This is a genomic window from Sphingobium sp. D43FB, from assembly GCF_002312805.1.
GTDB lineage: Bacteria > Pseudomonadota > Alphaproteobacteria > Sphingomonadales > Sphingomonadaceae > Sphingobium.
The window spans coordinates 1-57,671 of record NZ_NMUA01000020.1 but is presented as its reverse complement, the minus strand read 5'-3'; the positions used below and the strand labels follow the sequence as shown (position 1 = coordinate 57,671).

The 57,671-nt window shown below is 63.2% G+C and carries 49 protein-coding genes and 1 tRNA gene (1 of these 50 running past the window's edge); 18 read left to right on the top strand and 32 right to left on the bottom strand.

From position 1 onward, the window contains the following. Positions 1 to 1,163, bottom strand: partial view of a DNA topoisomerase IV subunit A gene (parC, locus tag SxD43FB_RS16335; protein ID WP_096063118.1) — the 5' portion only. The gene continues 1,126 nt to the left of window position 1, outside the view; the window shows 1,163 of its 2,289 coding nt (coding positions 1-1,163); it begins with the start codon at positions 1,161 to 1,163; its stop codon lies beyond the left edge, outside the window. 129 nt (positions 1,164 to 1,292) lie between these two features. Here parC and otsB point away from each other — a divergent pair, with 129 nt between their 5' ends. From otsB to purC, 5 genes are all read left to right on the top strand, one after another. After that, positions 1,293 to 2,039, top strand: a complete 747-nt coding sequence (gene otsB, locus SxD43FB_RS16330; protein WP_255245761.1) for a trehalose-phosphatase — start codon at positions 1,293 to 1,295, stop codon at positions 2,037 to 2,039. Between the two features lie 66 nt (positions 2,040 to 2,105). Beyond that, positions 2,106 to 3,911, top strand: a complete 1,806-nt coding sequence (locus tag SxD43FB_RS16325) for a glycoside hydrolase family 15 protein (RefSeq protein ID WP_255245760.1) — start codon at positions 2,106 to 2,108, stop codon at positions 3,909 to 3,911. Beyond that, positions 3,908 to 5,314: an alpha,alpha-trehalose-phosphate synthase (UDP-forming) gene (otsA, locus tag SxD43FB_RS16320; protein ID WP_096063093.1), complete on the top strand. Its 1,407-nt coding sequence runs from the start codon at positions 3,908 to 3,910 to the stop codon at positions 5,312 to 5,314. Before SxD43FB_RS16325 ends, otsA begins: the two co-directional genes overlap by 4 nt. Before the next feature lie 9 nt (positions 5,315 to 5,323). Beyond that, positions 5,324 to 5,455 (top strand): hypothetical protein, encoded by a 132-nt coding sequence (locus tag SxD43FB_RS25945; RefSeq protein ID WP_255245759.1) that lies wholly within the window; start codon positions 5,324 to 5,326, stop codon positions 5,453 to 5,455. Between the two features lie 130 nt (positions 5,456 to 5,585). Continuing rightward, positions 5,586 to 6,374, top strand: coding sequence for a phosphoribosylaminoimidazolesuccinocarboxamide synthase (gene purC / locus SxD43FB_RS16315; protein WP_037477075.1), 789 nt, complete (start codon positions 5,586 to 5,588; stop codon positions 6,372 to 6,374). A 99-nt stretch (positions 6,375 to 6,473) separates the two neighbouring features. Here purC and SxD43FB_RS16310 read toward each other — a convergent pair whose 3' ends face one another. Further along, positions 6,474 to 7,226 carry a sulfite exporter TauE/SafE family protein gene (locus SxD43FB_RS16310; RefSeq protein ID WP_096063092.1) on the bottom strand — a complete coding sequence of 251 codons (753 nt, stop codon included), beginning with the start codon at positions 7,224 to 7,226 and terminating at the stop codon, positions 6,474 to 6,476. Positions 7,227 to 7,367: 141 nt separating this feature from the next. On the opposite strand from SxD43FB_RS16310, the gene purS reads away from it, so the two are divergent. Continuing rightward, positions 7,368 to 7,601, top strand: a complete 234-nt coding sequence (purS, locus tag SxD43FB_RS16305; protein WP_006959918.1) for a phosphoribosylformylglycinamidine synthase subunit PurS — start codon at positions 7,368 to 7,370, stop codon at positions 7,599 to 7,601. A gap of 3 nt (positions 7,602 to 7,604) precedes the next feature. Further along, complete coding sequence (gene purQ / locus SxD43FB_RS16300) at positions 7,605 to 8,279, top strand: phosphoribosylformylglycinamidine synthase subunit PurQ (protein WP_096063091.1); 675 nt, start codon at positions 7,605 to 7,607, stop codon at positions 8,277 to 8,279. 112 nt (positions 8,280 to 8,391) lie between these two features. On the opposite strand, the gene SxD43FB_RS16295 is transcribed toward purQ, so the two are convergent. The 4 genes from SxD43FB_RS16295 to wecB all read right to left on the bottom strand — a co-directional run bounded on the left by SxD43FB_RS16295 (position 8,392) and on the right by wecB (position 13,778). Further along, positions 8,392 to 10,419: a polysaccharide biosynthesis tyrosine autokinase gene (locus SxD43FB_RS16295; protein ID WP_255245764.1), complete on the bottom strand. Its 2,028-nt coding sequence runs from the start codon at positions 10,417 to 10,419 to the stop codon at positions 8,392 to 8,394. A gap of 62 nt (positions 10,420 to 10,481) precedes the next feature. After that, on the bottom strand, positions 10,482 to 11,189 hold the full coding sequence (locus tag SxD43FB_RS16290) for a polysaccharide biosynthesis/export family protein (RefSeq protein WP_096063090.1): 708 nt from the start codon (positions 11,187 to 11,189) through the stop codon (positions 10,482 to 10,484). A 102-nt stretch (positions 11,190 to 11,291) separates the two neighbouring features. Continuing rightward, complete coding sequence (gene wecC / locus SxD43FB_RS16285; protein WP_096063089.1) at positions 11,292 to 12,587, bottom strand: UDP-N-acetyl-D-mannosamine dehydrogenase; 1,296 nt, start codon at positions 12,585 to 12,587, stop codon at positions 11,292 to 11,294. Positions 12,588 to 12,665: 78 nt separating this feature from the next. After that, a complete protein-coding gene (wecB, locus tag SxD43FB_RS16280; RefSeq protein WP_096063088.1) occupies positions 12,666 to 13,778 on the bottom strand; it encodes a UDP-N-acetylglucosamine 2-epimerase (non-hydrolyzing) in 1,113 nt (370 codons plus the stop codon). Between the two features lie 168 nt (positions 13,779 to 13,946). Between wecB and SxD43FB_RS16275 the strand changes: the two genes are divergently transcribed. Continuing rightward, on the top strand, positions 13,947 to 15,263 hold the full coding sequence (locus SxD43FB_RS16275; RefSeq protein WP_096063087.1) for a UDP-glucose/GDP-mannose dehydrogenase family protein: 1,317 nt from the start codon (positions 13,947 to 13,949) through the stop codon (positions 15,261 to 15,263). Between the two features lie 143 nt (positions 15,264 to 15,406). Here the strand turns inward: SxD43FB_RS16275 and SxD43FB_RS16270 are convergent, their stop codons facing one another. Next, a complete protein-coding gene (locus SxD43FB_RS16270) occupies positions 15,407 to 16,267 on the bottom strand; it encodes an ABC transporter permease (protein ID WP_096063086.1) in 861 nt (286 codons plus the stop codon). 116 nt (positions 16,268 to 16,383) lie between these two features. Here SxD43FB_RS16270 and SxD43FB_RS16265 point away from each other — a divergent pair, with 116 nt between their 5' ends. Beyond that, on the top strand, positions 16,384 to 17,085 hold the full coding sequence (locus SxD43FB_RS16265) for a GcrA family cell cycle regulator (protein WP_096063085.1): 702 nt from the start codon (positions 16,384 to 16,386) through the stop codon (positions 17,083 to 17,085). Positions 17,086 to 17,172: 87 nt separating this feature from the next. Here the strand turns inward: SxD43FB_RS16265 and SxD43FB_RS16260 are convergent, their stop codons facing one another. Continuing rightward, positions 17,173 to 18,015, bottom strand: coding sequence for an outer membrane beta-barrel protein (locus SxD43FB_RS16260; RefSeq protein WP_096063084.1), 843 nt, complete (start codon positions 18,013 to 18,015; stop codon positions 17,173 to 17,175). A 157-nt stretch (positions 18,016 to 18,172) separates the two neighbouring features. Between SxD43FB_RS16260 and parE the strand changes: the two genes are divergently transcribed. Together parE and SxD43FB_RS16250 are read left to right on the top strand one after the other, a co-directional pair. After that, complete coding sequence (parE, locus tag SxD43FB_RS16255) at positions 18,173 to 20,152, top strand: DNA topoisomerase IV subunit B (protein WP_096063083.1); 1,980 nt, start codon at positions 18,173 to 18,175, stop codon at positions 20,150 to 20,152. Positions 20,153 to 20,223: 71 nt separating this feature from the next. Further along, positions 20,224 to 21,480 carry a serine hydrolase gene (locus tag SxD43FB_RS16250; RefSeq protein WP_255245758.1) on the top strand — a complete coding sequence of 419 codons (1,257 nt, stop codon included), beginning with the start codon at positions 20,224 to 20,226 and terminating at the stop codon, positions 21,478 to 21,480. A gap of 14 nt (positions 21,481 to 21,494) precedes the next feature. On the opposite strand, the gene SxD43FB_RS16245 is transcribed toward SxD43FB_RS16250, so the two are convergent. The 8 genes from SxD43FB_RS16245 to uvrC all read right to left on the bottom strand — a co-directional run bounded on the left by SxD43FB_RS16245 (position 21,495) and on the right by uvrC (position 28,384). Beyond that, a complete protein-coding gene (locus SxD43FB_RS16245; RefSeq protein WP_096063082.1) occupies positions 21,495 to 22,286 on the bottom strand; it encodes a LysR family transcriptional regulator in 792 nt (263 codons plus the stop codon). Further along, complete coding sequence (gene apaG, locus SxD43FB_RS16240) at positions 22,283 to 22,681, bottom strand: Co2+/Mg2+ efflux protein ApaG (protein ID WP_096063081.1); 399 nt, start codon at positions 22,679 to 22,681, stop codon at positions 22,283 to 22,285. Before apaG ends, SxD43FB_RS16245 begins: the two co-directional genes overlap by 4 nt. Positions 22,682 to 22,714: 33 nt before the next feature. Next, positions 22,715 to 23,923, bottom strand: a complete 1,209-nt coding sequence (metZ, locus tag SxD43FB_RS16235; protein WP_096063114.1) for an O-succinylhomoserine sulfhydrylase — start codon at positions 23,921 to 23,923, stop codon at positions 22,715 to 22,717. A gap of 10 nt (positions 23,924 to 23,933) precedes the next feature. After that, a complete protein-coding gene (gene leuB, locus SxD43FB_RS16230; RefSeq protein WP_037475620.1) occupies positions 23,934 to 24,980 on the bottom strand; it encodes a 3-isopropylmalate dehydrogenase in 1,047 nt (348 codons plus the stop codon). Between the two features lie 51 nt (positions 24,981 to 25,031). Then, the gene (gene recO / locus SxD43FB_RS16225; protein WP_096063113.1) at positions 25,032 to 25,766 is read right to left on the bottom strand and encodes a DNA repair protein RecO; all 735 of its coding nucleotides are present in this window, start codon (positions 25,764 to 25,766) and stop codon (positions 25,032 to 25,034) included. A 41-nt stretch (positions 25,767 to 25,807) separates the two neighbouring features. Further along, a complete protein-coding gene (locus SxD43FB_RS16220) occupies positions 25,808 to 26,017 on the bottom strand; it encodes a hypothetical protein (RefSeq protein WP_037475622.1) in 210 nt (69 codons plus the stop codon). Positions 26,018 to 26,085: 68 nt separating this feature from the next. Further along, entirely contained in the window at positions 26,086 to 26,259 is a 174-nt protein-coding gene (locus SxD43FB_RS25305) for a hypothetical protein (protein WP_156106190.1), read from the bottom strand. 208 nt (positions 26,260 to 26,467) lie between these two features. Continuing rightward, entirely contained in the window at positions 26,468 to 28,384 is a 1,917-nt protein-coding gene (gene uvrC / locus SxD43FB_RS16215) for an excinuclease ABC subunit UvrC (protein WP_096063080.1), read from the bottom strand. Positions 28,385 to 28,579: 195 nt separating this feature from the next. Here uvrC and SxD43FB_RS16210 point away from each other — a divergent pair, with 195 nt between their 5' ends. Then, positions 28,580 to 29,680 carry an NAD(P)-dependent alcohol dehydrogenase gene (locus SxD43FB_RS16210; protein ID WP_096063079.1) on the top strand — a complete coding sequence of 367 codons (1,101 nt, stop codon included), beginning with the start codon at positions 28,580 to 28,582 and terminating at the stop codon, positions 29,678 to 29,680. Between the two features lie 15 nt (positions 29,681 to 29,695). On the opposite strand, the gene SxD43FB_RS16205 is transcribed toward SxD43FB_RS16210, so the two are convergent. The 8 genes from SxD43FB_RS16205 to SxD43FB_RS16170 all read right to left on the bottom strand — a co-directional run bounded on the left by SxD43FB_RS16205 (position 29,696) and on the right by SxD43FB_RS16170 (position 36,309). Further along, the gene (locus SxD43FB_RS16205; protein ID WP_096063078.1) at positions 29,696 to 30,310 is read right to left on the bottom strand and encodes a F0F1 ATP synthase subunit B; all 615 of its coding nucleotides are present in this window, start codon (positions 30,308 to 30,310) and stop codon (positions 29,696 to 29,698) included. After that, positions 30,303 to 30,797, bottom strand: coding sequence for an ATPase (locus SxD43FB_RS16200; protein WP_069066327.1), 495 nt, complete (start codon positions 30,795 to 30,797; stop codon positions 30,303 to 30,305). The genes SxD43FB_RS16205 and SxD43FB_RS16200 overlap by 8 nt, the downstream gene beginning before the upstream one ends. Before the next feature lie 84 nt (positions 30,798 to 30,881). Beyond that, positions 30,882 to 31,109, bottom strand: a complete 228-nt coding sequence (locus tag SxD43FB_RS16195) for a F0F1 ATP synthase subunit C (RefSeq protein ID WP_006961951.1) — start codon at positions 31,107 to 31,109, stop codon at positions 30,882 to 30,884. A 53-nt stretch (positions 31,110 to 31,162) separates the two neighbouring features. Continuing rightward, a complete protein-coding gene (locus SxD43FB_RS16190) occupies positions 31,163 to 31,948 on the bottom strand; it encodes a F0F1 ATP synthase subunit A (RefSeq protein WP_096063077.1) in 786 nt (261 codons plus the stop codon). 49 nt (positions 31,949 to 31,997) lie between these two features. Then, positions 31,998 to 32,321: an AtpZ/AtpI family protein gene (locus tag SxD43FB_RS16185; RefSeq protein WP_037475633.1), complete on the bottom strand. Its 324-nt coding sequence runs from the start codon at positions 32,319 to 32,321 to the stop codon at positions 31,998 to 32,000. Between the two features lie 171 nt (positions 32,322 to 32,492). Then, positions 32,493 to 32,894, bottom strand: coding sequence for a YdbL family protein (locus SxD43FB_RS16180; protein WP_096063076.1), 402 nt, complete (start codon positions 32,892 to 32,894; stop codon positions 32,493 to 32,495). Beyond that, positions 32,891 to 33,079: a YnbE family lipoprotein gene (locus SxD43FB_RS16175; protein WP_096063075.1), complete on the bottom strand. Its 189-nt coding sequence runs from the start codon at positions 33,077 to 33,079 to the stop codon at positions 32,891 to 32,893. Before SxD43FB_RS16175 ends, SxD43FB_RS16180 begins: the two co-directional genes overlap by 4 nt. Continuing rightward, a complete protein-coding gene (locus SxD43FB_RS16170) occupies positions 33,076 to 36,309 on the bottom strand; it encodes a YdbH domain-containing protein (protein WP_096063074.1) in 3,234 nt (1,077 codons plus the stop codon). Before SxD43FB_RS16170 ends, SxD43FB_RS16175 begins: the two co-directional genes overlap by 4 nt. Before the next feature lie 134 nt (positions 36,310 to 36,443). Here SxD43FB_RS16170 and radC point away from each other — a divergent pair, with 134 nt between their 5' ends. Then, positions 36,444 to 37,139 (top strand): DNA repair protein RadC, encoded by a 696-nt coding sequence (gene radC, locus SxD43FB_RS16165; RefSeq protein WP_096063112.1) that lies wholly within the window; start codon positions 36,444 to 36,446, stop codon positions 37,137 to 37,139. A 70-nt stretch (positions 37,140 to 37,209) separates the two neighbouring features. Here radC and SxD43FB_RS16160 read toward each other — a convergent pair whose 3' ends face one another. The 3 genes from SxD43FB_RS16160 to SxD43FB_RS16150 form a co-directional block, all read right to left on the bottom strand. After that, the gene (locus SxD43FB_RS16160; RefSeq protein ID WP_096063073.1) at positions 37,210 to 37,545 is read right to left on the bottom strand and encodes a hypothetical protein; all 336 of its coding nucleotides are present in this window, start codon (positions 37,543 to 37,545) and stop codon (positions 37,210 to 37,212) included. A 167-nt stretch (positions 37,546 to 37,712) separates the two neighbouring features. Beyond that, positions 37,713 to 39,182, bottom strand: coding sequence for a DEAD/DEAH box helicase (locus tag SxD43FB_RS16155; protein WP_096063072.1), 1,470 nt, complete (start codon positions 39,180 to 39,182; stop codon positions 37,713 to 37,715). A 126-nt stretch (positions 39,183 to 39,308) separates the two neighbouring features. Then, on the bottom strand, positions 39,309 to 39,737 hold the full coding sequence (locus SxD43FB_RS16150) for a hypothetical protein (RefSeq protein WP_096063071.1): 429 nt from the start codon (positions 39,735 to 39,737) through the stop codon (positions 39,309 to 39,311). A 77-nt stretch (positions 39,738 to 39,814) separates the two neighbouring features. On the opposite strand from SxD43FB_RS16150, the gene SxD43FB_RS16145 reads away from it, so the two are divergent. The 3 genes from SxD43FB_RS16145 (at position 39,815) to SxD43FB_RS16135 (ending at position 42,527) form a co-directional block, all read left to right on the top strand. Beyond that, positions 39,815 to 41,254 carry an FAD-binding oxidoreductase gene (locus tag SxD43FB_RS16145; protein ID WP_096063070.1) on the top strand — a complete coding sequence of 480 codons (1,440 nt, stop codon included), beginning with the start codon at positions 39,815 to 39,817 and terminating at the stop codon, positions 41,252 to 41,254. 110 nt (positions 41,255 to 41,364) lie between these two features. Then, positions 41,365 to 42,153 (top strand): SapC family protein, encoded by a 789-nt coding sequence (locus tag SxD43FB_RS16140; protein ID WP_096063069.1) that lies wholly within the window; start codon positions 41,365 to 41,367, stop codon positions 42,151 to 42,153. Positions 42,154 to 42,452: 299 nt separating this feature from the next. Further along, a tRNA-Glu gene (locus SxD43FB_RS16135) sits at positions 42,453 to 42,527 on the top strand. 23 nt (positions 42,528 to 42,550) lie between these two features. Here SxD43FB_RS16135 and SxD43FB_RS16130 read toward each other — a convergent pair. The 4 genes from SxD43FB_RS16130 to SxD43FB_RS16115 are packed head-to-tail and all read right to left on the bottom strand — an operon-like array spanning position 42,551 to position 49,019. Then, positions 42,551 to 45,505 carry an LpqB family beta-propeller domain-containing protein gene (locus tag SxD43FB_RS16130; RefSeq protein WP_096063068.1) on the bottom strand — a complete coding sequence of 985 codons (2,955 nt, stop codon included), beginning with the start codon at positions 45,503 to 45,505 and terminating at the stop codon, positions 42,551 to 42,553. A gap of 23 nt (positions 45,506 to 45,528) precedes the next feature. Then, positions 45,529 to 47,403 carry a gamma-glutamyltransferase gene (locus SxD43FB_RS16125; protein ID WP_096063067.1) on the bottom strand — a complete coding sequence of 625 codons (1,875 nt, stop codon included), beginning with the start codon at positions 47,401 to 47,403 and terminating at the stop codon, positions 45,529 to 45,531. Positions 47,404 to 47,458: 55 nt separating this feature from the next. Then, a complete protein-coding gene (locus tag SxD43FB_RS16120; protein WP_176482811.1) occupies positions 47,459 to 48,424 on the bottom strand; it encodes a FecR domain-containing protein in 966 nt (321 codons plus the stop codon). Continuing rightward, positions 48,360 to 49,019: a sigma-70 family RNA polymerase sigma factor gene (locus tag SxD43FB_RS16115; RefSeq protein ID WP_162182218.1), complete on the bottom strand. Its 660-nt coding sequence runs from the start codon at positions 49,017 to 49,019 to the stop codon at positions 48,360 to 48,362. The genes SxD43FB_RS16120 and SxD43FB_RS16115 overlap by 65 nt, the downstream gene beginning before the upstream one ends. Before the next feature lie 680 nt (positions 49,020 to 49,699). Here SxD43FB_RS16115 and SxD43FB_RS16110 point away from each other — a divergent pair. Then, complete coding sequence (locus SxD43FB_RS16110) at positions 49,700 to 52,720, top strand: TonB-dependent receptor (protein ID WP_096063111.1); 3,021 nt, start codon at positions 49,700 to 49,702, stop codon at positions 52,718 to 52,720. Beyond that, positions 52,720 to 54,558, top strand: coding sequence for a gamma-glutamyltransferase (locus SxD43FB_RS16105; RefSeq protein ID WP_096063064.1), 1,839 nt, complete (start codon positions 52,720 to 52,722; stop codon positions 54,556 to 54,558). Before SxD43FB_RS16110 ends, SxD43FB_RS16105 begins: the two co-directional genes overlap by 1 nt. A gap of 13 nt (positions 54,559 to 54,571) precedes the next feature. Here the strand turns inward: SxD43FB_RS16105 and SxD43FB_RS16100 are convergent, their stop codons facing one another. Then, positions 54,572 to 57,490 (bottom strand): glycosyl hydrolase 115 family protein, encoded by a 2,919-nt coding sequence (locus SxD43FB_RS16100; protein WP_096063063.1) that lies wholly within the window; start codon positions 57,488 to 57,490, stop codon positions 54,572 to 54,574. Positions 57,491 to 57,671: the final 181 nt, after the last annotated feature.

The following is a 57,671-nucleotide window of genomic DNA, read 5'->3' as shown; positions in this document are numbered from 1 at the left end:
CGATGCTGTGCGCGCCGGACCAGCACCTCGATCTGATGCTTGAGCCATTCGACCAGAACGGATTTCAGCCCCATCACGCGCGGCGTGTGGGTGGCGTCCAGCACGTTGAGGTTGAGCGGGAAGCGATTTTCCAGGTCGGTCAGGCGGAACAGGCTGTCCATCAGCATCTGCGGATCGACCGTGCGGGCGCGCGGTTCGATGACGATGCGGATTTCCGTGTCGCTCTCGTCACGCACATCGGCCAGGATCGGTAGCTTGCGATCGTTGATCAGGGCCGCGATCTGCTCGATCAGCTTCGATTTCTGCACCTGATAGGGAATTTCGGTGACGATCGCGACCCAGGTGCCGCGCCCGCCCTCTTCCTTGTGCCAGCGCGCCCGTGTGCGGAAGCCGCCGCGCCCGGTCGCATAGGCTTCGGAAATCATCGCGGCATTATCGACCAGCACGCCGCCGGTGGGGAAATCCGGTCCGGTGACGACCTGCATCAGCCTGGCATGATCGGTATCGGGATTGTCGATCAGCAGATTGGCGGCATCGATCAGTTCGGCGACATTGTGCGGCGGGATACTGGTGGCCATGCCGACCGCGATACCGCTTGCCCCGTTGGCGAGCAGATTGGGGAACAGGCCGGGGAAAACCTCCGGCTCCTCATCCTCGCCATTATAGGTGGCGCGATAATCGACCGTGCCTTCATCCAGCCCCGCCATGAGATCGGCGGCCGCCTGGGTCAGGCGGGCTTCGGTATAGCGCATGGCGGCGGCATTATCGCCGTCGATATTGCCGAAATTGCCCTGGCCATCGACCAAGGGCGTGCGCAGCGAAAAATCCTGCGCCAACCGCACCATCGCGTCATAGACCGATGTGTCGCCATGGGGGTGATATTTGCCGATGACGTCGCCGACGACGCGGGCGCATTTCTTGTAACTGGTCGTATTGCGTGCCGGATTGGCGACAAGCACATCGGGCGATGCGCCGCCCGGTTCCATCTTGAGCAGCCGCATCGCCCAGAGCAGCCGACGATGGACCGGCTTCAAGCCATCGCGCAGGTCGGGCAAGGATCGCGCGGTTATGGTGGACAGCGCATAGACGAGATAACGTTGCGACAGCGCCGCGTCGAACGGATGGTCCTTGATGCTGTCGAAGGGATCGCGAAAATCGGTCATCGCCGCGGGAATAGCAGGGCTGCGCCGCTTGGCAAACGGGGATTGGCGATTGCCGACCCGCGACGCGAAAAGTTGTGACGGCGGCAGAACAAGGGTTGCGGTTTCGCGCGCAGACGCCATTTTGCTCCCGTGCTGATCATCGACCTCCCCCCCCCGCCGCCCGCCTTGCTCTCTGGCGCCGCGCTCTTCCTCGATTTCGACGGGACGCTGACCCCGATTGCGGAGACGCCCGATGGAGTCGTGTTGGGCGATGACCTTTTGCCGATGCTGCATCGGTTGCGGGCGCGACTGGACGGGCGGTTGGCGATCGTCAGCGGTCGGTCGATCGCGACGCTGCGGGATCTGGGCTTTGGCGACTTTCTGCTGGCGGGCTCGCATGGCCTGGAATTTGCGCGTCCCGGCGAAGCGGCCGACGCCCCGCCGCGCCTGGCGGCGATCGACGCGGTGGAAGAGGCCTTTCAGGTCTTTGCGCAGGATAAGGTCGGCGTGCTGGTGGAGCGCAAATCGATCAGCGTCGGGTTGCATTTTCGCGGCGCGCCCGATTGGCAGCAGGCGGCGGGCGACCTGGCCGATGCCTTGGCGACACAGCATGGCTTGTCCGTCCAGCGGGGCAAGATGCTGTTCGAATTGCGGCCCGGCGGAGCCGACAAAGGGAGCGCCGTCACACAATTGATGCGCGAAGCCCCGATGAAAGGTGGTAGACCCGTCTTCATCGGCGATGATGTGACCGACGAGGAAGGCTTTGCCGCTGCGGTCGATCATGGTGGTTCGGGCATCCTGGTCGGGCCGCCGCGACACACATTAGCGACCTTCTCTCTGGAACAGGTTGCCGATGTCAGGCATTATCTCGCCGAGGGGGCAGCCCGGTCAGACTGACCGGAGCGCCCCTGTGCGACCAGACAGCAAGGGGGCAGAACGATCCTACATTCCAGCGAGACTTTCATGGCCGGAGCGGCGCGTTCGCTCGATCTCTGGCCGATCGGCAATTGTCAGGCGTCCGCCCTGATCGACCGGAAGGGCCGGATGGTCTGGGGCTGCGTCCCCCGCGTCGATGGCGACCCGGTCTTTTCCGCGCTGCTGGACGACAAGGATTGGGACGATCCGCAAGCGCGCGGCTTTTGGGCGATCGAACTGGAAGATTGCGTCTCGGTCGAGCAATCCTATCTGCGCAACACCCCCATCCTCGTCACCCGCCAGGCCGACGCGCAGGGCAATGCGATCGAGATTTTAGATTTCTGCCCGCGCCACAAGCATAAGGGGCGAATGTATCGCCCGGTGGCGTTCATTCGCATCGTTCGTCCGGTAGCCGGAAGCCCCCGCATTCGCGTGCGCCTGCGCCCGACCACGAACTGGAATAACGAGCCGGTGCCGATCAATTACGGCTCCAACCATATCCGCATGGTGCTGTCCTATATGGCGATGCGGGTATCGACCAACGCCCCCATCGGCCTGATCGCGCAGGAAAGCTGGTTCCGGCTGGAACAGGACATGCATTTCTTCATGGGGCCGGATGAGGGATTTTCCGACGCCCTGCGTCCAGCGATTGAGCGGATGCTGGAAGACACGATCGAAGAATGGCGGCTATGGGTCCGTGGCCTCGCCATTCCGCCCGAATGGCAGGAAGCCGTCATTCGCTCGGCCATTACGCTCAAGCTATGCCAGCATGAGGAAACCGGCGCGATCGTCGCCGCGTTAACGACATCGATCCCCGAACATGCCGATAGCGGGCGGAACTGGGACTATCGCTATTGCTGGGTGCGTGACGCCTATTACACCGTCGAGGCGTTGAACCGGCTCGGCGCGCTCGATGTGCTGGAAAGCTATCTCGTCTATCTGCGCAATATCGTGGACGACGCCAAGGGCGGGCATATTCAGCCGCTCTACGATGTGCGCGGCAATGCGACCCTGACCGAATGGGAGGCACAAAGCCTGCCGGGCTATCGCGGCATGGGGCCGGTGCGGGTCGGCAATGCCGCCTATGAACAGGTCCAGCATGACGCCTATGGCCAGATCGTGCTGTCCTCGGTGCAGGGCTTCATTGACCAGCGCCTGCTCCGTATGGCGGGCCACGCCGATTTCGAGGCGCTGGAAGCCGTGGGTGAACGAGCCTGGGCGGTTTATGATAAACCGGACGCGGGCTTGTGGGAATTACGCACGCGCGCCCATGTCCACAGCTATAGCGCGGTCATGTGCTGGGCGGCCTGCGATCGGTTGGCGCACGCTGCCACGGCGCTCGACCTGCCGGTCCGCGCCGGTCTCTGGCAGAATCGGGCCGAGACGATGAAGGCCCACATTCTCGATGCGGCCTGGCGCAGCGACAGCAACGCCATCTCCGCCAATTTCGAGGATGATTCGCGCGACGCCTCGCTGTTGCAATTGCTGGACCTGCGTTTCCTGACCGCGGACGATCCAATGTTTCAGGGGACGCTCGCCGCGCTGGAGGCGGACCTGCGCCGGGGCAATGATATGCTGCGATACAGCGCACCCGATGATTTCGGCGAGCCGGTCACGGCGTTCAATGTCTGCACCTTCTGGTTGATTGAAGCACTGCATCGCAGTGGACGACAGGAGGAAGCCCGCACCCTGTTCGAGGAGATGTTGACCCGGCGTACTGCCGCAGGGCTGCTGTCGGAAGATATCGACCCTGTGACCGGGGAATTATGGGGCAACTATCCCCAGACCTACTCGTTGGTCGGCATCATCAACTGCGCCGTCCTGCTGAGCAAACCGTGGAGCATGATGCGATGAGCCGCCTGATAGTCATTTCCAACCGCGTGTCGCGCCCGTCCAAGGCCGGCAATCAGGGTGGCCTCGCGGTCGCGCTCGCTGAAGCCTTGCGCGAGAGCCGGGGCACCTGGATCGGCTGGTCGGGGGAAGTGACCGATCATTTCACGGGGCATATCGGCTTTGCCGAGGATGACGGGGTCAAGACCGCGACGATCGACCTGGAAGAACAGGATATCGACGAATATTATAACGGCTATGCGAACAAGACGCTGTGGCCGCTCTTTCATTTCCGCATCGACCTGGCCGAATATGCGCGCGATTTCGAAGGCGGCTATAACCGCGTCAACCAGCGTTTCGCCGACACAGCCGCGCCGTTGATCGAACCGGAAGACATCATCTGGGTCCATGATTATCATATGATCCCGCTGGGGCAGATGCTGCGTGATCGCGGTCATCGCAACCGGATGGGGTTCTTCCTGCACATTCCCTGGCCGCCGACGCGCCTGCTCGTCTCGCTGCCGCATCATAGCAAGCTGGTGTCCAGCCTGTTCGCTTATGATGTGGTGGGTTTCCATACCGAGGAATGGCTCGAATCCTTCCGCCATTATGTCGAGAAGGAAATGGGCGGCCGGGTCGAGGGCGATTTCGTCACCGTGGGCGATCGTACCATCCAGGCGGTGGCTTGCCCGATCGGGATCAATGCCAAGGAATTTGCCGAAGCCGCCGTCAGCAAAGCCGCACGCGACATGGGCGATCGCCTGCGCGCGTCGCTGCAGGATCGCGCGATGATCGTCGGTGTCGATCGGCTTGACTATAGCAAGGGGCTGGAAGAGCGGTTCAACGGCTATGCCCGCTTCCTCAAGGACCATCCCGAACATCATCGCAAGGTGCTGCTGACCCAGGTCGCGCCACCTTCGCGCGGCGACGTAGAGAGCTACCAGCAGATTCGCGCCACCCTCGATTCGCTCGCCGGGCGGCTGAACGGCGAATATAGCGATGTGGACTGGACCCCGATCCGCTACGTCAATCAGGGCTATCCGCGCGACAAGCTGGCGGGCATCTATCGCGCCGCCAAAATCGGGCTGGTGACGCCTCTGCGCGATGGCATGAATCTGGTCGCCAAGGAATATGTCGCCGCGCAGGATCCTGAAGATCCCGGCGTGCTGATCCTCTCACGCTTTGCGGGTGCGGCGTTGCAGCTCAAGGACGCGCTGCTCATCAACCCATATAGCCCGGAAGAAATGTCCGATGCGATCAACCGGGCGCTTGCGATGCCGCTGGACGAGCGCAAGCGGCGCTGGCGCGCGATGATGGATAGCGTGGAACAGCAGGATATCAGCTGGTGGCGGCAATCCTTTACCGAACGGCTAATGGCGGTTGATCGGGACACGGCGCGGGTTGAGCCGGAGCCGACGGAAGGCTAATCCTGGTGCATGACCCAGGATGACGATGAACCGACTGGCCTTGTCGCCGCTTTGCAGGCCAGATCGGGTGTCGTCATCGCGACGGTCGGCATGATCGCATGGTTTGGTTTGTTATGGGCGATGTTCGGCGACGTGCTGTAGCGCAGGGGCGCACAATTGCACGCTCGCGCGCTTTGCTCTATGGGCGAGGCCCAAGCAGCCCCGGCACCCGCTGATCCTTATCGATTCGCGATTGTCGGGGCGCAGTATTTTTGACCAGACAGGAACGCGCATGGCCCGTCGCCGCCAGATTTACGAAGGCAAGGCAAAGATCCTTTATGAAGGCCCTGAGCCTGGCACGATCATCCAATATTTCAAGGATGACGCCACTGCCTTCAACGCCCAGAAGAAGGGCACTATTTCCGGCAAGGGCGTGCTGAACAACCGGATTTCCGAGCATATCTTCACTCTGCTCGGTCAGATCGGCGTGCCGACCCATTTCATCCGCCGCCTCAACATGCGCGAGCAGTTGGTGCGCCAGGTCGAAATCGTGCCGATCGAAGTCGTCGTGCGCAATGTCGCCGCCGGATCGCTCAGCAAGAAGCTGGGGATCGAGGAAGGTACGCAACTGCCGCGCACGCTGATCGAATATTGCTACAAGGATGATGCGCTGGGCGACCCGCTGATTTCCGAAGAGCATATCGCCTGCTTTGGCTGGGCGACGCAGGAAGAGATGCACGACATTGCCGACATGGCGATCCGCATCAATGACTTCATGTGCGGGCTGTTCGCGGGCATCGGCATCCGCCTTGTCGATTTCAAGCTGGAGTTCGGTCGCTTGTATGACGGCGATTATAGCCGCGTGATCCTGGCCGACGAGATCAGCCCAGATGGTTGCCGCCTGTGGGACATGGTCACCAACGAAAAGCTGGACAAGGATCGCTTCCGTCGCGACCTGGGCGGCGAAGTCGAAGCCTATCAGGAAGTCGCGCGTCGCCTGGGGCTGCTGCCCGAAGGACTGGACACCACCGTCCTCGACCTCGACACCCATCGCAAGAAGCGGGAGAAGGAAGAAGGCTGACCTTCAGTCTTCTTCCGCCGTTCGCTGCGAGCATAGTCGAGAAGCGGGAAGCGTTATGCGGACGTTTCTCGACTTCGCTCGACACGAACGGATGGGTGGTCAGGCCATCAGGGCGTCGGCCACCAGCTTGATGCCCAGCAGCACCATCAATCCATAAATCAGCGTGTAGAAGCGCGCCGGATCGACCCGCCGCACCAGCGCCACCCCGGCCAGCGTCGAGACGACCGCGACCGGCACCAGCATTGCGGTCGCCATCAGGTTCGCGCGGGTAAACTGCCCCAGCGCGGCATAGGCGGGCATCTTCATCCAGTTCATCGCGGCAAAGGCCAAAGCCGTCGTCCCGACCAGCATATCGCGCGGCAGCCGCTTGGGCAGCACCCACATCTGGAACGGTGGCGACCCGGCATGGGCGATCTGGCTGGTGAAGCCGCTGGCGATGCCGAACAGGACGCCGACCCATCCGGGCGAATTGGAGGGCAGCACCACGGCGCTGCCCCGTTCCACCCACAAGCGCTGCAAGCCGAACAATATCGATATCGCGCCCAGCACGCCGAGGACGGCGGTTTCCGACACGCGGGTCGCAAAAAACCAGCCAAGCAGGATGCCGATCGCCGCCCCCGGCAATATGACCTTGAGGATCGCCCCGTCCCAGCTGCGCCGATACACCCAGACGCTCACCGCATCCTGCAGGATCAATATGGGTAGGAGGATCGCCGCCCCGCGCACCGGATCGACACCAAGTGCCATCACCGGCATGGCAAGCGCGCCCACCCCGGCAAAGCCGCCCTTGGCAAGGCCGGCGAGGATGACCGCGGTGACGGCAAAGACATAATAGGATATTTCGGGGTTCATGCCCGTCGCTTAGGCAAAATGCCGCCACTTGCAAAATGGCTTTTGCCGCTGTCGCCATGCTATCCGCCGGGATAATGGCTTGCCTCCCCGCTGTACCGGGACTAGGGGACCGCAAAGTCGATCCCAAGGAGTTCGCCCTTCATGAAAGCCCGTATCTTCGTCACCCTCAAGGGCGGTGTGCTCGATCCGCAGGGCCGTGCGATCCATCATGCGCTTGAAGGCCTGGGGTTCGACGGCGTCAATGACGTGCGTGCGGGCAAGCTGATCGAACTCGACCTGGCCGATGGCACCAGCGACGAGGATATCGACGCCATGTGCCGCAAGCTGCTGGCCAATACGGTGATCGAAAACTACCGCATCGAAAAGGTTGCCTGAGCCATGAAGAGCGCGGTCATCGTCTTTCCCGGCAGCAATTGCGACCGCGACCTGGCAGTGGCGTTCGAGGCGGCGACGGGTGCCAAGCCAGTCATGGTGTGGCATCGGGATACGGAATTGCCCGACGATATCGACCTGATCGGCGTGCCCGGCGGCTTTTCCTATGGCGACTATCTGCGCTCCGGGGCGATGGCAGCGCGTTCGCCGGTAATGCAGGCAGTGGCACAGGCAGCCGATCGCGGCGCGTTCGTGCTGGGCGTTTGCAATGGGTTCCAGGTGCTGACCGAGAGCGGTTTGCTGCCCGGCGCTCTGCTGCGCAATGCCGGTGGGCATTTCGTCTGCCGCGACGTCGCGTTGACGGTCGAGAATGCGCAGAGCGCTTTCACCAGCCGCTATGACGCAGGTGAGCGTATTTCCTATCCCGTCGCTCATCATGACGGGAATTATTTCGCCGATGACGCGACGCTCGACCGGCTGGAAGGCGAAGGCCGGGTTGCGCTGCGTTATGCGGAAAGCGTGAACGGGTCCGCGCGCAACATTGCGGGCATATTGAACGACAAGGGCAATGTACTGGGCATGATGCCGCACCCCGAACGGGTGATCGAGCCAGCCCATGGCGCGACCGACGGCAAGCGCCTGTTCGAGGGATTGGTCGAAGGGTTGATGGCGCGGGCCTGACCTGCTCGTCACACTGAAGCATAAAGAAAAAGCGCCTCCCACCGGGACGGCGCTTTTTTATTAAGCAGTAAGGGCCTTCGACACGCTCAGGCCGAACGGATGTGGGAGAATGCTACCCGCCCCGGTGATAATCATATTCCATCATGCGACCTTGCTGCTTGGTCAGGATTGCACCGATCAGCGTGCCGCCAGCCTGGCGCAGTCGCTCCACGGCGGCGCGCAGGCCGCCATGGTGGTTGCGGCCCCATTCGACCACCAACAGACTTGCCTGCACACGCGCGGCGAGCAGAGGCGTGTCGCCCAGGCCCAGGATCGGCGGCGCGTCGATCAGCACCGTATCATACTGGTCGCGCACCGCATCCAATAGGGCGTCCAGTGCCGGGGTCGCCAGCAACTCGGCTGGATTGGGTGGCACCGCGCCGCAAGGCAGCAGGAACACGCCCGGCACGCCGCTGTCGATGATCGCCTCCTGCGCGTTCGCCTGCCCGGTCAGCACTTCGCTTATGCCGCGTGCGGGCGTAACGCGGAACAGGCTGTGCTGGACCGGGCGGCGCATGTCGCCGTCGATCACCAGCACGCGCTTGCCCATCCGGCCCAAGGCCAATGCCAGAGCATGAAGCGTCAGCGACTTGCCCTCCCCTTCCTGCGCGCTGGTGACCAGGATGGATCGTGGCAAACCAGCCGCCGATGCCAGCAGCAGCGACGAGGCGATGGGCGCGAAAATCTCCGGCGGTTGCGGATTGTCGCCGGTTACCGGCACTGAACCCAGCAAAGGCAGGCCAACCCGCTCGGCCAGCGTATCGGCTGACGTTACCGCATCATCGAATATGTGACGCGCTGCGACCAACAGCAGTCCAAGACCAATGCCGCCGATCGCTGCCAGCAACAAGGTCACGCCGATGCGCGGCGAAAAGGGCTTGGTCGGAACGGCGGCGCGGTCGAGCGGCTGGATACGCCCGGCCTGAAACCCCGCTTGCGAGGCCATGTCGCGATAGCGCTGGAGCAGGCTGTCATGCAGCATCCGATAGGTATCGACCGAGCGTTCATAGATGCCCAGTTGCACGTCGCGCCCTTGCGCCGCCTGCCCCTGCCGCTCCAGATCCGCGATTTCGGCAGTGATCTGGGTTTCGCCATGGACGGCGACATCATAGCGTTCTTTGAGAGAGGCACGGATGCGGTTGGCCATTTCCTCCGCCTGATCATCCAGCGCCGCGAGGCGCGCACGGGCTTCGCGCATTTCGGGATGAGCATCCTTGCGGAACTGCCGTTCCTCGACCAAGGCCGCGCGCGCCTGCGCCCGCTCCGCCATCAAAGTCTGCATCGCGCCATTGTTCAACACTTCGGGCAGCGTCTCGACGCTCGCGCGCCTTGCGCCTTCCCATGTCTTTTGCGCGGCGATGCGGTCGGCCAGCGCCTGCGCGCGAAAGGCATTGAGCTGCGCCAGCCGGGTGGTGATGCTATCTTCCGATGGCGGTGCATCCTTGCCCGGCTCCATCCCCAATCGGGCAGCATAAACCGCCACTTCGCGTTCCGCCCGCGACAGATCGCGGCGTGCGCCATCCAGTTCGCCCAGCAGGAAACGTCGGGCCTGTACCCCGGATTCGAACCCGCGCTTCAGATCAGCCCTGATCAGATTGTCGGCATAGCTGTTCGCGACGCGCGCCGATAGAACAGGGTCGGCGCTGACGAAGCTGATCCGCAACACGCGCGACTTGCCGGGTAGTTCGACTTCCAGATTGTCGCGCAGCAACGCTACCACCTGCTCCTGCTCGACCTGGCGCTGGCTCAGGCTCCCGGTGCCGCCAGTCGGACGTCTGTGCCCCATGCCCTTCAAAAAGGTCGGCGTGCCGACCAGCGCCAGATCCTGGGCCACCGCCTCGGCGAGCGTACGACTGCGCAGCACTTCGAGTTCGGTCTGCATCATCGCTTCGATATTGTCGGTCGCCGTGCGCGGCGTTGCGTCCGTGCCTGCAGCCCCGGCCGGCACATCCTCGACTTCGACCGAGGCCGTCGCGCGATAATCCGGCGTGGACATCAGGATCGCCAAGACGCCAGCCAACAGGCACAACGCCATGGTGACGAACAGGATGACTCGATGGCGACGGAGCACCAGCCAACCTCGCCGGGCCGCAGCCGTCATCCGCGCGGCGCGGCCATGGCCCGGCGTCGCGTCGAGATCGCGCTCGGTCAAGATCGGCGTCATCATCGCCCTCCATCCAGCGCGATGAAGCCCGTCGCCAGAGCGGGCAACGCGATCAGGCCACCGCCGATGATCGCCTTGGCCCGTGACAGGCCGATGATAATGCTGTCGCCCGGCAGAATTTCAGGATCGGGCGCTTCGCCCTTGCGGATGGCACCGAGGTCGAACATCGCGGCCTGCCGCTGGCCTTCGATCTGCCGCACTACGACGATTTGCGAGAGGCTGGCGAGCCGGGTCGGGCCTTTGCCCAGCGCCACCGCCTGGCTCAGCGTCAGCCGTCCTTCGACCGGATACAAGCCCGGTTCGCGGACTTCGCCGTCGAGCGTCACACGCCGGCCCACCGCCTTCTTCACGAACAAGGTGACCTGCGGCGACACCAGATAGCGTTCGCCCAATCGTGCGGCGATGGCATCAGCGGCGTCCCCGGCGGACAGCCCTGCCACGGGGACATCGCCGATCAGCGGCATGCGGACCATGCCGCTCGCACTGACCTGCGCATCTTCCAGCGACAAGCCGGGTTCATGATAGACCTGGATACGAAGCACGTCGTCGGGCGCGATGCGATAATCGACTGCGACGGCAGGCGCGGGCGGCACGATGGCATAGGCAGCGTCGCCGCGCGGCGCATCCTCCACGGTCGCGCATGCGCCGACGAGCCCGCAGGCCGCCAGTGTCGCAATCGCATTTTTGATGCTGTTCGTGCGCGTCATAGGCGCTGCCACCCCGTCATGCCCCAATTGAAACCGGGGGTTAGCGACGCGACAGGGACATGGCAACCAAAGGCGGGACGGACCGAGGATGGCCCCCGGCGCTTAGAGTGCCATGCGTCCCGGCGCAGGCTCCGCGATCCGGCGCGGCTGATCCGACCAGATGCCGCGCGTGTCATAGACCGCCTTGTCGGCGCGCTCGTCGACGGGAACCGATTTGAACATGTCATGATCGACAAGAATGACGAATACGCCACATTGTTCCAGAGCCGTATCGAGATCCATCAATTCCGCGCCGGTCCCGGCAAATTCCATCGGCAATGCCTGGGCATAGGGTTCGACCAGCTTGATGCGGCGACCATAGCGGCGCGCGAGCCGGGCAGCGACCTTCACCGCCGGGCTTTCGCGGAAATCATCAATGTTCGCCTTGAAGGCCAAGCCGAGGCAGGCGACGTCTTCATGCGGAAACGCATCGATCATGTCGGATGCCTTGGCCACGACATAGTCGGTCTTGCCGTCATTCACTTCGCGCGCGGTGCGGATGATGCGCGCATTTTCAGGGTCGCTGTGGACGATGAACCAGGGGTCAACCGCGATGCAATGGCCACCGACGCCGGGACCAGGCGAGAGGATATTGACGCGCGGATGGCGGTTGGCGAGACGGATCACCTCCCACACGTCGATGTCCATATTCTCGGCGATGACCGACAATTCGTTGGCGAAGGCGATATTCACGTCACGAAAGCTGTTTTCGACGAGCTTGACCATTTCGGCCGCACGCGCGGTCGTGGTGATGCAGGCGCCGCGCACGAACTGGCGATAAAAGCCCAGCGCCTTGCGCGCGCAGCGTGGGGTTATGCCGCCGATGCAGCGATCATTGTCGATCAGTTCGACGAGGATGCGGCCGGGCAAGACTCGTTCCGGGCAATAGGCAATGGCGATGTCGCCCTGCACGCCCCGGCCCGGCATTTTGAGGTCCGGTCGCATGCCGCCGATCACGTCGCGCATCGCTTCCGTCGTGCCGACGGGGGATGTCGATTCCAGAATGACCGTGTCGCCCACCTTCAACACCGGCGCGATGGTGCGGGCCGCTTGCAGGACATAGCTGATGTCGGGCGCATGGTCTTCCGACACGGGTGTCGGCACCGCGATGATGAAGACATCGCTTTCCTCGACGGCCAGCGAGGCGCGCAGATTGCCGCGCGCCACGACGCCCTGCACCAGCCCGTCGAGATCGACCTCCTCGATATGTACCCGGCCCGAATTGACCGTTTCCACCACATGAGCGGACACGTCCACGCCCACCACCTGGCAGCCCCCACGCGCGATCAGCGCGGCGGTCGGCAAGCCGATATAGCCAAGGCCAATGACGGAAACCTTCTGCTTGGTGTCGACGGGCATGAAGTGGCAGTCCTTTTACGGCGATGATCTGGCCGACCTTCTGCCCGGAAAGGCTGAATATTTCGGTAACGGTGCGGCCTATTCCCCTGCGATGACGCGCGCAATCCGCTCCGCCGCCTTGCCGTCACCAAAGGGATTATGGGCGCCCGCCATCGCGTCATAGGCTTGGCTGTCGTCCAGCAGCGCCAGCACCTCCCGGACGATCCGGTCGCGATCTGCGCCGACGAGCTTTGCCGTGCCCGCATCCACCCCTTCGGGTCGCTCCGTCGTCTCCCGCATCACCAGCACCGGCTTGCCCAGCGACGGGGCTTCTTCCTGCACGCCGCCGCTGTCGGTCAGCACCAGATGGCACATATCGAGCAAGCGGACGAAATGCGGATAGTCGAGCGGCTCGATCATGGCGACATTGGGCAGGTCGCCCAGCACGGCATCCATGACCGGCCGGACATGGGGGTTGGGATGAACTGGGAAGATGACCGCGACATCGGGGCGCGCCGCAATGTCGGCGATGGACCGGGCGATCGCCTCCATCCCACCGCCGAAATTCTCGCGCCGGTGGCTGGTGACCGCGATAATCCGCTTGCCCTCGAAACACGCCGCCAAGGCATCCAGCCCATGTGCCAGCGACGGGTCCGCCAGTACGCGCTCGCGCGTCGCCAGCAAAGCGTCGATCACGGTATTGCCGGTAATATGGATGCTGGCTGCCGAGCGGCTCTCGGCCAGCAGCGCATCCGCCGCGGCCTGGGTCGGCGCGAAATTCATGTCGGCTATGCAGGCGACCACGCGGCGATTCACCTCTTCGGGCCAGGGATGATGAATGTCGCCGCTGCGCAGGCCTGCCTCTACATGGGCCACCGGAATCTTGCGATAATAAGCCGCAAGGCTGGCCACCATGGTCGTCAGCGTATCGCCATGCACGACGACGCGGTCGGGCTTTTCGGCGTCGAAGGCCTTGCCGAGTTCAACGATCAGCTTGGCGGTCAGCCCGTCGAGCGTCTGGTTCGGCACCATCACGTCGAGATCGATGTCCGGCACGATGCCTGCGATCGCCAATACTTGGTCCAGCAACCCGCGGTGCTGCGCGGTCACTATGACCCGTGTCTCGACCCCGGATCGCGCGCGCAGGGCGTGGACGACCGGGAACATCTTGATCGCTTCCGGGCGAGTCCCGAATACCATGGCGACTTTCATCATTCATCCCTTGCCCGATTGCCGACCGGCCTGCCTTGGCAGATAAAAGTGTATAGGGGCTAAACGCTATGCTTGTGTCGTTGCTGCAATGCGGCGAATTGTAATATAGAAAGACTATGTTAAACCGCCATTGCGCCTGTCCAATTCTATACGGAGCCTGACTATCTCATGAAAATCACGATGATCGGCACGGGGTATGTGGGCCTTGTGTCAGGGGCCTGTTTTGCGGATTTCGGCCATGATGTGGTCTGCGTCGACAAGGATGCGGGCAAGATCGCGGCGATCGAAGCGGGGCGGATGCCGATTTTCGAGCCGGGGCTGGACAAGCTGGTCGGCGACAATGCCGCATCGGGCCGCCTGACCTTCACCACGGACCTCGCCGCGGGCGTCAAGGGCGCGGACGCGATCTTCATTGCTGTCGGCACGCCTTCGCGGCGCGGCGATGGCCATGCCGACCTCTCCTATGTCTATGCTGCAGCGCGGGAAATCGTCGCTGCGCTCGATGGCCCGGCAGTCATCGTCACCAAGTCCACCGTGCCCGTCGGCACCGGCGACGAGGTCGAACGAATCGCGCGGGAATTGAAGCCTGACCTTGATATCCAGGTCGTGTCCAACCCCGAATTTTTGCGCGAAGGCGCGGCGATCGGCGATTTCAAGCGGCCCGACCGCGTTGTCGTCGGCACCACCGGCTCGGAACGCGCCATCGCGGTGATGAGCCAGGTCTATCGCCCGCTCAACCTCAATCAGGCGCCGCTGATGTTCACCGGGCGCCGTACCGCCGAACTGATCAAATATGCCGCCAACGCCTTTCTGGCGACCAAGATCACCTTCATCAACGAGATGGCGGACCTGTGCGAGGCGGTCGGCGCCGATGTGCAGGACGTGTCGCGCGGCATTGGCCTCGACAACCGTATCGGCTCCAAATTCCTGCATGCAGGACCGGGCTATGGCGGCTCCTGCTTCCCCAAGGATACGCTGGCGCTGGTCAAGACCGGCCAGGATCATGACACGCCGATCCGCATCGTCGAGACGGTGGTCCAGGTCAACGACCTGCGCAAGCGCGCCATGGGCCGCAAGATCGTCAAGGCGCTGGGCGGCGACGCGCGTGGCAAGACAGTCGCGCTGCTGGGCCTGACCTTCAAGCCCAATACCGACGACATGCGCGATGCGCCGAGCCTCGCCATCGTCCAGGCGCTGGAGGATGCGGGCGCGAAGATCGTCGCTTATGATCCCGAGGGCATGGAGGTCGCAGCCCCCATGATGCCCAGCGTCACCATGGCCAAGGACGCCTATGAAGCGGCCGAGGGTGCCGACGTGCTGGTGCTGGTCACCGAATGGGATATTTTCCGCGCGCTCGACATGAAGCGCCTCGCCAGTGCGATGAACGGCAATGCGCTCGTCGATCTGCGCAACATCTATCCGCTCGCCGAAGTCACCGAGGCGGGGTTTACGCTGGCGCGCGTCGGCGGCGGCGCGACCCAGTGATCAGACCGCTATGATCTGGCCATGGCAGGAAGGGCGCGGCGATGACCGCGCCCTTCCCCGCTGGCATCATTGGATATTGGCAGCGTTGCTGATCGGGGTTGCGATGCTCGTTATCCCAATCTTTGCGGCCTTCCTCTGACCGGTCAGGCCTTGATCTTCCAGCCACGGCGCAACAGCGCATAGCATAGCCCGCCGAAGATCAGGTTCAGCGTCAGCAGCACGATGCTGCCGACGACGATGTTGGTATCGGCCGCCGCGACGAAGCCATAGCGGAAGCCCGATATGATGTAGAAGAAGGGATTGGCGTGGCTGATCGCCTGGAAAAAGGGCGGCAAGCGGTCGATCGAATAAAAGGTGCCCGACAGCAAAGCGAGCGGCCCGATCACGAAATTGGTGATCGCCGCGCCATGATCGAACTTCTCGGCCCAGATCGACGTCAGCACGCCGAGAAAGGCGACGAAGCTGGTGCCGAGCAGCCCGAACCAGACCACCGCCCATAGATGCGCCGGGGTCACATGCACGCCCGGCCAGAGCGCCATCGCTCCCCACAAGGCGCAGCCCACGAACACCGCGCGCGTCACTGACGACCCCGCCAGCGCGAACAACAGTTCGCCGACGGAAATCGGCGGCATCAGATAATCGACCAGCGTCCCCTGCACCTTGCCTACCATCAGCGCGAAGCTCGCATTGGCAAAGCAGGCATTGATCATGCCCATGACGATCAGGCCCGGCGCGATGAAATCGGCAAAGGGCACCGCTTCGCCGCGCAAGCCGACTGTCCGGCCGCTCCCGCCCAGCGCGACGATGAAGATCACCAGGAACATCAGCGTCGTGATCGCCGGTGCCCATACCGTCTGGAGTTGCACCTTCAGGAAGCGATGCACCTCTTTACGATACAGCGCCCACGTTCCCGCCCAGTTGATGTTGCGGATCACGGGTACGCCAGGTTCGGCGAAGGCGGCGGCAACCGGGGTTGCGGGGGCAATTTTGGACTGGTCGTTCATGGTGGGATCGACTATCGGCTGGTGCGTTGTGCTGCAAGCGCGCCGTTCAAGGATTTGAACCTCACGCGCTCGTTCCCATATAGGGAAGCATATTGGAATTTGTGAGGAGTTTTTCATTGTCCTGGACCGACGAGCGTATCGACCAGCTCAAGGGGATGTGGGAGCGCGGCCTGACCGCCAGCCAGATCGCTGAAGAATTGGGCGGCGTCAGCCGCAATGCGGTGATTGGCAAGGCCCATCGCCTGGGCCTGCAATCGCGCCCGTCGCCCGTTAAGGCCAATGACGCGCCTAAAAAGGCTGCAGCAGCGCGTAAGCCTGTGGCAGCCGCCGAACCCGAAGCGCCCGCGCAGCGCGCAGCGCCTGCGCCGGCAGCGCCTGCAACGCCAGCACCGCCGCGCGCCGCCGCGCCGACGCCGCCGCCAGCGGCTGCTGCACCGGCGGCCGAGCCGGTGGTATCCGACACGCCCCCTCCCCCGCCCCAGCCGCGCATCGTTTCCGTCGGTCCGGGCGGCTTCCTGCGTCAGGGTCCGGGCGATCAGCAGGCGCCGATCCCGCCAGCGCCGCCGCGTCGCCTGGTTCCGGCCAAGCCCAGTGCAGAGATTGCCGACAAGACGTCGCTGCTCGACCTGACCGAGCGGATCTGCAAATGGCCGATGGGTCATCCGGGCGAACCCGACTTCCACTTCTGCGGGGTCGCGGTCAATCCGGGCTTCCCTTATTGCGTGGAACATTGCGGCCGCGCCTATCAGGCGCAGTTGCCGCGCGGCACGCGTCGTCCTCCCCCGCCGCTTCCCTTTGGCGGCCCGCGCGTCCGATAATCCATAAAAAAAGGCCGCCCCGAAAGGCGGCCTTTTTATTGTCCGATAGATAAAGGGCGGAGGCGAAAGCCACCGCCCTTTTTTTGATCAGAAGCGGAAGCTGGTCGTGACCATCACGCTCTGCGTGTCGAACTTGTCGCCACGATTCATGCTCGCGCCGCCCGAAGGGGTGATGCGGAACGGGTTGGTCGCAGGCGCGCTGCCTGCACCGACATCGACGCGATAGTCATCGACATTGTAGCGGGTCCACAGATAGCGAGCACCAATCGAGAAATTGTCCGAAACCTTGGCTTCGATACCGCCGCCCATGGTGTAGCCCCAGGCGTCTTCCTTGCGATCGACTTCAGTGAAGCTGTTGGCACCATTGCTGGTAGCGAAGCTGTTCTTGACCTTGGCATAAGCCAAACCGCCAGTGATGTACGGCATGAAGCCGCCGGGCGTGGTGTAGCCCAGGCGCGCGCGCAGGTTACCATTCCAGTCGATCCGGCGCGTCATTTCATAGAAAGCCGGAGTCGTGGAATATTCGGTCACGCTGTCGCTGATATAGGCCTTACCGGCTTCAGCGACCACACCGGCGACGATGCTGCCGAACTGACGGTCATAACCCACATGACCCATCCAGCCGATGGCGTCCTTGTCGTCGTTACAACCTGCGCCCGGCGTTGCGCCACGGGCGGAACCGCCGCAGGTGCCCGGCGAAAAGGCATTGGCACCAGTGCCCGTCCGAATGACGTCGTCATATTCGCCGTCGGCATCGGCATCGAAACGGATATGTTCTTCGCCGTCGTTCTTCTGCCAGTTATAGCCGAACGAACCGCCGATATAGGGACCGGTCCAATCGACCGCGCCGGTGCTGTCCTGCGCCATCACAGGGGTAGCCAGCACAAATGCCAGCGTGGCACCGAGCGGTGCAAAATGGCTCAACTTCATGTAAAATTCTCCTCGCCTGGGGGCGTCAATAACCCTCTTGCACGGCGCTAACGGTCTGAATGCAGGGTTTGTTTCACGCTTTATCGTAACTTTTCGTTGCTGTGCCGCATAAGACACAATGCTTGCGCGCCACGCCTGCCCGCCTATAGCTATTGTCATGTCCGAAGACCTGTTCGCTGCCGCACCATCAACCACCCCTGAATATGATGCTTCCGCCATCGAAGTGCTGGAGGGGCTGGAGCCGGTGCGTCGCCGTCCCGGCATGTATATCGGCGGCACGGATGAGCGCGCGTTGCACCATCTCGCGTCCGAAGTGCTCGACAACAGCATGGACGAGGCGGTGGCGGGGCATGCCACGCGGATCGAAATCACGCTGGAACCGGGCAACCGCCTGACCATCACCGACAATGGCCGTGGCATTCCGGTCGATCCGCATCCCAAATTCCCCGGCAAGTCGGCGCTGGAAGTGATCATGACCACGCTCCATTCGGGCGGCAAGTTCACCGACAAGGCCTATGCCACCTCTGGCGGCCTGCATGGCGTGGGCATCAGCGTGGTCAACGCGCTGTCGAGCAGCACCGTGGTCGAGGTCGCGCGGAACAAGGAACTGTTCCGGCAAAGCTTCTCCCAGGGGCTGCCCGTCACTGCGCTGGAAAAGGTCGGCGGTGCGCCCAACCGGCGCGGCACATCGGTCAGTTTCATCCCCGACACCGAAATTTTCGGCGAACAGAAGTTCAAGCCCGCGCGCCTGCACCGGCTCGCCCGGTCAAAAGCCTATCTGTTCGCGGGCGTCGAAATCCGCTGGAAATGCGCGCCGGAGCTGGTCAGCGATGACACGCCTACGGAAGCTGTCTTCCAATTTCCCGGTGGCCTTGCCGATCATCTGAAGGAACAGGTCGGCGACCGCGAATGCGCGACCAGCGTCTTTTTCGCGGGCAATCAGGATTTTCCCGACGGCGCGGGGCGGGTCGAATGGGCCGTCGCCTGGCCGCTCTGGTCGGATGGCAGCTATAGCTGGTATTGCAACACCATCCCGACGCCCGATGGCGGCACGCATGAAGCCGGGATGCGCGCCGCGTTGGTCAAGGGCATTCGCGCCTTTGCCGATCTGGTGGGGCAGAAAAAGGCGAAGGACATCACCGCTGACGACATCATGACGTCATCGGAAATCATGCTGTCGGTGTTTATTCGCGAGCCGCAGTTCCAGAGCCAGACCAAGGACCGGCTGACATCGCCGGAAGCGGCGCGGCTGGTGGAAAATGCCGTCCGCGATCATTTCGACCATTATCTGACTGACCATATGGACCGGGGCAAGGCGCTGCTGGCCTATGTGCTCGACCGGATGGACGAGCGTTTGAAGCGCAAGCAGGAGAAGGAGGTCAAGCGCAAGACCGCGACCAATTCGCGCAAGCTGCGCCTGCCCGGCAAGCTGACGGACTGTTCCAACGACGATCCCGAAGGCGCTGAAATCTTTCTGGTCGAAGGCGATTCGGCGGGCGGTTCCGCCAAGCAGGCACGCGACCGCAAGACGCAGGCGATCCTGCCTCTGCGCGGCAAGATATTGAACGTCGCATCGGCCAATAATGCGAAGATACTGGCCAATCAGGAAATTGCCGACATGATCCTGGCGCTGGGCTGCGGCACGCGCAAGGACTGCAATCCGGACCATCTGCGCTATGAACGCATCGTCATCATGACCGACGCCGACGTCGATGGCGCGCATATCGCGACGCTGCTGATGACCTTCTTCTTTCAGGAAATGCCCGAACTGGTGCGGCGCGGCCATCTCTACCTTGCCCAGCCGCCGCTCTATCGCCTCGTCGCGGGTGGCAAGAGCGCCTATGCCAAGGATGACGCCCATCGCGCCGCGCTGATGCAGACCAAGGAGTTCAAGGGCAAGAAGGTCGATGTCAGCCGCTTCAAGGGGCTGGGCGAAATGAACCCGATGCAGTTGCGCGAAACCACCATGGACCCCAAGACACGCATGCTGATCCGCATCACCCTGCCTGCCGATGTCGAGGAACGTGCGGGGGTGCGTGATCTGGTCGATCGCCTGATGGGGACGAACCCGGCGCATCGCTTTGCGTTCATTCAGGAGAATGCGGCGGCGGTGGACGAAGAAGCGATCGATGCTTGAACCGGCGTTAACAGGTGCGTGATGGAGCACCCTGGGCTCCTGCTTTCGCAGGAGCACGACAGGTTCTGAGCTTGGTTTTTCTGTTTTTGTTGAGCATCGCCCTCCCTGCGCAGGCGGCCCCCAATCCCACTTATCAAGCTCGCGCCGAACAACTGCTTCGTCTTCTCACATCGCCCGGTGACGAGGCCAATTATTTCTCCTCCCTCTTCCTTGATGCTGTCCCTGTGGATCGCTGGCGCGCCGTTGCCGCCGACCTGCGCGCGCAGCATGGCAAACCGCTCGCACTGGGGGCCGTGCGGCAGGATAGCGCCACTGCCGGGCAGGTCGAAATCCGTTACGAACGGGCGACTGTCGGCTTTACGCTGGTCGTCGCGCCACAGCCGCCGGGCCGCGTAGTGGGCCTACGCATCGTCGGCGCGCGAACGGCCAATGACAGCATGGCCAAGGTCATGGCGGATATCGCCGCCCTCCCCGGCGCGACCAGTTTCGCGGTTGCGACATTGGGCAACAGCCCGCCCCAACTGCAAGAAGCGCACCGCGCCGATACCGCGATGGCCATCGGCTCCAGCTTCAAGCTGACCATCCTTGCGGAACTGGCGCGCGCCGTAGGCGCTGGCGAACGGCGATGGAGCGACGTCATTCCGCTCGGCCCGAAGAGCTTTTCGGGTCGCCTGCTGCACTGGCCAGACCGCGCGCCGATGACGCTGCACAGCCTCGCCACCGCGATGATCGCCGAAAGCGACAACAGCGCGACCGATACACTGTTGCTGGCGCTGGGTCGCGACAAGGTGGATGCCATGCTTACGACAACAGGGCACGCGAACCCGGATCAGGCGTTGCCCCTGCTCACCACCGCCGAAGCCTTTGCGCTCAAAATGCCCGCCAATGCCGATCTCCAAGGACGCTATGCTGTGGCATCGCCCGACGCACGCCGGGAGCTACTGCGCGAAGCCGCGTCCCGCCTGACCGCAGACAAGGTGGATGTCGGCAGCGTAGCCGAAACCCCGACCGCGATCGGAGATATTGAATGGTTCGCCAGTGCGACCGACATGATCGCGCAACTCGACTGGTTGCGCATCCATGGCGGCGACGCATTGCCGATCATGGCGATTGAACCCGGCGTCGCCCCTGCCGATGCGCGGCGCTGGGCCTATCTTGGCTATAAGGGGGGTAGCGAACCCGGCGTGATGGCCATGAACTTTCTTGCACGACGTAAGGACGGACAATGGCGCGCCCTGAGTGCGAGCTGGAACAATCCCGCCGCCCGCCTGGACGAACCGCGCTTCGTCGCGCTGACGACGCGCGCACTCAACCTGCTGGCCGAATAAGCGTTGGCCTGTGATTAGGCCAGCAGCGCTTCAACCAGCGCCTTGACCTTCTTTTGCCGCCATTGCGGCAAGGGCGCGATCAGCCAGTAGCTGAGCAAACTCGGCATCGCCTCCCCGACCTGCCGCACCCGGCCTGCCGCCAGATCGGCCTGTACCAGGAGCAACGGCACACGCGCCCGGCCAAAGCCATTGGCCGCCGCCTCGATCGCCAGCCCGCCATCGGCCACCCGGATGATCGCGGGCTTGTCCCCCGCCGGGCAGCCGGGCCAGTCGATCCGCTGTTCCGGCCCGCCCTGCGCGGCTTCCACCGTGACGAAGGCCGCCTCGCCCAGCTTGACCCCCTCATGCTCGCCTGCCGCGTCAATAAGACGCAGTGCGAGGTCGAGATTGGCTTCGGTAAAGTCCAGCGCCTCGTCCGCTGCGATCAATTGGAACGTCAAGTCGGGCTGGTGCGCGGCATAGGCAGCCAGGCGCGGCTGGAGCCATTTGGCGGTGATGTCGCGCGGCGCGGCGATGGTCAGCGCGCTGCTGGCCTGGCCTGCCTGCATCGCCCGCACGGCATCTTCAAACTCCAGGAAACCGGCGCGTAGGGCATCCAGCCCCGCTTCGGTTTCGGGCGTCAGTTCCAGCCCCTTGGGCGTGCGGCGGAACAGCACCACGCCCAGCAAATCTTCCAGCGCCCGAATCTGCTGACCAACCGCCGCTGGCGTTACCGCCAGTTCGTCGGCCGCGCGCGTGAACGATAAATGCCGTGCCGCCGCATCCAGCACGCGCAGGCCGTTGAGCGGCAAATGCGTCCGCTTCATTCGGCCACCGCAGGCGCAATCAGCGCGAAATGAGGGATGGCGACCTCGAACGTCTCGCCGCTGAGGCCGATCATGCGGTAGCTGCCCTTCATCGATCCGGTCGGGGTATTGAGCGGACAGCCGGACACATAATCATAGCTTTTGCCCGGCTGGACCACCGGCTGTTCGCCGACCACGCCGTCGCCATCGACCCGATGCTGGGCACCGCGCCCGTCGGTGATGACCCAATGACGGGTGAGCAACTGGACCGGCTGTGTCCCCTGATTTTCGATGCGGATATGATAGGCCCAGAACCAGCGGCCCCGGTCCGGCTCCGATTGTTCGGGCAAGAAGGAGACGGCGACATGGACGATGACGTCCTGCGTCTTGGCGTGGAAGGGGAAAAGTGCGTTCACGGTCTTACGAATGCGCCCTTACCCCCTTGCCCGTCAACGCCCGATCGTCCGCAATGCCTGATCCAGATCGGCGATCACATCGTCCGCATCCTCCAGCCCGACATTGAGCCGTAGCATGTCTTCGGTGATTCCGACTTCCAGTCGCGCGGCCTCCGCCATGCCAAAATGCGTGGTCGAAGCCGGATGCGTCATCAGCGATCGCGAATCGCCGATATTGTTGCTGATATCGACCAGTTGCAGCCCGTTGAGCAGCCCATGCGCTTCCGCCCGACCACCGCCGACATAGAGCGAGAAGATCGGCCCGGCCATCTCCATCTGGCGCATCGCCAGCGCATGTTGCGGGTGGCTCTCCAGCCCCGGATACAGCACTTTGGCGACACGGCTTTCCAGAAATTTGGCGACCTTGAGCGCATTTTCGCTCTGCCGCCTGATCCGAAGGTCCAGCGTCTCCAGCCCCTTGAGCACGACCCAGGCGTTGAAAGCGCTGAGCGTCGGCCCGGTGTTGCGATGGAAGGGCAGCAGCGTAGTGGTGATCCATTCCCGCGTGCCACAGATCGCGCCGGCCAGCACCCGGCCCTGCCCGTCCATCATCTTGGTCGCGCTATAGGCCACGACGTCGGCACCAAATTCCATCGGCCGCTGGAGCGCAGGGGTGGCGAAGGCATTGTCGACGACGCTGGTGATGCCATGCGCCTTGGCAATGGCGCAGATCGCCGCCATGTCGGCGACGTCCATCGTCGGATTGGCGGGAGTTTCGAAGAAGAAGACCTTGGTATTGGGCCGGATCGCGGCTTCCCATGCCGCATTGTCGGTGGCATCCACCGTGGTCGTTTCGATCCCGAATTTGGGCAGCAGCGTGTCGGTCAGCCAGCGGCAGGAGCCGAACAATGCCTTGCCTGCGACGACATGGTCGCCCGCCGACAATTGGCACAGCAAGGCGGCCGTCATCGCCGCCATCCCGGTCGCAGTAGCGCGGCAGGCCTCGGCCCCTTCCAGCAGTGCGATACGCTGTTCCAGCATCTCGACCGTGGGGTTCTGCAGGCGGCTATAGGTCATGCCCTGCTGCTCACCGGCAAAGCGCGCCGCGGCATCCTCCGCCCGGTCATAGCAATAGCCGCTGCTCAGGAAGAGCGCTTCGGACGTTTCGCCATATTCGGTGCGCGCCGTGCCGCCCCGCACCGCGATCGTCGCGGGCTTCCAATGCTTGGTGATTTCTGGGTCTTGCCCGCTTTTCCGCTTCATCGTCTGTTCCTCAGTCCAGCGCCGCCAGCACCGCGTCACCCATTTCCACCGTATTCATCGTGCCGCCCAGATCGGGGCTGCGCGCGCCGTTTGCCAAAGCCTTGGCGACGGCCCGTTCGATCCGGTCGGCCTGATCGGCCATGCCCAGCGAATAGCGCAGCAGCATCGCCGCCGACAGCACCGTCGCGAGCGGATTGGCCTTGCCGGTGCCCGCAATGTCGGGGGCGGAGCCGTGGATGGGTTCATACAGCCCTTGCCCGCTGCCGTTGAGCGTCGCCGATGCGAGCATCCCGATCGATCCCACGCACATGCTCGCCTGATCCGACAAGATATCGCCGAACAGGTTGCCGGTGACGATCACGTCGAACTGGCCGGGGTTGCGGACGAGCTGCATCGCGGCGTTATCGACATACATATGGCTGAGGGCGACGTCGGGATAGTCGGCCGACACTTCGATCACCACGTCGCGCCATAGCTGGCTGGTTTCCAGCACATTGGCCTTGTCCACCGAACAGAGCTTGCCGCGCCGGGCGCGGGCGGCCTGGAAACCGGCATGGGCGATGCGGCGCACCTCGCCCTCATTATAGGACATGACGTCATAGCCTTCGCGCTGGCCATCGGCGGTGGTGCGGAACCCCTTTTCGCCGAAATAGACGTCGCCATTGGTCTCGCGCACGATCAGCAGGTCGATCGCGCCGGCGACTTCGGGCTTGAGTGCGGATTCGCCGGCCAGTTCGGGGAAAACCTTGGCTGGGCGGAGGTTAGAGAACAGGCCGAGTTCCTTGCGCAAACCCAGGATCGCCTGTTCCGGGCGCAAATGGCGTTCGAGCGCGTCGCAATCGGGATCGCCGACGGCACCAAAGAGGATGGCGTCGGCCCGTTTGGCGATCTCCAGCGTTTCAGGCGGCAGGGGGTGACCGACCGCCTTGTAAGCAGCGCCGCCGACCAGCCCGTGCTCATAGGTCAGCCCGTCGATCGCCAGCGCATCCAGCACCCGCTTCGCCTGATCGACGATTTCGGGACCGATGCCATCTCCGGGAAACAGGGCGATCAACATGGGCAGCTCCTTACCAAATAGGTCGCTTGCCCCTTATGGAAGCAGGGACAGTCAGGCAACCGCCCTTTTCAGGCGATCGACCAGCCTTTCGCGCGCGGCCAATATATCGATGCGCCGATCGGTCAGGACCGAACGCTCCAGGAAGAAGCCGGTCAGGGCAAAGCCATCCATGATGTCTGTCCATTCGCCCGTTCCGCCCGCCAGCAGGAACGGCGGCAACGGCAGGAGCAGATGTTCATAACCGACCGCGCCCGCACGGCTGACCGCAGCGGCGCTGCGCGGGCTGACATAGGCGAGATCGTCGGCATCGCCCAAAGCGGCGCAGCGGCTGAGGTCGAGGCCGAAGCCCAGTTCCGCCAGCAGTAGCAATTCGTAGCGCACCAGCGCGACGGCCCAGCCGCGTGCCGCCGGTGCCGCCTCAATGGCACCCAGCACGCCGTCAAGCGCGCGATATAGCGCAGGATGTGGCGTGCCTTCGGACAGGGCAGCGGCGGTGAGCGCGCAGCTCCAGTCGATCGCGGCGGCGGGTAGAGGTTCAGCGTGAAGGGGCGCGCGGCTATGCGCCATTTCGACCGTCAGCCCGGCGAGTTGATCCTCGGTCCGGGCGCGGAATGTCGCCATGACACTATTGCCCGGCAAGAGCACGGGCCGCATCAGGCGGGATCGTCCACCGCGCACATAGCCTGCAACCAGACCATGGTCAGGCGTCAGCAGGCGGGCGATGGCCCCATGTTCGCCATGGGGGCGCAAGGCGCAGACGAGAGCGGGGGTGACAAGCGTTGGCACCAATCGGCCTTAGCTACGCATCCGCCCGCTATCCTGTCGGCTTACTTGGTCGAATATTGGCCCGGTTCGGCCTTGAAATTATCACGCGCATAGGCGCGGGCAGCCGAGGCCGACTTGAAAATCTCGTCCTGCATCGTCGCGGTGACGATCGGATAGCCCTGCGAATTGAAGCGGGTGTCGCGGACGGTCAGGCGGAATGCGCCTTCTTCATTCTTGCTGATCAAAAATGGTTTGAGGGTTTCCCTGCTCATAATGTGCCTTTCAGTAGAGAGTAACGATAAAGCGCCGGACGGTGCGATCGGCACCGTCCGGCTGACTGTCAGTCGACCATGTCGGCCACGATTTTCTTCAATTCGCGGTTGCTCAACAGGCCGGTCAACGGCGATGCGACGCGGTGGGTCGGCGAAAGGCGATCAAGCCCATGAGCAAGCGAAGAACGGGTAGAGGAAGGAAAAATAATAGTCATCGAATCCTGGACGGCCTTTGCCGCCATAAAATGAACATGCGGCGTGCAATAACGAACGCATGGCTAGAGTGTCGCCGGAGCGACCCATGAACTGAAGAGAAGCGAAGGCTTCGAGACAGGCCTCGTCCACGCACATTGAGGGCCGGAGGAGGAAACATAGATCGTCATCAAAGGACGTCAGCCCAGTGCATGTAGCATAATGTACGAGAATTGCAACTAGCTGGCCTTCGCCGCCTCAGCCATGGAAATAGTCATAGACCTGCTGCGCTACCGCCGTGGACACGCCAGGTGCGCGCGCCAAGTCTTCCAGCGCGGCATCGCGAACAGCGCGGGCGGTGCCGAAATGCATCAGCAACGCCTTCTTGCGGGCCGGGCCGATGCCCGGCACCTCGTCCAGCGAACTGACGGTGATCGCCTTGCTCCGCTTGGCGCGATGCGCGCCAATGGCGAAGCGGTGGGCTTCGTCGCGCAGCCGTTGCAGATAGAAGAGGACGGGATGGTTGATCGGGAAGGTGACTTCGCGACCGTCCATCAGGTGGAAGACTTCGCGGCCGTCGCGGCCATGATGCGGCCCTTTGGCCACGCCGATCATGGTAACGTCCTCAATGCCCATTTCCTCCAGCATCGTGCGCGCCGCCGATAGCTGGCCCTTGCCGCCGTCGATCAGGACAAGGTCGGGCCATTCGCCGCTGTCGCGATCCGGGTCTTCCCGTTGCGCTCGACCAAAGCGCCGTTCGAACATATCGCGCATCATCGCGAAATCATCGTTCGAGATGACGGGGTCTTTCATGTTGAACTTGCGATAGGCATTTTTGCGGAAGCCTTCCGGCCCCGCGACGACCATCGCGCCCAGCGCATGGGCGCCCTGAATGTGGCTGTTATCGTAGATTTCGATACGGTCGGGTATGCCCTCCAAGCCGAAGGCTTCGACCATGTCGTCCAGCACTTTGCCCTGGCTGGTGGTTTCCGCAAGGCGACGGTCGAGCGCTTCGACCGCGTTACGCTGCGCCTGTTTGATCAGGCGGGTGCGGTCGCCGCGCTGGGGGACTTCGATGCGGACCTTGCTGCCGATCCGTTCGGTCAGGGCCTGGGCGATCAGATCGCATTCGGCGGGCGCGCGGTCGGTCAGCACCAGCTTGGGTGGAGGCACTTCCTCGTAAAATTGCGCCATGAAACTGGCCATCACTTCATCTTCGGCGACTTCGGCGGTGTGGACCGGGAAGAAGCTGCGATGCCCCCAATTCTGGCCGCCGCGAATGAAGAAGGCCTGGATACACATCGCCCCGCCCTTCGCCGCCAGCGCGAAAATGTCCGCATCGCCCAGCCCTTCGGCATTGATCGCCTGGCTTCCCTGAATGAAGGTCAGGGCCTTCAGCCGGTCGCGAATGACGGCGGCCTGTTCGAAGTCCATCGCATCGGACGCCGCCTGCATCGCGGTGCCGAGCTTCTTCTGGACGGCGGTCGACTTGCCACCCAGGAAATCCTGCGCGTCGCGCACCAGTTCGGCATAGCCTTCCGGGTCGATCCGATCGACACAGGGGGCCGAGCAGCGCTTGATTTGATAGAGCAGACAGGGTCGCGATCGATTGGCGAAGAAACTGTCGGTGCAAGAGCGGAGCAGGAACAGTTTTTGCAGCGCGTTGATCGTTCGCGTGACCGAGCCGGCGCTGGCGAAGGGGCCATAATAGCGGCCCTGTGCCTTACGCGCGCCGCGATGTTTCTGGACGCGCGGAAACGCATGATCTTCCCGCAGCAGGATGAAGGGGAAGCTTTTATCGTCGCGCAGCAGGACATTATAGGGCGGGCGGTAGCGCTTGATCAGTTGCGCTTCCAGCAGCAAGGCTTCCGCTTCGCTGTTGGTGGTGACGATGGTCATCGAGCGGGTCTGCGCGACCATCCGCTGGAGCCGCCGGGGCAGCCGGTCGACCTGGGTATAGTTGGCGACGCGATTCTTGAGCGCGCGGGCCTTGCCGATATAGAGCACATCGCCGCGTGTATCGTGCATCCGATAGACGCCGGGCCGGGTCGGCAGCGTCTTGAGCGTGGTGCGGATCGCCTCGACGCCCTGATCGAGATCGGGCGCGCCGGACCCACGCACCGTATAGCTCGCCTTGTCTTCGTTGAAACGGTCGGGAGATTGGGGTTGCGACATGGGGATGAAATAGCGGTGGTGGCGAATATGACAATGGGCGCGCTTCGACCTGTTTCGCGATCGGCGAGCAAATCATCGGTCAAGATGGTCTGCTGGGCCTAACCCCGGCCGCCCATCGTTCCTACATATGCATCGCCATCATCCCTCTATCCCGTGGGATTGTTGCATGCTCTCTTCATTGAAGGATATTCCCCCATGGCTCTCCTTGCCTATGGCGCCCCTGCTGGCGACAAACCCCTAGAACCCATGACGATTGAACGGCGCGCGGTAGGTCCGCGCGATGTGCAAATCGACATCGCCTATTGTGGCGTCTGCCATTCCGACCTGCATCAGGTTCGCGCCGAATGGGGCGGCACGCTTTACCCATGTGTTCCGGGTCACGAAATCGTCGGCCATGTCCGGGCGGTCGGGGCAGAGGTGTCCCGCTTCAAGGTGGGCGATGTCGTGGGCGTGGGCTGTCTGGTCGATAGCTGCCGCACATGCGCCAGCTGCGAAGAAGATCTGGAAAATTATTGCGAAAAGGGGTGGACCGGCACCTATAATGGCAAGACCGACGACGCGCCCGGCCATACGCTGGGCGGCTATTCGCAGCAGATCGTCGTCAATGACCATTTCGTGCTGAAGATCAGTCACCCCGTCGATCAGCTTGCCGCCGTCGCGCCACTGCTCTGTGCCGGCATCACCACCTATTCGCCGCTGCGCCACTGGAATACCGGACCGGGCAAGAAGGTTGGCATCGTCGGCATCGGTGGCCTGGGCCACATGGGGGTCAAGCTCGCCCATGCGATGGGCGCGCATACCGTCGCCTTCACCACATCCGAATCCAAGCGGCAGGATGCGCTGGACCTGGGCGCAGACGAAGTCGTCGTCTCGCGCAATCCCGACGAGATGGCCGCGCATGTCGGCAGTTTCGACCTGATCGTCAATGCGGTTGCCGCGAGCCATGAGCTGGATGCCTTCACGGCGCTGCTAAAGCGCGACGGCACGATGTGCATGCTGGGTGTCCCTGAGCATCCCCACCCGTCACCCAATATCGGCGCGCTCATATTTGGCCGCAAGGCCATTGCCGGGTCGCTGATCGGCGGCCTCGCCGAAACGCAGGAAATGCTCGATTTCTGCGCGGAGAAGGGCATCGTCGCGGATATCGAGATGATCCGCATTCAGGACATCGAAAACGCCTATGACCGGATGCAGAAAAGCGACGTCAAATATCGCTTCGTGATCGACAACGCGACATTGGCAGCCTGGTATAAGAAAAAGACCGGCACAGATGTCTGTGCCGGTCTTTTTATCTAATCCAGATGGACGGACTTAGTTGATCGTGCCGAGCCCCGTGATTGCGCGGTCGACCAGCGCCTTGTCCGCCTGCGCATCATGACCCTGTGCGATCAGAACCGCTGCGGCCGTGGTGGCGGCATTCACGGCCTTTGCACGAATGGCGACGATGGCGGCGCGTTCGGCGGCGCCGATCTTGTCCTCGGCCATCTTCTGGCGGCGGACGATCAGCGCATCGGCGTTCAGCTTGGCATCGGCGATCAGGCCTTCGGCTTCATGCTCGGCCGCCGTGCGCATGGCGTCGGCTTCACCGGCCGCAGCGGCCAGCTTGGCTTCATATTCGCCCTTGAGCGCTTCGGCTTCGGCCCGCAGGCGGGTCGCTTCGGCCAGTTGTTCCTTGATCTGCGCGATCCGGCCGTCCAGCACGCTGCCGATCAGGGCAGGCACCTTCTTGAACAGCAGGATGGCGATGAACGCCGCCATGGCGAGGCTAACCCACGCGGTGGCATCCATGCCGACCGCTTCCGGATCGGTGTGGGGGACCACGCCTTCATGCGCTACGGTGCCGACCGGCTCCATGCCTTCGGCATGGATCGCCTCGTCGAGCGTGGGGGGCGTGCCCCCTTGATGCTGTGCTGCTGCCTCAGCCATGGGCCAGTGCCGCCTTTACTGCGTTGCGGGCTGCATCGTCCGACGCTTCCACGCCGGAAATGCGAGCCACCATGTCGCGCGCTGCTTCGGCGGCGACGGTTTCGATTTCTGCCAAGGCTGCGGTGGAGGCAGCCTGGATGCGGGCTTCGGCAGCCGCGATCTTCGTGGCAACCTCCGCATCGGCGGCGGCAAGTTTGATTTCGGAAGCCTTGGCGGCTTCGCTCTTCGCCTTGGCCAGCATCGCCTGCGCGGCGGTGCGGCTTTCCGCGTCACGGACACGATAGTCCGCTTCGGCTTCGTCGGCACGGGCAAAGGCAGCCTTTGCCGCGTCCAGATCACCACTGATCTTCGCGTCGCGCGCGTCTGCCGTCCCCTGCACCTTGGGCACCATGCCGAGGCCGATGACGAAGAACACGAAGCCGAAGGTCAGCAGCAGCCAGAAAATCTGGCTGGAGTAGGTTTCGGCAATTTGCGCGATTTGAGGCATTTTTTCCGTCCGATCAGGGCGCGGTCAATAGTGCGGGACGAGCGTGGTGGCGTGGAGGCCGCCCTGCCCGTCCCGTAAGGCGTGTCAGGCCACGAACACCAGGATCATGGCGATAACGAACGCCAGCAGACCCAGAAGTTCCGCCGCGGCGAAACCGATGAACAGACGACCCTGCTGGCCATCAGCGGCACCCGGATTGCGCAGCGCGCCTTCGAGGAACGCGCTGAACACGTTGCCCACACCGAGGGCAGCGATGCCCGCACCGATGGCGGCCAGGCCAGCACCGAGCAGCTTTGCGGCTTCTGCGTCCATGTCGTAAACTCCTTCGTTAGAATATAGTGATTGTTGACGAAACTAGATGAAACTCAGTGCAGGTTCTCGGCATCATTGAGATAGACCGAGGTCAGCAGCGCGAACACATAAGCCTGGATGACCGCGACCAGCATTTCCAGCGCGCTGATGCCGATCATCAGGATGAAGCTGGCCGTGCCGACCGTCAGGCCCAGAGCGGGCGATGCGTTTGCGCTGTTGATGACGAACCCGGCAAGCACCTTCAACAGGACGTGGCCAGCGGTCATCGCGACGAACAGTCGCAGGCCCAGGCTGAACGGACGCACCATGAAGGAGACGAGTTCGATAAGGAAGAGTGGCGCCACCATCAGCGCGGGCGTGCCGTGCGGGATGAAGAGCGAGAAGAAGTGGAAGCCGTGCTTGGCGAAGCCGACGATCAGGACGATCGAGAAGCTCATGATCGCCAATACGCCGGTGGCGGTGAAATGGCTGGTGAAGGTGAAGGGGTGAAGCCCGACCAGACCCAGCGGCAACAGACCCAGAAGGTTTGCCAGCAGGATGAACATGAACAGCGAGAAGACGTAAGGGATATACTTCTTGCCGCCCTCGCCCACGTTCGCGATCAGCAGATTCTTGATGAAGCCGGTCATATATTCGACCGCCATCTGCCAGCGACCCGGCACCAATTCGCGCTTCATGCCGCCGATCACGAAGATCCACAGCACAATGGCGGCCAGCACCATATAGAGCGCGCTGTTGGTGAAGGCGATGTTGAAACCGCCGAGCGACAGCTGATCCGTACCGAACAAGGGTTCGATCGCAAACTGGTGCATCGGATCGATTTTGCCGGATTCTGCCACGCTGGACCCCTGTAACGTCTTTACCGTCGGACTAAGAAGAAAGCGTCCCTTATTGCGGGGGACGCTTTATCGTCGTCAATCTGATGATGTTCCTGAACGCCGCCACGATCCCAAGACCGAGGAAGACGAGCAGGAGCCATGGGGATGTGCCGAACAGCCGGTCTAAGACCCAGCCGATCAACGCACCGCCGACAAGACCGCCGATCAGTTCCGCAAGAACCCTGTTGCCGAGGCGAGACCCATCGTCCGCCGCTTGCTCAGTAGCCCCCTGCCTGACCTTTTCGACAGATTCGGCCCGTGCGATCCGCTCCTCCAACGAAGCGATCCGCGCGTCTTCCCCTGCCGGGTCCTGTCCGGGTGTCTCCGCAACCATGTTCGTCCTCCACCGGGGGTTGACCCCTTATGGCAGGCGGCATGGCGCTTGCGGCTGCACCCGTCAAGGCGCGGCCCGTTTAGAAAGGGGATGGCGGATAGTCAACCATGGTTCGGGCAGAGAATGAAGCCCTGGACGAAGGAAGGAGAAAAGTCCGCCAGAGCGGGATTTTCAGCCCGCCGTCGCGCAATAGGAAGGCAGCGCGATCGCGCCTGCGCCCTTGGTCTGCCATGCGCCCGCGCCGATGCGATAGGCCTGGCCGGTCTTGACCCGGCTGCTGAGCGTCTGGCAGCCCGTGGCGGCGGCGACATCCTGCACCGTGACACCGCGCTGGCTGGCCAACTGGGTGTAAGCGGCGCGGCGCTTGATGTTGATCGATTCGACTTCGGCGCGCACATCAGCACTGACGGACCCGGCAATGCCGAGATAGCCATCGGCCTGCTCGCCCACGGTTCCGGCCGCCATGGCCGACGCGACAGCACCCGTTTGCGCGCGGGCGGGCGCCGTCATGGCGAAGCCCGTGGCCAGCGCAACGGCAGCGCCTGCGGCGATTATGAGCATCTTGCGTGTCATTGCGGGAACAACTCCGGGTTATTCTGGATCAGATCCTGGGCATCGCGTTGCAGGCGCACCACGACTTCCTGCTGCACCTTGACGTTCAGATTGATCTCGATCGGCTTGTCGGGGGCCTTCACCTGAATGCAGCCCCCCAGCGCCGATGCGGCCAATCCGGCCATGATGATTGCGTGTTTCTTCATTTCGGCTCCCCGTTTGCCATCTTGTCGCTGTCCACAGGCTGAACCGCAAGCCCTTCCACTGACAACGCCCGCATCTTTTCCTGAGCCTGCTTGCCGATCTCGTCGCGGATCGTCTGGGTCGGGTCGATGACGGACTGCGCCGTACTCATCAGCCCGCGGAATGGCGCGGAGATGCGGACGTTGAAGAGGAAAGGCAGGCCGACGAAATTGCGCGCCAGGCCTGCGGGGGCGCCGCCGAGTTGGCCGCGATTGACGCCGTTAAACACGACATTCGTGACCATTTCTCCATCGAGCGCGCCATCCATCAGGATTGTCAGACATTTATATTGGAGATTCTTGAGCGCGTCGAAGGCGATGCGGCCCATCACGCCTAATTGCTCGTTCGATACCGGGCCGACATAGGAGAGGACGCCGGACTGTCGCGCGGGATCGCAGGGAATGGAGGGCAGCACGCCTTCGGGCATGAGCAGCGGCGCCATCCCCTCCTGCCGCGCGACCAGCACGCCCCCCGCGACACGACCGCCCTGGGCATTGAAGATCAGCGGCATGATGCCGTCGAACGTGCCGGTGGCGGAGACATTGTCCAGTTCCATCGCCTGGATGAACGCGCCCGCGTCGAGGCCGATGACGCGGAAGGTCATGTAGCGATCGACGTCGGCACTGAAATCCATGGTGGTGGGGAGCAGCACCAGTTCGCCGCCGGAGAAGGGCCAACCGCCGCCCTCGATCCGCACCTTCTGCCCCGCTTCCAGCCGATAGCGGACGATGCCGTCGCGCGCTTCGATACCCGGATTGACGGACTGGATTCGCGCCTCCTGACCGGGTGCGGAGACGAGATTGATGAGGTCGGTGAAGCGCAGTTCGCCGCTCAACCCCTCGACCGGACCGAAAGCAGCGGCGAGGCTGGCATTGTCGGTGCGGAAGGTGCCGGTGGAGGTCACATCGGCGCCGGTCCAGTCGATCCGGCCCTGCCCGTTCACCTTGGCCTTCACATTCGCGACCACGCCCAGCGCCAGCGGCGTTACGTCTTCGGGTTGAAGATCGGGACCGAAAGCCAGGTCGGGGACGGTCAGGTCGGCATGGCCTTTGCCAGTGGTCAGATTATGGACGATATCGGTGCGGGCGACCGTCGCGCCATTGCGTGTCGCGGTGAGCGTGCCGGTGGCGGTAATCCGGTTGTTCTGCATCGTGAGCGTGAAATCCGGCACGGCTAGCGGGATGAAGCGGGCGGGCACCTGCGAATCACGCACGGTCATGGCCGCGCGGAAGGCGAGCGCGCCATTGGTGAAGCGCCAGTCGCCATTGCCCTGCTCAATGATCAACGGGATGGTGCCGATGCGGCCGCCTGCGCCGCTGGCCTTGCCGCCAAAGCCCTTGGCTGTCATGCGGCCGTCCAGGTTGGCGGCCGTCAGATGGACCGGGGCATCCTGCGGGCCGATCGACAGGTCAGCATTGGCCAGGGTGAAGCCGGTCTGACCGAGCGCGACACGGGCATAGTCGGCGGTCAGCCGCATGGGGCTGTCGCCGCTGGTGCCGGAGAGGGCGAGTTTGCGGATGTCCGCACCGCCGCTGATGCCGCCCGCTCCCATGGCGAATAAAGCGCCGCCGTCGAGCGGGCAGAGCGTCTGGCGGGTCTGGCCGACGGCGAAACTGCCATAGCGGGCCTCGGTGACCGAGAAGGGAACGCAGCGCGGATTGATGCGCAGCGCGCCATTGGCGGCGAGTTGTCCCTCGATCGGCAGCGTCAGGCCGCGCAGATGGCCGTCGGGCAGCGGACCATCGAGCCGGAGCGAGGTGGCGAAGCGAGTCGTGCCATCGGACGCAGCGGTGAAACGGACGCGATCGAGCGCCAGGCGCGCATTGTCCGCCGCATAGGGATCAACAAACAGATCGCCGCCAAAGCCGCCGCCGGGTCGGCGCACCAGGCGCAGCGCGGCCTGGGGCAAGCCGCCGCCCCGCGTCGTGATCGCGCCGTCAAGCGCCCAATCAAGTGCTGCCCGCCCCTGCCCCGGCCAGCCCAGCGTCACCCGACCGTCGGGCGAGAGCGCCGCCTGCGCGCCACTGCGGGCGGCGAGGCGGCTGTTGGTGAGGACGAGGCTACCCTTGGCACTGCGCTGCACGAGCGCGAAATTCGTGCGGAGTTGGTTATTGTCCCCTGCCCGCGCCATGGCGTCGGCAAAGCGCACCGCCAGCGGGGCGACGGGGGTGCCCGCCGTCGATTCGCGGAAAGCGGCGAGCGATTCGCGCGACGCGAGGCGGATGTTCCGGCCCGACAAATCGCCCTGCATCGTCGCTTCATCGCTCTTGAACGTCCACGCACCGTTTAACGCGGCCTGCTCGATCAAACTACCGCCACCCGCCAGCGTGGCCGCGTTGATGCGGGCGCGGCCTTGCGATCCGGCCTTGCCGCCGTCGAAATCGATGCGGCCTGCGGGACTGGCGAGAACCAGGCCGTTGGACTTGAGCGCTTCGCCCGACAGGTCGACATGGCCGGTCCAGCGTTCGAACGCCTTGCCCAGCGTCAGGTCGATGACGGCGACGGGTTGCGCGATCGCGGTGGCGGCCTCGCGACAGGCGAAAGCCCCCGCGCGGATGGGGCCGGTCAGATGCGGCTGCCCTTGGCGCATGGCGATATCGAGCAGCGCGCTGCCATCGGTCATCGCGCAACCCGCCATGGTCCCGCGCGGCATGACGGCGGCGACCTTCCCGTCGAAACCGGATTGCAACCCGCCAGAGCCATCGATCCGCAGGCCCACCTGGCCCGCGTCGGTATCCAGCCGCAGCCGGGCGTCGGTGAGCGACAGGAGGATGTCGGGCAGGCTGAAGGGCGCGGTCGAATTGGGATCGCTGAACTTGTCCAACTCGCCGAGGTTCAGCACACCGTCCCTGAAACTGCCATGGAGGCGCACGCCCCCTGCTCGCACTGCGGCCACGGCCGGCGTCACCCCGGTAAAGGCGATATCGACTTCCACCCAGTCGGCGGTCAAATCGGGTTTGGCCGGGTCGCCCAGGACGATAGCCTCGATCCGCTGGGTGCGCAGGCCGACATCGGCCAGGTCGTAATTGGCCCGCACGCCGCGCCGGTTGAGTTCGCGGCTGACGAAATTTTCGGCGATCGGTGCGCGCTGCGTCCACAACCCGACCAGCACCAGCGCAAGCGTACCCGTGCCGACACCCAGCCAGCGCAGCCACCCCCGGCGAATCGCCTCTTCGCCGTCCTGTTCTTCCATGCTTATGGCCAACCCCGGCTTTCGTGCGACACTCTATGGTCCGTGACGGGACCAGAACGTCCGACCCGTCCTAAATATCCTTGCCCCGCGATTCCGCAACGCATAGCGTCATGGTCGGTAGCAAGGGGGCGAACTTGGCCGAGCAGGACGCAAAAGTCACGCATGACGGCGCAGGCCACCGGGCAAGGCTGCGCCAGAAGCTGGCGGAGACGGGCGGCGACGCGCTGCACGATCATGAACTGATCGAATATCTGCTGGCGTTGGCGATCCCCCGGCGCGACACCAAGCCGCTGGCCAAGGCGTTATTGCGCGAATTTGGCGGCATAGGCGGGCTGATGGCGGCGGACTGGCATGCGATTGCGCGGGTGCCGGGCATGGGCGACACCAGCGTTGCCGCGATCAAGATCGTGCAGGCGAGCGCGCTGCGGATGCTCCGCAACGAGGTCGCGGCGCGGCCGGTGCTGGCGAGTTGGCAGGCATTGCTCGACTATCTGCGCGCCGACATGGCGCATCTGGGGGTGGAACGCGTACGCGTGCTACATCTCAACACCCGCAACATGCTGATCCGCGACGAGAATATGGGCGATGGCTCAATCGATCAGGCGGCAATCTATGTCCGCGAGGTTATACGACGCGCCATCGACCTGGGGTCCGCGGCGCTGATCCTGGTCCACAACCACCCCAGCGGTTCGCCCGAACCCAGCCGCCAGGATATAGACGTGACGCGGCAGATCATCGAGGCGGGCAAGCGGCTGAATATCGCCGTGCATGACCATATCATCGTCGGCGCACAGGGGCATGTGAGCATGCGGGCTAAGGGGTTATTGTGAGGGGATGTGGCGGTTTTGGGTGGGGAGTGGATCGTCCGGTTTTGGCGATTTTTCATCGTTTTTCGGCCGTTCAATAACCGCCTATCGCCTGTTCCTCGATCAAGTGACCGCTGCGATTATCGTAACAAGCCAAGTAGGTGCCAGCAGGGTCATTGGAATACGGACGCAACTCAACGCATATTCGGTCAGACATTCGCATGACCAAAGGCAATCTGGACGCATTATTGATGGATTCCGTGCGGAATAGCTTTTGCGCATCGCTCATAGCTTTGCTCACGACGGATGCATCCCCCGGCTGGATAACAACAGAGTTTGCCAGTGGATAGAGCTTTGCAATTGTCAATCCAGCCGCGATGAGCAGCGCGATCAAAGCTAAGATCACGTAACGACTATATTTCTGCATCATGGATTTATGACCGCATGAACTAACTCCTGCAACTGGTCGGTTGCTTATGGCCGCATCAGTTGCCCCTACCGCTTGCGGGAGGGGGGACAAGGTTGGTTTATGGTTTGCCCGTGTCACGCTGAGCTTGCGCGTCGGCCGACAGGCGCAAAGCCCGTCGCTCCCCAAATTCAGGCGTCGAAGCCGAAGTTCAGGAATTCGGGAACCGGGCCGTTCCAGCCATCATCGGGACCGTCATCGGCCATCTCGTTGCGGCGGCCACGATTTGGCTGCGGCGCGCGCGGGGCGGCGGCGGGGCGGTCTCTTGGTTCTTCGCGGGGGCGTTCGGTGCGGGGTGGGCGGGCTTCGCGGATCGGTTCGGCGGCGGGCTCCGCCGTGACGGGCTGTTCTTCGCGGGGCGGCGCGGCTTCGCTGGGCGCTTCGACCTGCGGTTCCTTGGCACGGGCGGGCTTGCGGCCGCGTGGGGCGCGGCGCGGGGCTTCTTCTGTCGCTTCGCTTTTTGCCGGTTCAGCCGCAGCAATCGCTTCGGCCGCGCCGACGACTTCGATCTTGGTGCCGATCAGCTTCTGGATATTGTCGATCGCTTCGGCATCCGCTTCAGTGACGAAGGTGTAGGCGACGCCCGATGCACCCGCGCGGCCGGTGCGACCAATGCGATGGACATAATCGTCCGGGTGCCAGGGGGCGTCATAGTTGAACACATGGCTGACGCCCTTGATGTCCAGCCCGCGCGCCGCGACGTCCGACGCGACCAAGATATTGACGGTGCCGGCGCGGAAGCGTTCCAGTTCGGCGATACGCGATCCCTGGTCGATGTCGCCATGGATTTCGCCCGACTTGAAGCCGTCGCGTTGCAGGCTCTTGTTCAGATCCCGCACCGTGGTCTTGCGGTTGCAGAAGATAACCGCGCTGGTCACGTCGGCCTCCGCCAGCATCTTGGCGAGGACGGTCCGCTTCTTGCGCGCATCGACCTTCACCAACCGCTGGGTGATGTTGATCGAGGCGCTGGCGGGGCGCGCGACTTCGATCGACTTGGGGTTGGAGAGGAATTTGTCGGCCAGTTTCTTGATGACCGGCGGCATGGTCGCGGAAAAGAGCAAGGTCTGGCGCTGCGCGGGCAGCTTGGTGCAGATTTCCTCGATATCGGGAATGAAGCCCATGTCGAGCATCCGGTCGGCTTCGTCGATGACCAGCAGCGAACAGCCGTTGAGCATGATCTTGCCACGACCGAACAGGTCCATCAGACGACCCGGCGTTGCGATCAGCACGTCGACGCCCTTTTCGAGCGCCGCCAACTGGTCGCCCATCGACACGCCACCGATGAGCAGCGCCATCGAAAGCTTGTGATATTTGCCGTATTTCTCGAAATTTTCCGCCACCTGAGCGGCGAGTTCGCGGGTCGGCTCCAGGATCAGCGAGCGCGGCATCCGAGCGCGGCTGCGGCCATGGGCGAGAATGTCGATCATCGGCAGCACGAAGCTGGCCGTCTTGCCCGTTCCCGTCTGCGCAATGCCGATGATGTCGCGCATCATCAGGACGGAAGGAATTGCCTGCGCCTGAATGGGGGTGGGCGTGTCGTAACCGGATTCGGTTACGGCCCTGAGCAATTCGTCGGAAAGGCCGAGATCGGCAAAAGTCATTCAATGGTCCGGGAACAGGAGGTTGCCCCATCCTGCCAGTCCGCACGATGGAAATCGGCCGCGCATTGCGGAAATATCGGCCACTTGTCAAGAAAATCCCGTAATTCGGGGCCTTGAGGATCGCAATCAGTCGTCGGCGGCGACGAGGCGGCGGAAACTGTCGATCGCACAGCTCATGCCGCTGCGCGCCTGCAATTCGTCGCGTCCCGAACAGAGCGAGCCGTCCGCATCCGGTTCGACATAGAAGCCGGAATAGAAGCCCGCCGAATCGCACCCCTTTTCTAGCCGCGCACGGTAGCGATGCTGATCGGCGAGGATGAGATCGACGCCATTGCGCACGATGATGCTGGCGGCGCGAATCGAGCGGAGCGCGACGCAGCGCGGCCCCTTCTTCTCGTCCCAGTCATCGGCGGCATCGGGCGTGATGCGCGCGGGCGCCTTGCCCTTGCGGACCATGGGCACGCGCATGATGACGCGCCGCTCGATGGTCAATTGCGCCCATTGCACGGGCTGCGCGCCGGGCGCGGCAAGCAGTAGCAGGATGGAATGAAACAAAGCGGACCCCTTATGGGAATGGCACGCTATCGACGAGTGGTTGAACCGTCGATGAATTTGCGCGCATAGACGGTCCCATGATTGGACAGGATATCATTGCGCGCTTCGCTGCGCTGCTTGGCCCCAAGGGCGTCGTCACCGACCCGGACGACATCGCGCCATGGACCAGCGACTGGCGCGGGCGTTATCATGGTGACGCGGCAGCGATCCTGGCGCCTGCGTCGACGCAGGAGGTGGCGGCGACAGTCGCGCTGGCCGCCGAACTGGGCGTCGCGTTGGTGCCGCAGGGGGGCAATACGTCGATGGTCGGGGGCGCGACGCCGCCCGTCGATGGATCGGCGCTGATCCTGTCGCTGCGGCGGATGAATGCGATCCGCAGCCTGTCGGCCGACGATAATCTGGCGGTGTGCGAGGCGGGTGTGATCCTAAGCGTGCTGCATGACGCAGCGGAGGCTGTGGGGCGGCGCTTTCCGCTGAGCCTGGGCGCCAAGGGATCGGCGACGATCGGCGGGCTGGTGTCCACCAACGCAGGCGGCACGCAGGTACTGCGCCACGGCACGATGCGCGCGCTGGTCGAGGGGGTGGAGGCGGTGCTGCCTGACGGGAGCATCTTCGATGGGCTGGATGCGCTGAAGAAAGACAATCGCGGCTATGACATCAAGCAATTGCTGATCGGTGCGGAAGGCACGCTGGGTATCGTCACAGCGGCGGCGTTGCGACTGGTCCCCGCCATTGCCGCCCGCGCGGTCGGCTGGGTCGGCGTCGCCTCCCCTGCCGATGCGCTGGCGCTGCTGCGCCTGGTCGAGGCGCAACTGGGTGACAGTGTCGAGGGGTTCGAGGTGATCGCCGATGAGACGCTGGGCTTCGTGCTGGGGCACATCCCCGGCACGCGTAGCCCGATCGAGACGCGCACGCCCTGGCATGTGCTGATCGAGGTTGACCACCCCGACCTGAACGATCCCAGCCCCGCCGAGCGGCTGGAACAGGCGCTGGCCGATGCGTTCGAGCGGGGGCTGGCGATCGACGCGGCCATCGCTGCGAACGAGGCGCAGGCCGATGCTTTCTGGCGCATCCGCGAATCCCTGTCGGAATCGGAAAAGGTGCAAGGGCCAGCGCTGCAATATGACATCAGCGTGCCCGTCGCACGGATGCCGGCCTTCATGATCGACGCGGCGCAGGCGGCGCAGGCGCGCTTTCCTGGCACGACCGCCTCTTCCTTCGGGCATCTGGGCGATGGCAATGTGCATTTCCATGTCCGCGCGCCAAAGGGCACCAGCGACGGCCCGGCCTGGATCGCGGCGCAGGGCCAGGCGATCAATGGCTTCGTCCATGATGCGGTGGTGGCGGCGGGCGGATCGATCTCCGCCGAACATGGCATCGGCCAGATGAAGCGCGCGGAACTCGGACGACTGGCAAGCCCCGCGCGGATCGGCGCGCTGCGCGCGATCAAGACGGCGTTCGATCCCAAGGGCATCATGAACCCCGGCAAGCTGATACCACTGCCCGGAGAAGCCTGAGTGCGACAAAGCGATTGCACGGCGTCGCCAAGGTGATTATCGCCCTGCCCCAATCATCGGACCTGCGGCGTGCCTGAAAAACCGCTGCCTGCAAGAATGGATATTTGATCATGGCCAGCGCGCCCGCGAACAATCTGCCGATCTTCTACAACGACCTGCTGCCGCTCAGCAGCGTGGACCATATCGATTTTCATAGCCGTACGGTCGACGCTGCGCCGTTCCTGGTCAGCCAGCATGCCGTGCCGTTGACGATCGACGAATTCGTGTCGGCCCAGCGCTTCGTGCCGATCATCTTTTCGTCGGGCGCCGATTCGGTGCCGCTGGCGCTGATGGGCCTGAACGAAGGCGTGAACGTCTTTGTCGATGACGAAGGCAAGCTGCGCGGCCCCGCCTATGTTCCGGCCTATGTCCGTCGCTATCCCTGGATGCTGGCCAAGCTGCGTCCCGACAGCGAGGAATTGTCGCTGTGCTTCGACCCGACCAGCTCGGCGATCGGCGCGTTCGAGGAGGGCACCGCGCTGTTCCAGGACGGCAAGCCGAGCGAACTGACCCAGGGCGTTCTGAAATTCTGCGAAGATTTCGAGCAGGCCGCCGCGCGCACCAGCCAGTTCGTGCGCGAATTGCAGGAAATGGACCTGCTGATGGATGGCGAAGTGTCGATCCAGACGCCGGTCAACGAACAGCCCTTCGTCTATCGCGGCTTCCGCATGATCAACGAGGAAAAGCTGCGCGACATGCGCGGCGACCAGCTACGCAAGATCAACCAGAACGGCATGCTGCCGCTGATCTACGCCCATCTCTTCTCGCTGCAATTGATGCGCGAGATTTTCGAAACGCAGGTTTCGCAGGGCAAGGGCCCTATCGCCCTTCCCGCCGCACCGCAGCCTGCCGAAGCCTGAACCCGATATTAACCCGAAACGGTTCAAATAATTGATAGAAAGGGCGTTGCTTCCCCCCTTGTAAGGCGAAGCATCCTGCCCTATCTATCAATCATGCGGTGCACCTGCCCCCCTTTCGGGTGTATCGTATGGGCGCCTCCCCCTTTGGAGGCGTCTCCTCCCTGAACCTTGGCCACCCCATGCTCTGCATGGGGTGGTTTTTTATGAGGCTTGCTTGGTGGTGGGACGCTGTTTCGCTTGACGCGATTACCCCGCCTTCCTAAAGCGCGCCTCTGCCGACCGCCTGAGCGCGGTCCCATGGCCCCTTCGTCTAGCGGTTAGGACGCGGCCCTCTCACGGCTGAAGCACGAGTTCGATTCTCGTAGGGGTCACCAATTATTTCCCGATCGGGTCACCTTCACGGGTTGGGCTTCACCAGATCATCGACATGGTGGACGACCCCATTGGCGATCACGCTGCGCACCTTGAAGCTGTTGGCGATATTTGCCCTGGGGTCGCCATCCACCAGCGCGATGTCGGCCAACTTACCGGCTTCCAGTGTCCCGGCATCCAGGTTGAGCGCCTTGGCCGCATTGACTGTGGCCGTCTGCAACGCCTGGAATGGCGTCAGGCCTGCATCGACATAGGAGGCGATCTCCGCGTGGAGATTGGTCGCGATCATCGTGTCGGTTCCCGCGACGACTTGCGCCCCTGCGTCATATATTTTCTTGAGGCTGATGAGGCCGCCTGCCAGCAGCGGCCGAACCATACGTGCCATGGGATCATTGTCGCCCGTCACGCTTTCCCGCGCCCAGCTGGGATAGAGATTCACGCGCGGATCGGTTCGATAGTCGGGGTTCTTTTCCAGATAACCGGTCAGCGCCCCGAAATTGGTGGGCGTCAGCGTCCGGCCGCTTCGGCCGAACAGTTGGATGACATCGTCATAGGCCATGCCGCCCGGCCCTTGCTTGGGTGAATAGCCGCGGCGACTGGTTGCCCCCATATGTTCGGTGCCGTCGACGCCGCTATAGGCGGCCGGATAAATCTCATGGCCCGATACGGGAATGCCCATATCATGCGCCGCCTCTACGATGCGACGCTGATAGAGGTCGGGCATACGCACATAGCTTTTGACGATGTCATATTTCAGCAAACGTGCGCGTTCGAGTTCGCGTTCGAGATGCGCTGGCCCGGAAACGGCCACACCCATCTTGTAATAGACACGCTGCCATTCCAGCAGCGGTCCCCCGACATAGAGGCGCGGGCTGGGGCGCACGCCTGCCTCTGCCGCTTCCCGATCCTCGACGGCGTCATAGACCTGCGTGCCGGGGTCGCGAACCGTGGTGATGCCATAGGCCAGCCACGCCTTTTCGAGATTGGAGCCGAAATCCTTTTGGACATGGGAATGATATTCGATGAGACCGGGCATGGCGGTCAGGCCGGTGCCGTCGACGAACGCGCCCCCCTCATGCAGCGCCGGGTCATGATCGCGGATCTGGGCGATGCGATTGCCGTCGATGATGATGTCCTTGTCATGCTGGGTCGCATCGGTGACCGAGTCGATCAGATGGCTGACATGGACGACGGTGCGGCCCGTTGGCTTGGCGAGACGATACTTCAGGTCGACTGGTACGTCGCTCGTGACGCCGGTGGCCAGGTCGATCGTCTTCAAAGCGTCGTTGGACTGGTACAGGACTGTGTTCGAATCCGCCGTCCAGGTCGGATAGAATGCGGTATCGTTGGTCTGGCTGCGCACCGGCCCCACTGGCTTGCCTGCCTTGTCCACGGGCCAGACCTTGAGCAGGCCTTCATAGATGCCCGCCATCTTCGTGCCGTCGGGCGACCAGGCGGGGCCGCTGCCGCTGCGCGTATCGAGCGACATATTGGCCTCCGGTATCTGCCAGAATGGCTCGCCTTTGCCATCAGCCGGTATCACATAGACCTGGTTGGTGCCCTCGCGGAAACTGTTGGAAAATTTGTAGGACAGGCTGATCGCGACATATTTTCCGTCCGACGACCAACTCGGACTGCCCGGCTGGCCAAGCGAGGTCTGCAGCCGTGTGACCTTGCCGGTCGCGACATCCACCACGCAGACACCTGCCACGCCCCAACGACCATCGACGTCGATGAAAGCGACGCGCGTGCCGTCCGGCGACCAGGCCGCGCCGAGCGGCTGCGTGTCGAGCTTGGTCAATTGCCGATCCGTGCCCGTTTTCAGATCCTTGATCCAGAGCTGCGGCAGACCACCGACACGATCCGAACTGAACACAACACTCTGCCCATCGGGCGACCAGGCGGGATCGGCGTCGAGCGCGGCGTCCTTGGTCAGATTTTCCGGCACCCCGCCCTTGGACGAGACGACATACAAATCGCCCAGCGCAACGAAGGCGATGCGACTGCCATCGGGGGAGATACGCGGATGCACGATGCCAAGCGCCTTGCGCGGCGCGGTCGAATCCCAATCACGCTTGGCCCGCTTATAACTGGGTTTCACGACCTCCAGCGTGGCAGCGAAGTCGATCGTCGAGGCCGCCTTCGCCCCGCCCCGGCGGATCTTGCCGTCCGACACGTAGAAATAGCCGCCTGCCTGATCCCAGCTTATGCGGAAAGGAAAGACATTTTCCTTGCCACTGACGATCTTGCCGTCGATTGCCAGATGGCTGCCCGTGTCGTCCTGCACGACATAAGCCAGTTGCCCCAACGGCCCGAATGACGGCGCTTCGGCCCTTCCTTCGGCCTGTTTCAACAGACTTTCCTGCCCCGTCGCCAGATCGACGACATAGAGGGCGCTCGCCATCCCCTGCCCGCCGGAATAGGCGATCCGCGCGCCATCGGGTGACCAGGTCGGTAGCCGGTCCTCGCGCGCGTGGCTGCTGACCTGCTTCATCGCGCCCGTGGCGATGTCGAGCGTCCAGATGTCATAATTGCCGCTACGATCCGACGAAAAGGCGAGCGTCTTGCCGTCCGGCGAAAAGACCGGCTCGCGATCATCGAATGGGCCTTCGGTCAGCTTGTGCATGTCGCTGCCGTCGGGCTTGATGCTCCACAGATCATAGCCGCCGTCGCGATAGGCGAAGTAGACGAGGCGTGATCCGTCGGGCGACCAGACCGGCTGACGCGCGTCATTGAAATAGTCGGTGATCCGCCTGGCCTTCCCGCCTTTGACCGGGATGATCCAGAGACTGCCCTGCAGATCGACGGCCAGCCACTTGCCGTTCGGCGAAACGGACACGGCCATCGACGTCCCTTCATGCACGTCGAAGGCAATCGGTGTCTCGCCACCAGGCGGGGGCAGATTGGCAGGTTGAGCGAGGGCCGGAATGACCGTGCCGACCATCAGGGCGATGGCGAAGGGTGTGAGCCGTATATTCATGATATGATTTCCCCGTTCATTCCCTACCAGCCGAAGACGTAGCGTTCCCGCCGCACATCCGCGCCACCACGTAAGGTGCCGGTTTCAGGCACGACGCCTGCCGCTACGATGCCGGTCGACACGCCGAATGGCCCCAATACATCCAGCTTGTGCCCCCGCGCGCTCAGCGCATCGCGCACCGCTTGAGGAACGCGATCTTCGATCTCCAGCACGCCCGGCTCGTCCTTCTTGACGCCGAAGGAACCATGGAAATGATTGGAGTTGATCCGGGGTGCCTCGATGGCCGCCTGCAGCGGCTCTCCGAAGGCCAGGACGCGCAGCAACACATTCATGATCTGCTGGTCCTGATTGTCGCCGCCCGGCGTGCCGATCGCCAGGAAGGGCGCGCCATCCTTCAGCACCAGGGACGGCGACAACGTCGTGCGTGGCCGCTTGCCGGGGACAAGGACGTTGGGGCTGTCGGGATCGAGATCGAAGATCGTCATCCGGTTGCTCATCGGCACGCCGGTATCGCCCGCAATATAGGCACCGCCCAGCATCCAGCCCGAACTCGGCGTACAACTGAACAGATTGCCGTGCCGGTCCACCACTTCGATCGCGGTCGTATCGGCGGTGGGCGCCGGCGGTTTTTTCAGCATGCGCGGTAGGAAGGAAGGCGTGTCGCGCTTGCGTCCCTCAAAGGCCCAAGGGTCGCCATAGCGATGCTCCAATGACGCCTGCGGCCGGATGTCCCTGGCACGCGCGGCGGCATAGGGTTTGGACAGCAGGCCTTGCATCGGCACGCTGGCGAAATCGGGATCGCCGAAGAAGGCGTTGCGATCATCGAAGGCGAGTTTGATCGCCTCGGCCAGCGTATGCAGATAGGCGTCGCTGCCCGGCTCCATCGCACCGATCCCGGCGGCTTCGGCAATATTCAGCGCCAGCAGCAGCGCTGGTCCCTGGCTCCAGAAACCACCCTTGCACACGGTATAGCCGAACACTTCCGCAGTCGCCGGTGGTTCGACCCTACCCTTATAATTGGCCAGATCCGCATAGCGCATCAGCCCGCCGTCCGCCTCCATAGCGGCACCGATGCGGCGGGCGATGTCGCCCTTGTAGAAGGCATCGCGCCCGGCCTGGATCGCGGCCTTGCGGTCCTTCGTCCGGGCAAAGGCCTGCCGATCGGCAGTCGCGATCGTTCGCATCGTGCGCGCGAGATTGGGCTGGCGAAATATCTCGCCGGTGCGCGGCAGCCTGCCGCCGGGATAATAGGCGTCATAGGCATTTTTATATTTGGATGTCGGCTTCTGCTGGCTGACGAACACTTCGGCCAGGAAATTATACATGACGAAGCCGTCCGCCAGTTCGATGGCGGGTGCCATCACCTGGTCCAGCGTCATCGTGCCGTTGAGCTGGAGCGCCAGCGCCATGGCGTCCACCATCGCTGGGACCGTGCCGCCATTGGGGCCGTTGCCCGGTATCACGCCCAGCGCGGCAAACTGATCGACGGTCGCAAGCGCGGGGGCCGTTCCCTGGCCATTGATGACGGAGGCCTTCTTCGTGGCCGCGTCATAGATGATGGTGGGCGCTTCTCCACCAAAGCCGAAATGCGAAATTTCGGTGACGGCTGCAGCGAACACGGCAGCCACGCCCGCATCGGTGGCGTTGCCCCCTGCCATCAAGATGCGGGTTCCAGCCGCGACCGCATAATGGCGGCCGGCCGCAACGATGCCGAATTGACCGACGATTTCGGGGCGGAGGGTTTCGCCCGCGCTTTTGAGGCGCGTCGGTTCAGGGGGCGGCGTCTGCGCTTGAACGTTGGTGCCGATCGGCCCCGCAATAGCGGCGGCTCCGGTGGCCAAAGCCCATTTGCCCAAGGCACGACGGTTCATTCCCGTAATCGGGTTCTCATCGTTCATCGTTGAAACTCCCCGTTTTTTCCTGCGCCGATACGCTTCATCCGGCGCCAATATGTCAGATGGGACCAAGGATGATCCGGTTACCGTCCATCCGCGTCGCCAGGCCCAGGCTTTCGGCCGCCGCCTTCGCAAAGCCATGCGGATCATTGGCGACAAACAGCCCGGTTATCGTTTCCTGCGCGATCAGCGGGTCCGCGATCATGATCTTCTCATCATTATAGCGCGCAAATTCCGCGGCCGCCTGCGCGAGAGAGGTGTCGCGAAAGGCGATCATCCCTTCGCGCCAATAAAGTTCCTGAGCGATCGCATCAGGCGATATGCGGGCCGTCTCGATGGGACTGGCCGCCGCCGGATCGACCGCTGCGCGCATCCCCTGCACCAGCCTGACAGGCTGGGTCGCGACGTTACGACGGCTCAGTTCGACCACGCCTTCGCTGACGATCACGCCAACGGCGCGATCCGCTTGCCGCCGGACGGTGAAGGCCGTGCCGACAGCGCGAACCCGCGCATCGCCCGCTTCCACCACGAAGGGGACGGCCTTGTTTTTCGCGACATCGAACAGCGCTTCGCCCCTCGTCAGTATGACGGTGCGGGTCTGCGGCGTGAATCGCACTTCGATGCGGCTGGCGGTGTTGAGATTGACCACGCTGCCATCGGGAAGCGCAACCCGCAGCATTTCGCCCTTGGCTGTCTCATAATATGTGCCCTGCCCCGACAGGTGCAGCCCGACGGCGGCGACCGCCGAAGCCGCAACCGCTGCGCCAGCGCCCCACAGGATTTGTCTGCGCGTCGCGCCGACCTTGGTGGTCGCGGCATGGATCGCCTGTTCATCGGTTTGCGCCAGTTCGACGCGGGCGAGCGTCGCGCGGGCCATCGCCCACGCACCCATGCGGCGACTGTCCCCGGCGAGCCAGGCGTCCAGCTCTCGTCTGTCGGCGGCGCTGAGATCAGTCGCGTCACAGCGGGCCGCCCAGAGGGTCGCCTGTTGTTCTATCTCCGCGCTGCTTTCCCTGACTGTCATATGGCTCTGCATTTGAAATTCGGTCGTTAGACGCGACATGGCCGGTTTTTCCGCCACGTCCGAAAATATTTATCAGGGTGCGGATGCCGCGGCCGACATGTTTTTCGACCGTGCTTTCCGACAAACCCAGCTTTTGCGCGGTTTCCCGCTGCGACAATCCATGGACTTTGCGCAGGATGAAAACTTCACGGCATTTGGCCGGCAACTGGTCGATTGCCTCCGCCACCAGCCGAAACTCCTCGCGCTGCTCCGCTTGCACGTCCGGCGGCAGAACCCCGGATTCGATGCTCAAACGATCAATCTCGGTCAGCGTCTCCATCGAGACGACCGGCGCGCGTCGCACTTCGGTGACTATGACCGAAAGCGCGGCGCGGAAGAAATAGGCGCGTGGATTTTCGATATGGTCGACAGACGGCAGGGTCGCGAGCTTCGCATAGGTTTCCTGCACGACATCATCGAGCAGAAAGCCATATTGCACGCGCCCCGCCAGCCAGCGGCGCAGCGCTGGTTCATGCGGACAAATGTGGCGTGCCAGCCATATGGCTCTGCTATCCAGAATAGGTCGACCCCTTACATCGACGATCGTCTGTAGCAACGAAAGGCACGCCCAAATCCGCCGCTAGAACAGCATGAAAAAAATGTGACAGACCCAATGGCGGATATTTTCCGCTCTCGTGTCTTTCCACTGTGATCTGCGGCGCCATTGGCCTCCATGCCGTGATCTGGAGAGGATGTCGGGCACCCGAAAAAGGGGCCGATCGGCATCGCCTGGCCGGGCGAATGAGTCGGCCCATGTACGGAATTTTCAGTGAGTGATCGACCATCGCGTGGCGCCTTGGCTGCGTGCGTCCGCTGGCGCGCGTCCGTGTGGGAGGGAAATGGGGGAACATGATGAACAAGACGAAGATCTTTGCCATGCTGCTGGGGAGCAGCGCCGCTGCACTGGCGCTGACAAGTGGGACAGCCAGCGCCCAGCAACGCAATTTCGACCTGCCCGAAGGCCGCGCGGTGGATACGCTACCCTCCTTCGCGTTACAAAGCGGCCTGCAGATCATCGCGCCGTCCAAGAAACTGCGCCACAGTCGCACACCCCGTCTCTATGGCGCGCATGATGCGCGGCAGGCGCTCAAGCATATCATCCGGGGCACCGATCTCGTCATCTCCTCCGACCGCAACGATGTCGTCACCCTGCGCGATCGCAGCCTCAGCGCCGAACCCGGCGCGGTTGCGGCGTTGAAGCCGATTGCGTTTGCGCAGTTGGAGACGGGCGGCACCATGTCGGACGCGCCGACCATGGGGTTGCCCGCCGAGCCGCAAGGCGAAAGCCGCGCCGAAATCGTCGTCGTCGGCACGCAGATCAGGGGCGCGAAGACAACGGGTGCCCTGCCCGTCACCGTCGTCGGTCAGGAACAGGTCGATGCCGTCGCGGCCGTTTCCGGCGCGGACCTGTTCCGCTCCATCCCGCAGCTCGGCGGCGTGACGTTCAATGAGCAGGTGTTGGGCGGCGGATCGGGCAATGCCGCGCGCGGCGACGTGTCCACGGTATCGCTGCGCGGCCTGGGTCAGGGTAATACGCTGCTGCTGATCAATGGCCGCCGCACCGTGCTGCATCCCACATCGCAGGCGATTACCGGGGTGATCGATTCCGGCGTGCCGACCTTCGGCTTCAACGCCAACACCATCCCCGTCGGCGCGATCGAGCGCGTCGAGGTGCTGCGCGATGGCGCGGCGGCGCTCTATGGGTCGGATGCCGTCGCGGGCGTCGTCAACAATGTGCTCAAATCCAACTTCACCGGAGCCACGTTCGACGCGCAATATGGCGGCGCGGAAGGCACCAATTTGCGCGAATTTACCGTCAACGGCCTTGTCGGATTCAATTTCGGCGGCGGCCGGGGCAATGTCTCGCTCTTTGGCGGCTATGCGCAAAAGTCCAAACTCTATCTGCGTGACCAGGACTATACGGCCACGGCCGACCGGCGATCCTTCGTCGCGGGCACGCCCTTTGCCAACAATGCAAGCTTCAACGGGACATCGACCAGTACACCCTGGGGCACGTTCCAGGCGACCGGGACCGGAGTGATCACCAGCAATGGCGTCGCGCTTACCAACGCTTCAGGCCAGTTCCATATCCAGCCATCAACCAACCCCGGCTGTCAGGTCGCAGCCGGTACGCCGGGCATGTGCTATGACGATGCCAGCGGGACCACGCAGATGGCCAATGTCGATTCCAACCTGCGTTTCGACCCGAATGCAACATTGCCCGATCTTACCACCCAGCCATCGGTGAGGCGCATCAACCTGTTCAGCTTCATTAATTATGAACTGACGGACAATCTGGATTTCTTTGGTGAACTCGGCTTCTACCAGGGGAAGACCGAAGCCAATATCGGCACCCCCGGATCGCTGGCCAACATTCCGATCACGGTGGCGGCTGACGCCTATTGGAATCCCTTGGGTCCGGTCGGTTCTCCCAACCGCCTGCCTGGCCTCAACATTCCGGACGAAGGGCTCCCTGTTACCATCCGCAGCCTCAATTATGTTGATGTGGGGATGCGCAACGTTAATGTGAAAAACCAGCAATATCGCATATTGGGCGGTCTGCGTGGCACGTTCGGCGACTGGAACTGGGAGTCAGCGGGCCTGTACACTTGGGCAACGGTAAGGGACACCATGGATGGCACGTCCAGCACTCTGCTTCAGGCGGCCATCAACAAGACAACGCCCGACGCCTATAACCCGTTCAATGGTGGTAGCCTGTCCAATCCCGCAGTCGGCGATGGCACCCCCAATGACGACGCAATCGTCGATAGCTTCCGCATCCAGTCTACCCGCCGCACCAAGACATCGCTGGCGCTTTGGGATCTCAAGATTTCCAATGCCAATCTCATCGGCCTGTGGGCCGGAAACAGCATCGGCATCGCCACCGGCGTCGAGTTTCGGCGCGAAACCTTCGATGACAATCGCGACCCCCGGCAAGGCGGTGTGGCCGGTGTCGACATCACCTATACCGATGCGGTCACGGGCATCTTCTACGGGTCGGACCTGATGGGGGCCAGCCCCAGCCCCGACGTATCGGGCAAGCGCAAGGTCTGGTCCGCCTATGCCGAAATCGCCCTGCCTTTGGTCAGCCCGGACATGGAAATCCCCATGATCCGCTCCTTCGATATCCAGATCGCCGGGCGCTATGAACGCTATAGCGATGTGGGTGACGTCGCTAAGCCGAAGATCGCGGCGAGCTGGGATCTGTTGCAGGGCTTCCGCCTGCGCGGTTCCTGGTCCCAAGGTTTCCGGGCGCCTAACCTGGAAGTCATCAACACTGCGACGCTGGACCGCGTCAATGGCGGCACCGAATATGTGCTGTGCGAAGCCGACCTGCGCGCCGGGCGCATCAGCAGCTTCTCCCAATGCGCGCGCAACGTGTCGGTGCTGCGCCGGTCAGGCGGCAATCCTGATCTGAAGCCCGAAGAATCCACCAGCTGGAACTTCGGCGCGGTGTTCCAGCCGCCGCTGCCCGAAGGCTGGGGCAATGTGACCTTCACCGTTGATCGCTGGCGGATCAAGCAGAAGGGCGTCGTGGGTCTGCTCGATTATCAGAATGCGCTCAATCTCGACTATCTGCTGCGGGTCCAGGGCAGCAGCAATCCCGCCGTCGTGCGCCGCGAACCCACGGCGGACGACATCGCGCTGGTGGCGGGCACGGGCTTGGCACCAGTGGGTGAGCTGCTTTACGTCACGGCCCCCTTCCAGAACCTGTTGCCGATCCAGGTCGATGGCATCGACTTCAACCTGGACTATCGCGTAGGCACCACCAATTTCGGCAAGTTCGGGCTGAACGTGAATGCCGCGCGCCTCATCAAATATCAGCTCGACGCCCCGGCTGCCGTGCAGGCGGTTACCGATGGACAGGCGGCAGGCGAAATCAACGCGGCCGTGCCTGTTCCCGGCGGTGGCGATGTCGTCGGACGCGACGGTCAGCCACGCTGGCGCATTTCCGCCAACCTGACCTGGGACTATGGCCCGGTGACCATCGGTGCCTTCACCCAGTTCATCGATGATGTTTATCAGGACGCGGTGTTCGATGCGGACGGCAACCGGTTCGTGGTCAAGGGGCAGACGACGGTGAACCTCTATGCCACCTATAAATTCGACAGCGGCATGATGAAGGGAACGGCGATCACCGTGGGCGCGCGCAACATCTTCGACAAGGATCCACCGCTCGCGTCGGGAGGATACCTGTCCAGCCTGTATCAGCCGCAGGCGCGCTATTGGTACACCAGCATCAAAAAGTCCTTCTGATGCGGGATGAAGGTCTGGCCCGTCGCGATCTGATCGCGGCGGGGTTCGCGGGCGCAGCGCTGCTCGGCCTGCCCGGTCGAACGGCTCTGGCCCAGTCGGGGGACAAGGCACCCGATGCGCCGCGCAGCAGCCCGGCGGTGGCAAGGGCGCATCGCGTCGAAGTGCCGATGCCCCACGGCGGCGTTGCGGCGGGGCATCCGCTGGCGGCGATGGCGGGCACGCGCATGCTGATGCAGGGCGGCACGGCCGCAGACGCCGCCGTTGCCGCCATGGCGGTGATGAATGTCGTCGAACCCTGGGCATCGAGCGCGGCGGGCAATGGCTTTGCCACCTGTTTCGAACGGCGCAGCGGCAAGGTCCAGTCGCTCGCCTTTACCGGGGGTGCGCCTGCCCTGCTCGACCCGGACATCGATCCCAAGGAACTGGACAGCGGACATAAGGCCGTCGCCGTTCCCGGCGCCTTTGGCGGCTGGATAGAACTGGCGAAGCGCTATGGTCGGCTGCCGCTAGCCAAATTGCTCGAACCCGCCATCGGCTATGCGCGCGATGGGCATCCGCTCGATGCCTCGATCGCGATGTTCATCCGCCGCCAGCAAGCGGTGCTGGCGCGCCATCCGACCAGCGCGGCGATCTTCCTGCCCGGCGGCCAGCCGCCCGCGCCGCGCGCCATCTTCCGCAATCTGCCCTTGGCGCGCACCTTCCAAAGTCTCGCCGACGCGGAAACGCGGGCGCTCAAAAGCGGGGCCGACCGGGACCAGGCGCTGTCCGCCGCCTATGATCAGTTCTACATCGGCCCGATCGCGCAGGACATGACCCGCTTTTCGCAGGCCAATGGCGGCTGGCTGCGCATGGAGGATATGCGCAGCTATCGCCCGGTCTGGGACAACCCCGTTTCGACCGTCTATCGCGGGATGGATGTTTATTGCAGTCCGCTCACCTCGCGCACCGGGCTGGAACTATGCGAACAGCTCAACATCGTGGAGGGCTGGGATCTCGCGTCCCTTGCCAGCGATCGCGCCAGCCTCACGCATCTGCTGATCGAGGCGATCAAGATCGCCAAGGCCGATGTCTATCGCTACGCGGGCGACCCCCGCTTTGTCGATGTGCCCGTCGCCACATTGCTGTCCAAGGATTTCGCCGCGACGCGACGCAAACTGATCGACCGCATGCAAGCCATCGCCTTTCCCGAAGGCGCTACGCTGGCGAGGAGCAAGCAGCCTGATCGACAGGCGGCCGCTGATGAAGACACACGCGGCGGCGACACCACGAGCCTGTCGGTGGTGGACAAGGAAGGCAATGCCATTGCCGTCACGACGACGATCGGCGGCGGCTTTGGGACGTCGGTGGTGATGGGCGACACCGGCCTGTTGTGCAACAATGGCCTGCGTGTCGGGTCGACGGCTCCCTATGCCGGTCATCCCAATGCCGTGGCACCGGGCAAGCGTGCGCTGCTAGGCAACGGCCCCATCATCGTGCTGGACAAGGGGCAATTGAAGCTGGTGTGCGGTACGCCAGGCGGCGAGACGATCGGGCAGACCCAGTTCCAATTCCTCGTCAACGCCCTCGACCTGGACATGCCGATCCAGCAGGCGATTGAAGCGCCCCGCTTCGCGCTCAATGCCAAACCCAATTTCTACAAGCCGGGTGCTGCCATCACCATACAATTGGAAGACCGTTTCGCGCCTCCGGATGTCTCGGCGTTGAAGGCCAAGGGCCATAGCGTCGAGATGGTCGGCGCCTTCGCCATCGGCAGTATCCAGGGCGTCATGGTCGACCCGTCCGGCGCACGCATGGGCGGCAGCGATCCCCGCCGCATGGGATATGCCATGGGCTATTGAGCAACACCCGAGCCTATGCGCCAATCCGCTTCGCCGGAGGGCCGAAATAACTGGCCGGTAGCGCGTCGCGATAGGCGACGATGCTTTGCAGGACGATCGTCGGATCGACCATGGCGATGGTCAGGACATGCCGCCCCGGCGTCGCGATCGCCGCCTTGAAGCGCATGATACGCATGTCATTACGCGCATTGATCTCCGACGCCTTGCCCAGAAATTCCTCGGACTCGCGCTTTTCGGGCGTGAAGACGGTTACGACCTGCGGCGGGCCATCATCCACCCATAGGGCCAGCGACAGCGCATGATCGGGATTGACCTTGAGCGTCGGCGCGGTGACCAGATCGAACGTCCATTCGCCCGCCTCGCCAACGAAAAGGGGATATTCCAGCCGTGGCGCACGCTGCGGGTCCGGCATGGATGCGGCATCCACCGGGAAGATCGACATCGCCGCATCGACCCGTCCATAGTCGGGGATCGGCTCCCACTGGACACCAGCGGCGGGAATGTTGCGCGCATAGTCGCTGGCTGGGATCGAGAAGGCACCGACGAGCGATCCCCAACAGCCTTTGGCGGCCCGCTCTTCCTCCGCCGACGCCCGAATGGCCGTGACCGTCACCGTCACGCTCTGCGCCTCAGCGCCACCGCCATCGCGACCATTGCTGATCTTCACCGTTCCCGTGCTGCGACCGGGCGGCAGCTTGCGCCAGTCGATCTCGACCCGGTGGCGCCTGTCGGCTTTTCCGACGCTGAACGCCTTGTCCTGTTTCAGGATGATCCAAGGGTCGCTCGCAACCAACTGGATCTCCACCGGGCGTTTGCCACGCGGGAATGTCTCGATCCAGCTTGATGGCCGGTACAGGCTGTCGAGTATCGGCAAATTTGGGGGCAGATAATAGCCCGGCCAGCCCTGCCGCGCGCCCTCCACGGCTACGCCGAATTGCGCCGTGTCCGGCAGATCAAGCGCCGACACCGGTGGGCAGATATCCTGAACCGGCTGATACCAGTCGAAATAGCCGATATAGGGCTGGTCCATCAAATGGTTCCATTTCCCATCCGACAGATCGTGATTATAGGTGTCGCGGATCGCATGGGCCTGCGCAAACAGCCGCTTGACCTCCTGGGCTTCCTCATTGGTGCTGGCGCGCGCCTGCTCTGCGAACCGTTTGTTGCGCGCGGCGGCGACCTGCATTTGCGTCAGGTTGCAGCAGCCTCTGATGGGGTGGAGGACAAGCTGATAATAGGCCGCCTTGTGCGTCTCCGGCAGCTTGTCATTGATCGCTTCGGCACGCGATCGCAGGTCCAGCCACAACGCCACCATTCGTTCGGCTTCGTCGAAATTCTCAAGGCTGTACGTGTCAGGGCGCAACTGCTCCGGTTTGCGCCAGGCGTTATATTTCGCGTAGCGTGAGACCAGCGTGGCGATCTCCTGCGCATGCGCCTGCCCAAATTCGCGCGCGGCCCATATTTGCGTCCACTCCGCGATCCGATCCTTGCTGACCGCCTTGGGATCCCAGGCCATCGTCAGGAAAAATTCGATAGGCAGTTCCAGCGGCTTCAAGTCGCCGATATTGGTGATCCAAATCCGATCCGCGCCATAGGTGAGCGCCAGGTTCATCTGCTCCCATATTTTCGGGAAGGGATTGGTGTTGATCCATTTATAACTATACGGCCCGCCATTCATGTCCATATGGTGATAGATGCCAAAGCCGCCAGTGCGGGTGGCCCGCTCCTGCGCTGTGGGCAGGCGGCGGATATAGCCGACATTATCGTCGGCGAACATCAAGGTGACATCGTCGGGCACCTTAAGGCCAGCATCATAATATTTCTGGACTTCGGTAAACAGCACCCAGACCTGCGGGATATCCTCGATGCGCTTGCCGGTTTCCTCTACCAGCAATTGGCGCTGATCAGCGATGATCGTTTCCAGCAGCGCAATGTCCGACGTGATGCCGCCGGTGCTTTCCAGCGCCACGTCGCCATCGCCGCGCATCCCCATCGTCACCAACAGTTCGCGGTCCTTGCTGCGCTTGGCGCCTTCGCGGAAGAATTGCTGAACGGCGGGACGGTTGGTGGCATAATTCCATTCGCCATTGCCCGGCCGACGCCGGGTCCACTCCTTATGCGCGCGGTTCATCGGTTCATGATGGGATGTGCCCATGACGATGCCATATTCATCGGCCAGCGGCCCGTTCAATGGATCATCTTCATTGAAGGCGTTGTTCCACATGGCGGGCCACAGATAATTGGCGCGCAGCCGCAGCAGCAGTTCAAAGACATTCTTGTAGAAGGCGGCATTGATCCCGCCGAACTTTTCCGCCGTCCAGGCCGACAGGCAGGGCGCTTCATTGTTGAGAAAGATGCCGCGATATTTGACCGCCGGTTCGCCCTGGAAGTAACGGCCATAGGAAAGCTGGATGTGGTCCCGTTTCATCACCGGCACATCGGCCCACCAATACCAGGGGGATACGCCGATATTCTGGGACAAATCATAGATCCCGTAGATCGTCCCGCGCTTGTCGCTGCCCACGATGACCAGTGCTTCGCTAATACCCGGTGCCGGATTGGCGATGGTCTGGATGGTGTAGGATTCCCATTTGCCGCGAAGGGGCGCCACATCGATCTTGCCGCTGTCTGCCAGCCGGTCGATCAGCGGGCTGTGGCCAAGCGTACCGATCAACACCATTCGCCCCTTGTCGGCGGTCGGGGATAGCGGCGCATCGACACCGGTAACACGGCCAATATCCGCCGACAGGTCATGCGTCGCGCGGATCACACCGGCGAAATCGCTGGCATCCACGAACAATGGCACCGCCTGCCCTTGTCCGGCCAGTTCGAACCCCTGCCCCTTGCCATCGAAGCGAACCGCCGCGCGGAGGGGGCTGGCCGCCAACGCTGCGGCGAGCGATCCGGACAGCAGATTGCGACGAGACAGCATGGCAGGGCTCCTCCGGCTTAACCGGGCGATAGAATAAGCGATCAGAGACTATAGCCCGGATTATTCGTGACGTTGTTCGCTTCGGCGGTCCGCGTTTTTCGGTGCCAGCCTGTATGTGATCAGGACGAGGGATTTCGCTGCGTCTATTTCACCGCGGATATTTGATAGGCTTGCGAGTTGG

Bases quoted from the DNA above. Each gene is read 5' to 3' on its own strand.
- SxD43FB_RS16325 (WP_255245760.1), top strand. From the start codon at position 2,106: ATGGCCGGAGCGGCGCGTTCGCTCGATCTCTGGCCGATCGGCAATTGT.
- otsA (WP_096063093.1), top strand. From the start codon at position 3,908: ATGAGCCGCCTGATAGTCATTTCCAACCGCGTGTCGCGCCCGTCCAAG.
- SxD43FB_RS25945 (WP_255245759.1), top strand. From the start codon at position 5,324: ATGACCCAGGATGACGATGAACCGACTGGCCTTGTCGCCGCTTTGCAG.
- purC (WP_037477075.1), top strand. From the start codon at position 5,586: ATGGCCCGTCGCCGCCAGATTTACGAAGGCAAGGCAAAGATCCTTTAT.
- SxD43FB_RS16310 (WP_096063092.1), bottom strand. From the start codon at position 7,226: ATGAACCCCGAAATATCCTATTATGTCTTTGCCGTCACCGCGGTCATC.
- purS (WP_006959918.1), top strand. From the start codon at position 7,368: ATGAAAGCCCGTATCTTCGTCACCCTCAAGGGCGGTGTGCTCGATCCG.
- purQ (WP_096063091.1), top strand. From the start codon at position 7,605: ATGAAGAGCGCGGTCATCGTCTTTCCCGGCAGCAATTGCGACCGCGAC.
- SxD43FB_RS16295 (WP_255245764.1), bottom strand. From the start codon at position 10,419: ATGACGGCTGCGGCCCGGCGAGGTTGGCTGGTGCTCCGTCGCCATCGA.
- SxD43FB_RS16290 (WP_096063090.1), bottom strand. From the start codon at position 11,189: ATGACGCGCACGAACAGCATCAAAAATGCGATTGCGACACTGGCGGCC.
- wecC (WP_096063089.1), bottom strand. From the start codon at position 12,587: ATGCCCGTCGACACCAAGCAGAAGGTTTCCGTCATTGGCCTTGGCTAT.
- wecB (WP_096063088.1), bottom strand. From the start codon at position 13,778: ATGAAAGTCGCCATGGTATTCGGGACTCGCCCGGAAGCGATCAAGATG.
- SxD43FB_RS16275 (WP_096063087.1), top strand. From the start codon at position 13,947: ATGAAAATCACGATGATCGGCACGGGGTATGTGGGCCTTGTGTCAGGG.
- SxD43FB_RS16270 (WP_096063086.1), bottom strand. From the start codon at position 16,267: ATGAACGACCAGTCCAAAATTGCCCCCGCAACCCCGGTTGCCGCCGCC.
- SxD43FB_RS16260 (WP_096063084.1), bottom strand. From the start codon at position 18,015: ATGAAGTTGAGCCATTTTGCACCGCTCGGTGCCACGCTGGCATTTGTG.
- parE (WP_096063083.1), top strand. From the start codon at position 18,173: ATGTCCGAAGACCTGTTCGCTGCCGCACCATCAACCACCCCTGAATAT.
- SxD43FB_RS16245 (WP_096063082.1), bottom strand. From the start codon at position 22,286: ATGAAGCGGACGCATTTGCCGCTCAACGGCCTGCGCGTGCTGGATGCG.
- metZ (WP_096063114.1), bottom strand. From the start codon at position 23,923: ATGAAGCGGAAAAGCGGGCAAGACCCAGAAATCACCAAGCATTGGAAG.
- leuB (WP_037475620.1), bottom strand. From the start codon at position 24,980: ATGTTGATCGCCCTGTTTCCCGGAGATGGCATCGGTCCCGAAATCGTC.
- SxD43FB_RS16220 (WP_037475622.1), bottom strand. From the start codon at position 26,017: ATGAGCAGGGAAACCCTCAAACCATTTTTGATCAGCAAGAATGAAGAA.
- SxD43FB_RS25305 (WP_156106190.1), bottom strand. From the start codon at position 26,259: ATGGCGGCAAAGGCCGTCCAGGATTCGATGACTATTATTTTTCCTTCC.
- uvrC (WP_096063080.1), bottom strand. From the start codon at position 28,384: ATGTCGCAACCCCAATCTCCCGACCGTTTCAACGAAGACAAGGCGAGC.
- SxD43FB_RS16210 (WP_096063079.1), top strand. From the start codon at position 28,580: ATGGCTCTCCTTGCCTATGGCGCCCCTGCTGGCGACAAACCCCTAGAA.
- SxD43FB_RS16205 (WP_096063078.1), bottom strand. From the start codon at position 30,310: ATGGCTGAGGCAGCAGCACAGCATCAAGGGGGCACGCCCCCCACGCTC.
- SxD43FB_RS16200 (WP_069066327.1), bottom strand. From the start codon at position 30,797: ATGCCTCAAATCGCGCAAATTGCCGAAACCTACTCCAGCCAGATTTTC.
- SxD43FB_RS16195 (WP_006961951.1), bottom strand. From the start codon at position 31,109: ATGGACGCAGAAGCCGCAAAGCTGCTCGGTGCTGGCCTGGCCGCCATC.
- SxD43FB_RS16185 (WP_037475633.1), bottom strand. From the start codon at position 32,321: ATGGTTGCGGAGACACCCGGACAGGACCCGGCAGGGGAAGACGCGCGG.
- SxD43FB_RS16180 (WP_096063076.1), bottom strand. From the start codon at position 32,894: ATGACACGCAAGATGCTCATAATCGCCGCAGGCGCTGCCGTTGCGCTG.
- SxD43FB_RS16175 (WP_096063075.1), bottom strand. From the start codon at position 33,079: ATGAAGAAACACGCAATCATCATGGCCGGATTGGCCGCATCGGCGCTG.
- SxD43FB_RS16170 (WP_096063074.1), bottom strand. From the start codon at position 36,309: ATGGAAGAACAGGACGGCGAAGAGGCGATTCGCCGGGGGTGGCTGCGC.
- SxD43FB_RS16160 (WP_096063073.1), bottom strand. From the start codon at position 37,545: ATGATGCAGAAATATAGTCGTTACGTGATCTTAGCTTTGATCGCGCTG.
- SxD43FB_RS16155 (WP_096063072.1), bottom strand. From the start codon at position 39,182: ATGACTTTTGCCGATCTCGGCCTTTCCGACGAATTGCTCAGGGCCGTA.
- SxD43FB_RS16145 (WP_096063070.1), top strand. From the start codon at position 39,815: ATGATTGGACAGGATATCATTGCGCGCTTCGCTGCGCTGCTTGGCCCC.
- SxD43FB_RS16140 (WP_096063069.1), top strand. From the start codon at position 41,365: ATGGCCAGCGCGCCCGCGAACAATCTGCCGATCTTCTACAACGACCTG.
- SxD43FB_RS16130 (WP_096063068.1), bottom strand. From the start codon at position 45,505: ATGAATATACGGCTCACACCCTTCGCCATCGCCCTGATGGTCGGCACG.
- SxD43FB_RS16125 (WP_096063067.1), bottom strand. From the start codon at position 47,403: ATGAACGATGAGAACCCGATTACGGGAATGAACCGTCGTGCCTTGGGC.
- SxD43FB_RS16120 (WP_176482811.1), bottom strand. From the start codon at position 48,424: ATGACAGTCAGGGAAAGCAGCGCGGAGATAGAACAACAGGCGACCCTC.
- SxD43FB_RS16110 (WP_096063111.1), top strand. From the start codon at position 49,700: ATGTCGGACGCGCCGACCATGGGGTTGCCCGCCGAGCCGCAAGGCGAA.
- SxD43FB_RS16105 (WP_096063064.1), top strand. From the start codon at position 52,720: ATGCGGGATGAAGGTCTGGCCCGTCGCGATCTGATCGCGGCGGGGTTC.
- SxD43FB_RS16100 (WP_096063063.1), bottom strand. From the start codon at position 57,490: ATGCTGTCTCGTCGCAATCTGCTGTCCGGATCGCTCGCCGCAGCGTTG.